This is a genomic window from Methylobacterium sp. 2A, assembly GCF_009806555.1.
Classification (GTDB): Bacteria; Pseudomonadota; Alphaproteobacteria; order Rhizobiales; family Beijerinckiaceae; genus Methylobacterium.
Genome location: NZ_VUOK01000018.1, coordinates 1 through 55692 on the forward strand (window position 1 = coordinate 1; position 55692 = coordinate 55692).

Genomic DNA, 55692 nt, shown 5'->3' on the forward strand with positions numbered 1-55692 from the left:
TCCCGTCGGCAAGGGCCGGGTGGTGCGTCAGGACGCGGAGGCGCGGGTGGCGATCCTGTCGCTGGGCACGCGTCTGGCGGAGGCCTTGAAGGCGGCGGACACGCTGGCCGAGCAGGGCGTCGCGGTGACGGTGGCGGATGCGCGGTTCGCCAAGCCTCTGGACGAGGCGCTGATCCTGGATCTGGCACAGAGCCACGCGGTTCTGCTGACGATCGAGGAGGGCTCGCGGGGCGGGTTCGGCGCGATGGTGCTGCATCTCCTGTCCGAGAAGGGCGCGCTGGATGCGGGTCGGGTTCGGGTGCGGACGCTGACCCTGCCGGACGCCTACCAGGACCAGGACAGCCCGGAGAAGATGTACGCCGAGGCCGGGCTCGACGCGAAGGCCATCGTCAAGATGGCGCTCGATACCCTGCCGGAGCGCAAGGAAGGGCGGTCGCGCTTGCGGCTCGCCTGATCCCGTTGGGTCGCTTCGCGACGAGTCCGGTGCTGGATCCCGGGGCGCATGCCGCCGACGCTGCATGCGCCCGGGAACGGGGCGTGTTTTCTCCTGCGCCGGCCCTTTCCCGGACAGGTGCAGCGAAGCGGAACCTGGTCCGCGACCCGTCACGGGAAGCGCCGCGCAGCGGCTCCAGATCCCCCAGGCCCGCCGCCTCGGCTTGCCGCTTCGCCGGTTCGGTGACACAAGCGCGGCGCGGCCGGCCATCCCCGGCCCCGCTGAGAGACGGCAACCCTCCAGATCCGTGATGGCAGAGGCCACAATCCCCGGCTCTCCCGAGGTCGGCCCCGTGCTGATCACCGGCGCGAGCGGCTTCCTCGGCTCGGCCCTGGTCGACGTGTTCCGTCGCGCCGGCTTCCCGGTGCGCATCCTCGTGCGCGCGTCGAGCCCGCGGACCAACATCACCTGGACCGATGTCGAGATCGCCGAGGGCGACATGCGCGATCCGGCCGCTGTCGCGGCGGCGATGCGCGGCCAGCGCTACCTGATCCACGCCGCGGCCGATTACCGGCTCTGGGCGCCCGATATGGAAGAGATCGTCCGGACCAACCGCGACGGCACGCGCCTGATGATGCGCGCCGCGCTGGAGGCCGGCATCGAGCGGGTCGTCTACACGTCGAGCGTGGCGACGATCAAACCGCCGGCCGATGGCGTGACGCCCTCCGACGAGACCATGCCGCTGACGCCCGAGACGGCGATCGGCGCCTATAAGCGCAGCAAGGTCGTGGCCGAGCGCGTGGTCGAGGAGATGGTCGCCCGGGAGGGGCTCCAGGCCGTCATCGTCAATCCCTCGACGCCGATCGGCCCCCGCGACGTGAAGCCGACGCCGACCGGCCGGATCATCCAGGAGGCGGCGCTCGGCAAGATGCCGGCCTTCGTCGATACCGGCCTCAACCTCGCCCATGTGGACGACGTGGCGTATGGCCACCTCCTCGCCCTCCGGAAGGGCCGGATCGGCGAGCGCTACATCCTCGGCGGCGAGGACGTGTTCCTCTCGCAGATGCTCGCCGACATCGCCGGCCTGGTCGGGCGCAAGCCGCCGACCGTGAATCTGCCGCGGGCGGCGGTCTACCCGGTGGCGTTCTTCGCCCAGCTCGCCGCCCGGGTGACGGGCAAGCAGCCCTTCGCGACGATCGACGGCATTCGGATGTCGCGCTACCGCATGTTCTTTTCCGATCGCAAGGCCCGCGCGGAGCTGGGCTACACGGCCCGGCCCTATCGCGAGGGCCTGTCCGACGCGATCGCATGGTTCCGGGAGGCCGGGTATCTCGCATGAGCACCCTCGACACCGCCACCGCGGCCCGCTCCGGCAAGGGGCACCGCGACGAGAACTTTCCGGTCGCCTCGCACCTGATCCATCCGCATCACCGCGGCGCGATCCTGGCCTTCTACAACTTCGTCCGCGCCGGCGATGATGTCGCCGACCATGCGGAGCTGTCGCCCGAGCGCAAGATCGAGCTGCTCGACCGGCTGGCCGCCGCGCTGACCGGGGCCGGCCCGGCCGATCCCGAGGCGGCGCCGCTGAAGCGCGAATTGGCCGCCCGGGTGCTGCCGCCCCGCCATGCACTCGAACTCCTCGACGCCTTCCGGATGGACGCCCGGAAGAACCGCTACGCCACCTGGAACGAGCTGATCCACTATTGCCGCTACTCGGCGATGCCGGTGGGGCGCTTCGTCCTCGACGTCCACGGCGAGGATCCGACCCGGGTCTGGGGGCCGTCCGACGCGATCTGCGCGGCGTTGCAGGTGATCAACCACCTCCAGGATTGCGGCAAGGATTTTGCCGCCCTCGACCGGGTCTACCTGCCCCAGGACATCCTCGACCGTCACGGCGCCACCGTCGACATGCTGGGCGAGGCCAAGGCGCCGCCGCAGCTCCTGGCGGTGATCCGCGAGCTGGCGCAGAACTGCCTCGATCTGCTCGACGAGGGCGCGGTCCTGCCGGACCTGATCGACGACCTGCGCCTCTCGATGGAGATCGCCGCAATCCACCGCCTCGCGGTCGTCCTCGCCCGGGGCCTGCTGGAACGCGATCCGCTTTCGGAGAAAGTCCATCACAGCAAGCGCGCCTTCGCGCTCACGGCGCTCGGCGGCGTCGTCGCCACGCTGGTGCGCCGCCCCCTGCGGTTCCGGACCGTGCGGGCCGCCGCCCGCGGGATGCGCTCGCAGGGGTTCCGGTCGTGAGCGCCACCGCGACGCCTGCCGCCGCCGGGCAGGAACCGGCCCCGGCGCTCCCGGCCGCCGGCTCCTCCTTCTACACGGCGATGCGCCTGCTCCCGAAGGAGCGGCGGGAGGCCATGTACGCGGTCTACGCCTTCTGCCGGGCCGTGGACGACGTCGCCGACGATGGCGGCACCCGGCCGGTGCGGCAGGCCGAGCTCGATCGCTGGCGGGCCGACATCGATGCCCTCTATGCCGGCCGGCCCGTTCCGCGGGTCCGCGACCTCGTCGAGCCGGTTCGCCGCTTCGGCCTGAAGCGCGAGGATTTCCAGGCGGTCATCGACGGCATGGCGATGGACGCGATGGAGGACATCGTCGCCCCCGATGCCGAAACCCTCGACCTCTACTGCGACCGGGTCGCCAGCGCGGTCGGCCGCCTGTCGGTGCGGATCTTCGGCATGCCGGAGGCGGACGGGATCCGGCTCGCCTGGCACCAGGGCCGGGCGCTCCAGCTCACCAACATCCTGCGCGACATCGACGAGGATGCCGAGCGCGGCCGGCTCTACCTGCCTCGCGAAAAGCTTCAGGCGATCGGGCTGACCGATCCGACGCCGGCCGAGGCGATCAGCCATCCCCGCATCGGCGAGGTCTGCATCTCCCTCGCCCGCGAGGCCGAGGAGCACTATCAGGCGACCTGGGAGATCATCCGGCGCAGTCCCCGCAAGGCGACCAAGGCGGCCCGGCTGATGGCGGCGGCCTATCACCTCTACCTGAAGGCCGTGCTCGCCCGCGGCTGGGCCATGCCGCGCGCCCGGGTGAAGCCCGGCAAGCGCGCGCTGCTCGGCGTCGTCCTTCGCCACGGCCTGATCTGATGGGAACGGTTCACGTCGTCGGGGCCGGTCTCGCCGGTCTGTCTGCCGCCGTCGCGCTGGCCGGATCCGGCGCGCGGGTCGTGCTGCACGAGGCCGCCAAGCAGGCGGGGGGGCGCTGCCGCTCGTACTACGATCCGGCCCTTGGCCTGACCATCGATAACGGCAACCATCTGCTGCTCTCCGGCAACGCCGACGCCCTGGGCTTCCTCAAGACGATCGGTGCCCCCGCCGACGCCCTCGTCGGCCCGGACGCGGCCGAGTTCGACTTCGCCGATCTCGCGACCGGCGAGCGCTGGCGCCTGCGTCCCAATGCCGGGCGCCTGCCCTGGTGGGTGATGAGCCCGTCACGCCGCGTCCCCGGCACGAGGGCGCGCGACTACCTCGCGCCGCTCGGCATCCTGCGGGCGGCCTCCGGCAAGGCGGAGGGCGCGGGCGGTACGATCGGCGCCCACATGGCCTGCGAGGGCGACCTCTACCGGCGGCTCTGGCATCCGGTTCTGCTCGCCGCCCTCAACACCGAGCCGCGCGACAGCGATGTCGGGCTCGCTGCCCGGATCCTGCGCGAGACCCTGGGGGCGGGCGGCAGGGCCTGCCGTCCCCTGGTGGCGGTGGAGGGCCTGTCCTACGCCTTCGTCGATCCCGCCCTGCGCTACCTCACGGCCCGCGGCTGCGCGATCCGGCTTGGCCGGCGCCTGCGCGGCCTCGATCTGGCGGAGGGGCGCGTCGCCCGGCTCCAATTCTCGGACGGTGCCGAGGTGATCGGCCCCGAGGACGGAATCGTGCTGGCGCTGCCCCCCTGGGTCGCCCGCGAGGTGTTGCCCGGGCTCCTCGCCCCGGTGGAATTCCGCTCCATCGTGAACGCGCATTTCGCGCTCGCGCCGAAGCCCGGCAGCCCGCTGCTGCTCGGCGTCGTCAACAGCCTCACGGAGTGGCTTTTCGCCTATCCGGACCGGTATTCGGTGACGATCAGCGGGGCCGACAGGCTCCTCGACGTGCCCCGGGAGGATCTCGCCCGCCAGATCTGGTCCGAGATCGCACGGTTGTGTGATCTTGCACCGGAACTACCCAGCTGGCAGATCGTAAAGGAGAAGCGTGCGACCTTCGCGGCGACGCCGGCGGAAGCCGCGCGGCGCCCGGGGGCCGAAACCGCCTACGCGAATCTCGTCCTGGCAGGCGATTGGACCGCAACCGGTCTGCCGTCGACGATCGAGGGAGCGATCCGCTCGGGCCAAACTGCCGCGCGCGCCCTGCGCGCTGGATCTGTCGCGCGCGCCGGAACCCGGCTGCGCGGCGCAGCTTGAGGCATACGTCCGCCGCGAGGCGGGTGTTCGAGGTCGAGGATGATGAGAGAGGCGTTGAGCAAAGTCGAGCCGCTGCAGCGGTCGAAGACGCAAGGAATCTCGCTGGACGATGTCGAGCGCGGCGTCGCGCAGGCGACGCGGGCGCTGACCGCCCTGGCGCATGAGGACGGGCATATCTGCTTCGAACTCGAGGCGGATGCCACGATCCCGTCCGAATACATCCTGTTCCATCAGTTCCGCGGCACGCAGATCCGGGATGGCCTGGAGGCCAAGATCGGCCACTATCTGCGCCGCACCCAAGGCCCGCACGGCGGCTGGGCCCTCGTCCACGAGGGGCCGTTCGACATGAGCTGCACGGTCAAGGCGTATTTCGCCCTGAAGATGATCGGCGACGACATCGAGGCGCCGCATATGCGCCGGGCCCGCGAGGCGATCCTGGCCCGGGGCGGGGCCGCAAACGCCAACGTGTTCACCCGGTTCCTGCTGGCCCTCTACGGCGAGGTGCCGTGGCGCGCCGTTCCGGTGATGCCCGTCGAGGTGATGTTCCTGCCGAAGTGGTTCCCGTTCCACCTCGACAAGATCAGCTATTGGGCCCGTACCACCGTGGTGCCGCTGTTCGTGCTCCAGGCGACCAAGCCCCGGGCCCGCAACCCGCGCGGAATCAGCGTGCAGGAGCTGTTCGTCACGCCCCCCGAGAGCGTGCGCTCGTGGCCCGGCTCGCCCCACGCCACCTGGCCCTGGACGCCGATCTTCGGCTTCATCGACCGGATCCTCCAGCTCGTGGAGGATCACATGCCGCGCAAGAGCCGGCAGCGCGCCATGGAGAAGGCCCGCGCCTGGGTCAGCGAGCGCCTGAACGGCGAGGACGGGCTCGGGGCGATCTTCCCCGCCATGGTCAACTCGGTGCTCATGTACGAGGTGATGGGCTACCGGCCCGATCATCCGCAGGTCCGCGTCGCCTGCGACGCCATCGAGAAGCTCGTCGTCGAGAAGGCCGACGAGGCCTATGTCCAGCCCTGCGTCTCGCCGGTCTGGGACACGGCGCTCGCGAGCCACGCGCTCCTGGAGGCCGGCGGCCCCGAGGCCGAGGCCCAGGCCCGCCGGGGGCTCGACTGGCTGAAGCCCCGTCAGGTGCTCGACATCGTCGGCGATTGGGCGGCGCGCAAGCCGAAGGTCCGGCCGGGCGGCTGGGCGTTCCAATACGCCAACGCCCATTACCCCGACCTGGACGACACCGCCGTGGTGGTGATGGCCATGGACCGGGCCATGCACCAGCACGGGCTGGTCGCCGGCATGCCGGACTACAAGGCCTCGATCGCCCGCGCCCGGGAATGGGTCGAGGGGCTGCAATCGGAGGATGGCGGCTGGGCGGCCTTCGACGCCGACAACAACCACATGTACCTCAACCACATCCCGTTCTCGGATCACGGCGCGCTGCTCGACCCGCCGACCGCGGACGTGACCGCTCGCGTGGTCGGGATGCTGGCCCAGCTCGGCGAGACCCGGGAGACCTCCCGGGCGCTCGACCGCGGCGTGAACTACCTCCTGAACGACCAGGAGGAGGACGGCTCCTGGTACGGCCGCTGGGGCATGAACTTCATCTACGGCACGTGGTCGGTGCTCTGCGCCCTCAACGCCGCCGGGGTGGATCCGGCCGATCCGCGCATCCAGAAGGCCGTCTCCTGGCTGATCCGCATCCAGAATCCGGATGGCGGCTGGGGTGAGGACGCCTCCTCGTACAAGATCGACCCGGCCTTCGAGCCCGGCTCGTCCACGGCCTCGCAGACCGCCTGGGCGCTGCTCGCCCTGATGGCGGCCGGCGCGGTCGACGACCCGGCGGTCACCCGGGGCATCAACTTTCTCACCCGCACGCAGGGCGCGGACGGGTTCTGGAAGGAGGAGCGCTACACGGCGACGGGCTTCCCGCGGGTGTTCTACCTACGGTATCATGGCTACCCGAAGTTCTTCCCGCTCTGGGCGATGGCGCGCTACCGCAACCTGAAGCGCACCAACAGCCGGCGCGTCCAGTTCGGCATGTGATGCGACGGGGCCGGTCCTGGCGGCCGGCCTCTCTCTCCACCGGATCGCAGCGCGTTCGACCGTCCGGGTGACCGACCTGCGAGCCCCGGTATCCGACACGTGGCCTCCTCAGATAGCGAATCCGCGGGTGCGGGCGAGCCCCGTCCCCCGCAGGATCAACCCGTCGCTGCCCCGCGGCGTTCGCGTCTGCTTGCGGACCTCGCCGGACTGGTCCACCAGCGGACCATGATCGATCCGAAAGCCCCCGTCCTGGCCGTCACCGGCCTCGCCCGCGAGCGCCGCATGGCAGCCGGCGAGGGAGTCGAGGCCGTGGGCGCCGGCGGCAATCCGCAGCGCCTACGCCAGCTCCTCGATGCCCGCGTTCCGCCCGGCTGCCGGGCCGTGGTGAGTTTTGGCATCGCCGGCGGTCTCGATCCCTCGCTTAAGCCGGGCGATGTCGTGGTCGGAACCGGCGTCGTCAGTGAGGAGGGCCGGCGCGCGGCCGATCTCGACCTTTCGGCTACGCTCCTCAACGTACTCTCGGGGATCGGACCCCGCGTGATCGCGGCAGATCTGGCAGGTGTCGACACGGCGGTACTCGCCGTCGACGGCAAGTCGGAGCTGCGGGCCACGACCGGGGCCGCAGCGGTCGACATGGAATCGCACGTGGCCGCCTCCTTCGCCGGGCGTTACGGCCTTCCGTTCGCGGCTTTGCGGGTGATTTGCGACCCCGCCAGCCAAGCGCTGCCGGCCTTCGCCGCGGAAGCGCTCACGGCGGACGGCGAGCCCGACATCGCTGCGGTGTTCTTCGCCTTCGCTCGCGGCCGGGCGCGGCTGAGCGATCTGATGCGCCTCGCAAAGGATTCGAACGCGGCCTTTGCCGCACTTGGCCGGTGCCGGGCACGGCTGGGGGTGGGGCTCGGAATCCCCTCCCCCACGGTCTGATGTAAGGCGGAATGCGCGGCATATCGCTTCGCCGATGGCGGTGCGGCTTTGGATGACGTCCGGTGTGCTATCGGCCGATGCTTTGCCAGGCAATGACCCGTTCGATGATTGCTTTGGCCGAAGCACTCTGCCCCAAAAGCGAAATCAGAATCCCGCTGTTTCTCACGAGGAGTTCCGCGAGATTGGAATAATTCGAGTATGCGAAAGCGCTACCGACCCGGAGGGGGATTTTGTAATACTCATTCGATAAGGCGAGCGTGACCAGATCGAGTATCGCGTCGGAGTTTCTTTCGAAGGGCGTCAAGAAATTCCTGGTGGAATGAATCGGAATTTCCTCATCGGGAAGTTTAGAAAACGATATAACGTTTGAATCGTCGAACACTTTCCTGCAATAGTCTCGACATTTGGAACTATCTGTTGCTACGAACACCGGAAGCAATATGGATTTTTTTATTTGATCGATAGCCTGTTCGTAGTCTGTCCGATAATCGGTGTTCCGAATATGGATCGCGCTGAATGGACGGCCGATCGCATTGATGCGTCGCTCCAGATTTGCGACCATGTGATCGTGCAGAACAAGCGTCTTCAACGCTATGAGAGCGCGTTCGTTTCCACCGCACGCGTGGCGAACCACAATATCCGCATCGTATTCTTTTGTAATATCGAAACAAATTCGCGCCCCAGACTCGGTATCCACGAAATTCTTTACTGCGCCGTACCATTGCGGCGTGTATGAATTTAATCGCCCCTTCAATTCAGGCGGCATAACATCCATTGTATCGACGGAATGTCTGATAAAATCGAAATCCAAGATCAAATTTGGATCTTTGCTCAAAAAATAGTTTGAAAACTTTATTGTGAAAATGTAACATTTTTTCATAGGCCGTATCAATAATCGCGATACGGCCAGTTTGTCGAGCATAAGTATGGACAAATGCAATTTGCTTCAGAGTATCGTTCGAGCCGCCATCCGGTCTGCAGAGTACATATTTCAAGCGCATACGGGACGACCATTTTCGATGAAAGGTGCCTTACCAGGTACACGTCATGTGACGACGATTGATTTACTGAGTGACGATCGAAACAGCATAATCTAGCCATAACTTTGTCAAGCAGGATTATAAGTATCTTTATATGGGGAATTGCATTCGGGCTTCGGAGCCGCGATTCCGTAAAATCTTAATATGTTTTTCTAGAACGCGTGTCATAACTGCAAAACTGGGCACGATAACGAAAAGACGCCGACCTTTTGGGTCGGCGCCAGTCGGAGGTCACCATGAGCGGCGCGAGGCGGAAGGCCCCGCGCCGGGAGAACCGGCCTCAGCCGGCGTTCTTGCTGAGCGACACCGCCACGAAGCGGGTCTGGCCCTTGCCGCTCTTCACCCGCATCAACACAGCCTTGCGCCCGTTCGACTCCGCGGCCCGGATCTGGGCAGCCACATCCGCCGGGCGGGACACGCTCTGGCCGCCGACATCGAGGATCACGTCGCCCGCCTCGATGCCCTTGGCGGCCGCCGGACCGTCGGGATCGACCTGAACCACCGCGACGCCTTGATCGGACAGGCCGACATCGCCGGCCGGCGCGAGCTGAAGGCCGAGCCGCGGCTGGCCGTTGCCTGAATCCTCGTCGCGGCTGGCCATCTTGGTGCCGTCGGTGGGCATGGTCCCCAGCGTCACCGTGGCGGTGTCGGACTTGCCGCCGCGCAGATAGCTCAGCTCGACCTTCGCACCCGGCTTCATCCCGGCGATCTTGCGCGAGAGTTCGCGGGCGCTGTCCACCGTGTCGCCGTTGACCTTCTCGATCACGTCGCCCGCCTTCAGCCCGGCCTTGGCCGCCGGGGTGCCGTTCTCGGCGTGGTCCACGAGCGCGCCCTTGGCCTTGTCGAGGCCCAGGCCCTCGGCGATGTCCTGCGTCACCGGCTGGATCTGCACGCCGAGGTAGCCGCGGGCCACCTTACCGTCGGTGCGGAGCTGATCGACCACCGCCTGCACGGTCTCGGAGGGGATCGCGAAGGCCAAGCCGACGCTGCCGCCGGACGGAGACGCGATGGCGGTGTTCATGCCGACCACCTCGCCGTTGACGTTGAAGGTCGGGCCGCCCGAATTCCCCTTGTTGATCGGGGCGTCGATCTGCAGGAAGTCGTCGTAGGGGCCGGCGCCGATGTCGCGGCCGCGGGCCGAGACGATGCCGGCGGTCACGGTGCCGCCGAGGCCGAACGGGTTGCCGATCGCCACGACCCAATCGCCGACCTGCGGCGCGGCCTTGCCGAATTGCACGTAGGGGAAGTTCGAGCCCTCCGTGATCTTCAGCAGTGCGACGTCGGTCTTGGCATCCTTGCCGATCACCTTCGCGTCGAGGGTGCGGCCGTCGTCGAGGGTCACCTGCACGGTCTTGGCATGGTCCACGACGTGGTTGTTGGTCACCACGTAGCCGTCGGCCGAGATGATGAAGCCGGAGCCGACCGCACCGCGCGGACCCTGGTGCTGGGGCTGCATGCCGCCGGGGCCGTTCTGGCCGAAGCGGCGGAAGAACTCGCGCAGCTGCGGCGGCACGTTCTGGAGGTTGCGGCCCTGGTTCGGCCCATCCTCGTCGTCGCCGCTGCTCGCCGAGTCGTCGAGCTTGACCTTCACCGAGACGACGCCCGGCTTCACCTTGTTGACGATGCCGGCGAACGAGCCCGGCGGATGCTCGGGGGCCTCGATCGGCGACTTGGGCAGGGCCTGGGCATAGGCCGGGGTGGCGGACGGCAGGTATCCGCTGCCCAGCGCGCCGCCGGCGATCAGCGCGGCGGCCGCCACCGAGGCGAGGGCGCGGCGCGAGGTGCGGCCGGAAGGACGGGTCTCGGTCATGGGGAGTCTCAACCTCTCGGAGATGATCGGGACGACGCCGGCTGACGCGGCGTTCGATGCGATCGGTCTAGAGGGCAGCCCCTGACCCGGGCGTGGCGGTCACATTACGGTTTCGACAGGTGGCGGGGCCTGCGGGTGCCGCCGGCTCCGAGCGGTCGTGCGAATGAATCCCGGGTGCCACCAATCTTTCATCGCATGTTGAAAAATGCCTGGGGCCCGTGTGGCCCGTCACCTTTTGCCCCGGGACGTCGCGCTACGGTGCTTCAGCGTCCGGTGCGTCGGCGAGTCTGCTCATGGTGTGCCAGGCCGTCGCGCGAGGTCGATTGAGGACTGCGATGAGGATCCTGTTCGCTGTTTTGGCAGTTTTCGCCTCGGTCGGTACCGCGACGGCGGCAGAAACGTACACGGATTATCGCGACTACTTCGACACACAACCTGTCGTGACGCCGGACTCCGGACGGAAGAGCGTACGGAAGACGGCCCGACCGGTCGATGCCATCGACACGCGGCGCTATGACGACGGCTCGGCGTCCAAGAACCCCGATAACCTGAGACCCGGCTACAGGGGGGCGGCCGGGATCTACGTGCCGCCGGACTATTCCACACATCCGAGTGAACTCGCAGGCGACGGCTACGCGGGCTGGGGCGGCCGGTCGTACCGCAGCTACGGCGCTCCCAACCCGTTCAGCGGCTCCCTCGGCACCCGCCGATAGGCTGGACGGTGTCGGTGATCTCAGCGGGCGGCCCCGTAACCCAGCCCGTGCCGGTCGCTCACGGCAGACAAGCGGCGGTCGCGTGTCCAGATCCGGATCCGGGCATCAGTTTGGCCGATGCCAAGAGATGTGCACCGACGGAATCGACGGAGGCCGTGCAGCGCGTGATCTGTGATCAGGCGCAGGACCTCATCCGGCTCTGAGACGGAGCCTGTGGCATCCGCTCGAGGAGCGTCAGCACGGTCGTGCGGTCTCGCAGGCCTCCGAGGGGAGTTCCCCGATCACGTCGGGATGAACGCGTTGGCGTCCCGCTTCGAGGAGCGCGCCCAGGGTCAGGTCGGTGGCGCGGAGAGGGTCGATCCAGAGACTCGTGTCGACGATGATCGTGGCTCTGAGCGGCGGCGTCGCCCGGCTTCGGCCGTCGGATCGCTTTCGCCCAGCAAGACCATGCGCCGGGACACCTCCCGCTAAATCGAGGCCCGAAGGGCCTCACGCAGGAGCGCGAACGTCTCGCTGATGCCAGAGTACCGCTGCGCATCCTCCACAAGCTCGTCGTCGAGGGTGATCGTCGTCCGCATAGGAACCTCCGTCCCCTGCATCATTTATCGCGTCCGATGATGCTTAAAGAGATGCAGGGGCGAAGTCGGGCGCGGCACGGTCCGCTGCACGGTGTCTTTGTCATCGGCGCGACGCGAGGCAGGTGAGGACCGGGGCTCAATCCTCGGTCAGCCGCGCGAGTGCCTCCTCGATCTTGGCGAGCCGCGCCGTCTCGCTCTCGCGCCGCTCGCGGTTCTCCTCGATGATCTCCTCGGGCGCGCGGGCGACGAAGTCGGCATTGCCGAGCTTGGCATCGATCTTCTTGATCTCACCCTGCGCCTTGCCCTGCTCCTTCCTGAGGCGCGCCACCTCGGCGGCGAGATCGACGACGCCCTCCAGCGGCAGCGCGGCGACGCTGCCGCGCACCAGCAGCTGGACCGAGTTCTTCGGCGGCGTCTCCGCGAAGGTGATCTCGGACAGGCGCGCGAGGCGCAGCAGCGTGTCCCGCCACGCTTCGATCCGGGTCCGGACCTCCGGCGTCGCGCCGACCATCACCAGGGGGATCTGCGCCCCAGCGGGCACGTTCGTCTCGGAGCGCGCCGAACGGATCTGGCTGACGAGATCGACCACGAAGCCGACCTCGGCCTCGGCCGCCGCGTCGGCGAGGCCGGCGAGCTGCGGCCAGGACGACAGGGTCAGCAGGCCGCGCTCCGGCAGGCCGGCGCCCTTGATCGCCCACAATTCCTCCGTGAGGAAGGGCATGAACGGGTGCAGGAGCTTGGCGACCTGATCGATCAGGAACGCGACGCTCGCCTGCGTCTCGGCCCGGATCGCCGGATCGACGCCTTCGCCCTGGAGGACGGGCTTGGCCAGCTCCAGGTACCAATCACAAAAAATATTCCAGACGAAGCGGTAGGCGGCGCTCGCCGCATCGTTGAAGCGGAAGGCGTCCAGCGCCGCCGTCACCTCGTCCACCGCGCGGGCCGCCTCGGTGAGCGCCCAGCGGTTGATGGCGCCCGTGGCGGCGCGCGGGTCGAAGGCCGGATCCAGGCGGCAGCCGTTCAGCTCGGCGAAGCGGGCGGCGTTCCAGAGCTTGGTGGTGAAGTTCCGGTAATCCTTGACCCGGTCCTCCGACAGCTTGATGTCGCGGCCCTGGACGGCCAGCGCGCACAGCGTGAAGCGCAGGGCATCCGCGCCCATCGTCTCGATCAGCTCCAGGGGATCGACGACGTTGCCCTTGGATTTCGACATCTTCGCGCCCGACGCGTCCCGCACCAGCGTGTGCAGGTAGACCATGTCGAACGGCGCCCGGTCGGTGAGGTGCAGGCCCATCATCATCATCCGGGCGACCCAGAAGAACAGGATGTCCTTGCCGGTCACCAGGGTGTTGGTCGGGTAGAAGCGGGCGAGTTCCGGCGTCGAATCGGGCCAGCCGAGCGTCGAGAACGGCCAGAGCGCCGACGAGAACCACGTGTCCAGCACGTCCTCGTCGCGCTTGAGCGTCACCGGCCGGCCGTGCTTCGCGGCGGCCTGGGCCAGCGCCGCGTCCTCGCTCTCGGCGACGAAGACGCCGCCCTCGTCGTCGTACCAGACCGGGATCTGATGGCCCCACCAGAGCTGGCGCGAGATGCACCAGGGCTCGATGTTGGTGAGCCACTGGAAGAAGATCTTTTCGTAGTTTTCGGGCACGAACTTCGTCTGCCCGTCGCGCACCGCCTGGAGGGCGCGCTCGGCGAGCGGCTTGACGTTCACGTACCACTGGTCGGTGAGGTAGGGCTCGATGACCACGCCCGAGCGGTCGCCGTGGGGCACCGCATGGGTGTTGGGCTCGATCGTGCGCAGGCGCTCGCGGGCCTCCATCAGGGCGACCACCGCCTTGCGCGCCTGCGCCCGGTCGAGGCCGTGCAGCGCCATCGCCTCCGGCTCGGGCGAGGCGCCGTCGAGGAAGGCCGCGTTGCCGTCGAGCAGTATCCGGCCCTCGGGATCGAGGACGTTGATCAGGCCGAGCCCGTGACGGCGGCCGACCTCGAAATCGTTGAAGTCGTGGGCCGGGGTGATCTTGACCGCGCCGGTGCCCTTCTCGGGATCGGAATAGTCGTCGGCGACGATCGGGATCAGCCGGCCGACCAGCGGCAGGCGCACGCGCTGGCCGACCAGCGCCTTATACCGCTCATCTTCCGGATGGACCGCGACACCGGTATCGCCCAGCATCGTCTCGGGCCGCGTGGTCGCCACCGTGATGATGGCGCCGGTCTCGTGGCCGGCCTCGTCCACCACCGGGTAGTCGAAGTGCCAGAGATGACCCTTCACCTCGACCTGCTGGACCTCCAGGTCCGAGATCGCGGTCTGGAACTTCGGGTCCCAGTTCACCAGCCGCTTGTCGCGGTAGATCAGGCCCTGCCGGTGCAGGTCCACGAAGGTCTTGAGCACGGCGCGGCTCAGGCCCTCGTCCATGGTGAAGCGCTCGCGGGACCAGTCGCAGGAGGCGCCGAGACGCTTCAGCTGATTGACGATGGCGCCGCCGGATTCCGCCTTCCAGGCCCAGACCTTCTCGACGAAGGCCGTCCGGCCGATCTCGCGACGGCCGGGTTCCCGCGCCTCCGCCATCCGCCGCTCGACCACCATCTGGGTGGCGATGCCGGCATGGTCGGTCCCGGGCTGCCAGAGCACGTCCTTGCCGCGCATGCGCTCGAACCGGCAGAGCACGTCCTGCAGCGTGTTGTTGAGGGCGTGGCCCATGTGCAGGGAGCCCGTCACGTTCGGCGGCGGGATCACGATGCAATAGGGGCTGGCGCCGGCGCGTTCGGGCCGGCCGGCGCGGAAGGCGCCCGCCTCTTCCCAGGCGGCGGAGATCCGCGCCTCGACGGAGGCGGGCTCGAAGGTCTTGTCCATCATCGCGGGTACGGGCGGGCGCTTGTCCAAACGGGGTTGGATCCGCTTTCGACCGTCACGCCGCTTCCGTCAACACGCGGGCGGCGACCCGGAGCCGCCATACCCAGGCGCGGGGAAACTCAGCGGCCGCGCGAGACCCGCTCGATCTCGGCGCGCACCAGCCGCTCGACCACGGCCGGCAGGTTGTCGTCGAGCCAGGATTTCAGCATCGGCCGGAGCATCTCCTTCACGAGATCCTCCAGGGTCCGGGCGTTCTGGGTCAGGACGGTGTGGGCGAGCAGGTTGAAGGCGCCGCTCACGCTGGCATCCGTCGCCGGCGAGACCAGGGCCTCGGGCTCCGGCTCCGGCTCACGCGGCCGGGCCGCGGCTTGGACCGCCGGCTGCGGCGGCGCCGGTGGAGCCGGCGGGGGCGGCGCGGGTGCCACCGCGACCGGCTCGGGTTCCGGCTCGAAGGCCGGCGCGTCGAAATCGATCGCGTCGAAATCGAGCGGCTCCGGCTCGGGCTCCGGCTCGACGGCCCGGGGCCGCGCCACCGGCTGGGCGACCTCGGCGAGGTCGAGCACGTCGTCGGGCTCCGGTTCGGGGACGGCGTCGGCGGGCTTGGTCGCCTGATCGTCGGCGATGATTCGCCGGATCGAGGCGAGGATCTCTTCCATCGAAGGCTCCTGCGCCTTATCGGCAGCCTTGTCCTGGAGTTTCGTGTCCGGGATCTTGGGGCTAGCTGCACTCATCGGCAGGCGCACTCGGCATGGGAGACTGGAACGCGATCCGATCGGATCGATGTTCAATCAGTATTCCATGCCGTTTCGATGCGGCAAGCGCGCTTTCACCACACTCCCCGTGGAAAAGGCGTCAGCGGCCATCCGGGGTGCGCAGACCGAACCACAGGTCCTTGACCTGATCGTAGTGGACCTTGGCGCTGTAGTACTCGACCGGCAGGGCGGTGAACCGGGCCGTCAGCTGTCCAGTCGCCTGAACCACCCCGTAGGAGTAGATCACGCGGTCGCGCTGGGCCACGATCAGGTTCACGCGCGAGTTCAGGAGTTCCTGCTGCGCGTTCAGCACGTCGAGGGTGGTGCGCTGGCCGACCCGGGCCTCCTCGCGCACGCCGTTCAGCGCCACCTCGTTGGCCTGGACCTGCGCCTGGGCGGCGATCACCTGCGCCTTGGCGGCTTCGAGCCGGCCCCAGAAATCGACGATCTGCGCGCGGATCTGATCGCGCACCTGATCGACCTGGATGCGGGTCTGGCCGACCGTCTCCTTGGCCTGCCGGATCTGCGCGTAGGTCTGGCCGCCCTCGTAGATCGGGATGTTGAGCCGGCCGCCGACGAAGCCGACGAAATAGGCTTGGTTCGGGCCGGTCTGATCGTAGACCTGGCTCAGCGAGCCCTGCAGACTCAGGTTCGGGGCGAGCTGGCCTTCGAGAACCTTGACCTGCGCCTCGGCCGCATCGACGGCGTGGATGGCCGAGACCACCTGCGGGTGCTCGCGCAGGCCGATGGCGATGGCCGCATCCAGCGAGGCCGGCACGAACCGGTCCAGCGGCCGGCCGGGCGCGAGCTGGCGCGGCTCGACGCCGATATTCTGACGATAGACGCCGATGCTGGTGCGCAGGGCCGATTCGGCCGAGCTGACCTGCGAGCGCGCCCCGGCGAGGCGCGCCTCGGCCTGGGCGACGTCCGTGCGAGTCACCTCGCCGACATTGAACCGGTCCCGGGTCTGACGGAGCTGCTCCTCCAGAACCTCGACGTTGTTCCGGTTGAGCTCGAGCGTCGCGGTGTTGCTCAGCACGTTCATGTAGGCCTGAACGGCGTTGTAGAGAACGGTCAGCTCGGTGAAGCGCAGCGTCTCGCGCTGACTGTAGACGTTCGATTCGGCGCGGCGGGTCAGGTTGTCGGTCTGGAAGCCGTTGAAGAGCGTCTGCGTGACGGTCAGGCTGGCCGTGGCCGGGAGATAGGTCTCCCGGATCGTCCGGTTCGACGTGATCGACTGCGCGGTGGTCGCCGTCGAGGCGCCCGATACGCCTCCGCCGGACCCCAACGTCCCACCTGTTCCCGTACTGGCCGTCCCGGTGGTGCCGATTCCCGCCGACGTCCCGGCGCCCGTGAGGCCGGTCGAGGTCCCGACGCTGGTGGTTCCCACTCCGGACGTTCCGCCGAGGGATGTCCCGGTGGTCGCCGTCGTCGCGCCGGTGGATGCCGCGCCGGCCGCCGCCGCCACCGTGCTGGAGCTGCGGGTCTGGAGGTATTGGACGCCGATCGAGGCGCCGACATTGACCTGCGGCCGATACCCGGACTGGGCGATCGCCACGTTCTCGTCGACCGCGCGCACGCCGGCGCGACTGGCATTGAGGGTTGGGTTGCCCTGATAGGCTTTCGCGAGGGCGCTCTCCAACGTCTCGGCGGTGGCCGGAGCCGCTGCCGAGATCGCGAGCCCGGATGCCATCATTCCGATTGCGCGGAACGTGGAGCGAGTCGCTGGCGGACGTCGTGTCACGTTGAACAAGCCCTTCCGGCCTTTTCCGATCCGAATATGTGCGACGAATACAGCCAAGGTAAGGCGGTCCGTTGGTATCCGATCAAGCCCGCCCCACGGTCACGCTTAGCGCAAATCCGTTGCTTTGGCTTGCACAGACCGGCCGGCCGAGTCGGAATGTACGGGAGTTGGGGCATTAAGGTGACACATCGCCCGACGCTGCAGGGAGCCTGGTCGGGCGCTGCGGCGCGATCGAAGGCTCGCGTCAGGAGCGGGGCGCGTCGACCGAGGATCGCCGCCGTTTCGGGCGGGCGCCTGACCCGGCTCGGTAGTCGCCGGCTTCCGCCGACGACAGGGGATGCGAGACTGATCCTTCACAGGCAATCTCGCGCCGTGATATCGAATTGAGGTCCGGGAACACTGAATTTTCTCCGGAATGCGCCCACCGGACCGTTATCCATGGGCGGGGAGCGACGGCCATGCGAGGCTGCGCTCCAGGCTGAGACAGATCGGCTTTCGCGTTGAGGCAGCATGCAGATCGAGCTGATCGGAGTCGTCGCCTTTCTCATCGGGCTCATCAGCTTGGGGCGCAGCCCCGGTTTCTCGGTCTACATGGTCTTTCTCAGCACGCTGCTGGGCGCGTCCGCGGCCGCGATCCTGACGGCGCTGGGCGGGGCCAGTCTGCAGCCGGCCCATCTCATGCTCGCCTTCGTGCTGCTGAAGGTCGGGACGAATCCCTATCGCCTCGCCGACGGCCTCTCGTCCCTGAGCTTCCCGCGGCCGGGCTTCTGGCTCCTGATCACGGTGCTGTACGCGCTGGCCGGGGCCGTGCTGATCACCCGCCTGTTCGCGGGCAGCACGAACGTCTACTCGATCGCGCGCCTGGGTGACGGCGTCCGGATCGCCCTCGTGCCGCTGGTTCCGACGACCGGGAACCTGACCCAGAGCCTGTACTTCGCCTCGGATCTCCTGGCCTACGTCGCCTTCTATGCCTGCTCCAAGGAATTGGGCTCGCGCAGCCTCGCGGTTCTCTGCTCGGCCGCCGTCGTCTGCGCCTTCGCCAATCTCGCCTTCGGACTGATCGACGTCGCGACCTATCTCACGGGAACCGGCGAATACCTGTCGTTCCTCCGAAACGCGGGCTACACCATGCTCGTCGAGGTCGAGATGGCCGGCTTCAAGCGGGTGGTCGGTTCCTTCTCCGAAGCCTCCACCTACGGCTCCGCCTCCCTGTTCCTGTTCACCTTCACCGGGAAGATGTGGCTGGAGGAGGTGTTCACCCGGCGTGCCGGTCTGGCCGCGGCCGCATCGCTCATCGCGGTCATCGCTTCGACCTCGACGACGGCCTATGCCGGCTTGGCCATCATCGTGACGTTCGAGTACCTGACCTGCCTGTACGGCCTCGTCATAAACCGGCGATCGACACGCAACGCGACGCTGTTCCTGTTCCTGGGCCCGTTCGTCGTCGCGTTCATCGTGATGCTCGGCGCGCTGCAGGAACCCGTCTGGAATGCGGTCCAGAACATCTATCAGGCCGCGTTCTCGGAGAAGCTGACCTCCGATTCCGGCATTGAGCGAAGCTCCTGGAACTACCAGGGGTTGCAAAACCTGTTCGAGACGAATGGGCTGGGGGTCGGCGTCGGCAGCACCCGGACCTCCAGCTGGCCGCTCGCGGTGCTGGCGAGCCTCGGGATCGTGGGCACGGTCACGTATTTCGCCTTCGTGCTCCTGTTCTTCTTCGCGCGCCCCTCGAGCGATGACCGGACGCGGAGCTTCCAGAAGAGCATCCGCTTGGCCTGCATCTGTCAGGTGGTCCTGGGTTCGATCGGGTCTCCCTTCGTCGACCTCGGCTTGTTGTTCTTCATGTGTGCCGGCATGTCGATGGCCGTCAGTGAGAGCGAGAAGACCGCCTCCGCGGCGCGGGCGCAGATGTTGGAGGCGGGCGTCCCGGCGGAGTGACGGGGTTTCCGCCTGCGCCGTATGAGGGGCGGGACCTCTCCCCATGTGGGCCTCTCGCGGCCAGGGCGGAGGGGACGTCGCGCTTGGCTGGCGTCCGGGAGTGGTCCCCAGCCGTCGTGGCGTTCAGGCCCGCTGCGCCCGCTTGCCGAACGAGAAGTACTTGTGGGCGTAGAAGCTGAGCAGGATCGGGCTCGCGACGCCGATCAGATGGGCGACATCCTCGGCGTGCCACGTGAACCCGATCCGGGGGAAGACCACGCGCGCCAGCCCGACGCTGACCCCGAGCACCATCAGGAAGCTGAACACGTTGACGAGGGCGAAGCGGCCATACTCGCCGATCCAGCTGCCGGTCGAGGCGAAGACGTAGCGCCGGGCCAGCACGAAGGCCGTGGTCAGGCCGACGAGATAGGCCAGCGTCACGGCAAGTTCGTAGACCATCACGAAGCTGAGGAGCCAGCGGGTCGCCACATTGGCGAGCGCCGCGATGCCGCCGGTGACGACGAAGCTCGCGAGCTGCCGCCCCTCGCCCTCTCCCGTCGACGGCGCGCTCACGCCGGGATCCTCGCGGCCATCTCCTCGGCGAGCCGGACGCTCTCCGAGATCCCGCGATCCTCGGGATAGTAGAAGCAGGTGTCGGCGATCTGGAGGCCTTCGATCGGGGTCTGCACCGGCGGGAGCTTGGCGGCGAAGCCCGGCTCGCAGATCGGCTGGGCGTAGCGCAGCCGCGCGACCTTGCGGGCGAGCACGTCCTGCGGCCCGATCGCCGGGTTGACGCGGCGGATATACGAGAAGGCCTCGTCGAGCAGCCGCTCGTCGTCCCAGGAGAATTTCGGGTTCGTGACCGGCATGTAATAGGGCACGAACACGATCGACTCGCCGTTCGGGATCGGCCGCAGGTTCGAGAACTCGATCAGGCCGGGGATGGCCACGTCCGGCTCCGAGATGTTGACCCAGAAATGGGGCGTGACCGGCTTCTTCAGCTTGAACAGCAGGCAGCAGACGCCGATGTTGTTGATCGCGTCGTACTTGGCCTTCCAGTCCGCCGGCAGGTCCGGCACCGCCGCCGAGACGAACGGCGTCGGCATGGTCGAGATGACGGCGTCGGCGGGATGGAACCCATCCGAAGCCTCGACCCCCGTCACCCGGCCGCCCTCGGTCACGACGCGCTTCGCTGGCGTGGACAGGCGGACGGACCCGCCCATCGCCTCGATGCGCTCGACGAGCCGGTCGACCAGGGTCTGGCTGCCGCCCTCGATATAGCCGAGCTGCTCCTCGAACAGGGATTTGCGCGAGCGCCCGATGCGCTTCACCCGGGTCCAGATCCAGGCGGCCGAGACGTTGTCGGCATATTCGTAGAATTTCAGATCGAACAGGGGCCGCCAGAGCTTCTCGTAGACCTCCCGGCCCGACCAGCGGGTGATCCACGCCTTGGCGCTCTGCGTCTCCAGCGCGTCCCAGCGCTCGCGCCGCGTCGACACGAAGGCCAGCAGGCCGTAGCGCAGGCGCGCCAGCAGGCTGACGTTGGGGTAGCGCAGCAGCGAGATCGGATCGCCCCAGGGATGCAGCTTGCCCCCCGAGAAATAGCCCATCGTGGTCTTGCGCCAGCGCATCGTGCCGCCGAGGCCGATCTCGTCGAGGAGCTTGAAGGTCGGCTCATCCGTCTTGCAGACGAAGTGGTAGAACCGCTCGATCGAGACGCCGTCGAAGTCGAAATGCGCGGCCATGCCGCCGGGTTCGGGGCCGGCTTCGAGCACCTCGACCTGATGCCCCGCCTTGGCGGCATGGTAGCCCGCGGCGAGGCCCATCGCCCCGGCGCCGATCACGATCAGGCGCGCCATCAGCCGGGCAGCCGCGTGCGGAAGCAGCGAACGTGCATCATCGGGCCCTCAGAATTGCAGCGCGATCTTGGAATAGACCGGATGGCGGAAGGTCTCGTCGAACGCCGTGGCGAGGGGCGTCGCCCGCACGCCGAAGATCTTCGGCCAGTCGATCACCTCGAACACGTCGGGGGTCGACAGGGCCTTGAGCTGCTTCTCGGTAAACGGCGGGTTCTTGCTGAACAGGCCGTAGACACGCAGCAGCAGCGCGAACATCCGGTAGGGGATGCGCACGATCGGGGTGCGGAGCTGGGTCGCCCGCTTCATCTCCCGGATGAGATCGATGTAATCGATCCGCTCCTGGCCGGTGATGTTGTAGGCCCCGGTCATCCGCCGCTCCACCGCGGCGACGATCACGTTGCAGAAATCGCCGACATAGAGCGGCTGGCGCAGGTAGCGGCCCGAGCCGGGGATGGGGAAGACCGGCATCTTCTCCATGAAGCGGGCGAGCCAGCCGACATGCTTGCGGTCGAACCAGCCGAACATCAGCGTCGGCCGCAGCACGATCTGGGGGATGCCCGAGGCCAGGACCAGCGCCTCCTGGGCCTTCTTGGTCTCGGTGTAGTCGTCGACCGCCAGCGAGTTCACCACCGACGAGGAGATGTTGACGAGGTAGGGCACGGCGTGGGTCTTGGCGGCCGCCATGACGCGCTCGCTGGCCTTGATGTTATTGCGGACGAACTCCTCCGGCACGAGGCCGCCGATCTGGGCATGGGCGTGGACCAGGGCGTCGAGCCCGGCGAGCTTGTCCTGCCAGCCGTCATCGACCGCGAGGTCGGCCACGATCACGTCCACGTCGGGATGGTGCTCCTTCAGGATCGCCGCGTTGGCGGCCGCCTTGTCGATCACCACGATGTCGGTGAAGCCGCGCGCCTTGAAGCGCGGTATGAGGTTCTGACCGACGAGGCCCGCACCGCCCGTGATCAAGACACGTCCCATTCGCGAAAATCTCTCGATACAAGTCGAAGCCAGCGGGACCTGTAACGAATATACTCCGGGTCAGCAAGGACGCCGGATCCGCCGGAGTACCTACATTAGCCTATGTTCCAAGGAAATAACGGTACCGTATCGATCAGAAACGGTTGGAATGTGAATAGAAATGACTGATCCCGGGTCGCCGCAGGGTTAACGCAGCTCGGCGGGGTTCTCTCAGTTGTTACCGCGCATGCCGTCGGGCGCTTTGGCTGGGATCGCCTCCCGTCCGAGCCTTGACATTCTTGGCCGGTCCAGTTCAGGTATTTGCGGGGGTGCGGTCGTCCCGTTTTCCACTAATTCGTCGGGAAAATTGTAGGAACCGGCTGTTTTAACAATAGGACATCACTTGTTGAGAGTGCCCGCATGAGCGTTGCGAGCGCGGCGATCCAGGACGCGGGTCCGAGCGATGTCCCGCTCGTCGTCGACGTCGACGGCACGCTGATCAAGAGCGACCTTCTCTACGAGTCGGCGCTCCAGTTCCTGGCCCGCTTCCCGGTCGAGGCCTGGCGGCTGCCGCACTGGCTGTTCACGGAAGGCAAGGCCGAGCTGAAGCGGCACCTCTCCGAGCGCGCCGATCCAAGCATCGCGACGGTTCCGCTGCGCGAGGAGATCGTGGCGCTGATCCGGGGCGCGCAGGCCGCCGGACGCCCGGTCTATATCGCCTCGGCCTCGGACCGCCGCCTCGTCGAGGCCCTGGCCGAGCGGGTCGGCGGGATCGCCGGGGTGTTCTCGACCGAGGCGGGCGTCAATCTGGCCGGCGACGCGAAGGCGCGGCGCCTCATAGCGGAATTCGGCGAGAAGGGGTTCGACTATATCGGGGACGGACCCGTCGATTTCCCGGTCTGGCGGGCGTCACGCAATGTGCTGGTGGTGGCGCACGGCGGTGATTTCTCGCAAAAGGTGCTGGCGGCCTTCCCGGGCGCGCGCATCGTCACGGAGACCCGGGTCCAGCCCCGCGACGTGGTGCGGGCGCTGCGCCCGCATCAATGGGCGAAGAACGCGCTGGTCTTCGTCGGGCTCGTCACCGGCCACCATTTCGACCTGGCGAGCACGCTCGCGGCGTTCACCGCCTTCATCTGCTTCTGCATGGCGGCGTCGAGCGCCTACCTGATCAACGACCTGCTCGACCTACCGGCCGACCGGATCCACCCGCGCAAGTCCCGGCGGCCCTTCGCGTCTGGCGCGGTGCCGGTGCTTTACGGGGTCGTGCTGGCGGGGTTCCTCGCGGTCGGGGCCTTCGTGCTCTCGTTCGCGCTGCCGCTGAAGTTCAGCCTCGCGCTCCTGATCTACCTCGTCCTGACGCTCGCCTACTCGTTCTATCTCAAGCGCCGGATGATGATCGACATCGTGGTGCTGGGCGGCCTCTACGCGATCCGGGTCTTCGGCGGCGTCGCCGCGCTGGGCCTGCCGCAGACGCCCTGGCTGCTGATGTTCTCGCTGTTCCTGTTCACCAGCCTCGCGATCGTGAAGCGCTGTTCCGAACTCACGGCGAGCCACCAGAGCGACCGGCAGGGCGGGACGAAGAAGCTCGCCGGCCGCGGCTACGCGGCGGAGGATCTCCGCGTCCTGTTCCCGTTCGGCGCGGCGGCCGGCTACGGCTCGGTCTTCGTCTTCGCGCTCTACATGTCGAGCCCGGAGGTGGCGGCGCTCTACACGCACCCGAACCGGCTCTGGCTGATCTGCCCGCTGCTCATCTACTGGATCAGCCGCATGTTCCTGCTCTCGAACCGGGACCAGCTCCACAGCGACCCGGTCGTCTACGCGCTCACCGATCGCATCAGCCTCGCGACCGGGGCCTGCGTCGCCGCCGTCCTGGCGATCTCGATCTGAAAGCCCAGGTCCCCGGAACCAAGGTCTTCGCCGTGTCCGAACCCGACCGCACGCTCGTCCCGCTCACCGGCTGGGGCCGGTATCCGCGGCGCGACTGCGACATCGCGGCGCCGACGGACCGCGCCGCCGTCGCGGCCCTGCGCGCGCCGGCCCGGCCGCTCATCGCCCGGGGCAACGGGCGATCCTATGGCGATGCCAGCTTCGGGCCGGGCCTGACCATCGACATGCGCCGGCTCGGCCGGCTCATCGCCTTCGACGAGGCGACGGGCGAGCTGACCTGCGAGGCCGGCGCGCTGCTGAGCGAGATCGTGGCGGTGTTCACGCCCCGCGGCTGGTTCCCGCCGGTGACGCCCGGCACCAAGTTCGTGACCGTCGGCGGCATGGTGGCGTCGGACGTGCACGGCAAGAACCACCACGGCGCGGGCTCGTTCTGCGATCACGTCCTCTCGGTCCGCCTCGCGCTGGGCGACGGCACCATCCTGACCTGCTCGCAGACGGAAAACGCGGATCTCTTCGCCGCCACCTGCGGCGGGATGGGGCTGACCGGCACCCTCCTGACCGTGACGTTCCGCCTGATCCCGGTGCGCTCGTCGAAGATCCGGCAGGAAACGGTCCGCGCCCCCGACCTCGCCGCCGCGATCGACATCTTCGAGGCCGGCGCCGCGCGGACCTACTCGGTCGCCTGGATCGACTGCCTCGCCTCCGGCGCGAATCTCGGCCGGTCTGTGATCATCTTCGGCGAGCATGCCGAGCCGCAGGATCTCGATCCGGCCGAGCGGGCCACGCCCTTCGCCCGGCCGGCGCCCCGGGCGAAGCGCGTGCCGGTCGACTTTCCGACCGTGGCCCTCAACCGGCTCTCGGTGTCGCTGTTCAATCAGGTCTATTACCGGCTGCAGAAGCCGGGCCGGAAGGTGGTCGACATCGACCCCTACTTCTACCCGCTCGACGCGATCCAGGACTGGAACCGGATCTACGGACGCCACGGCTTCGTGCAGTACCAATGCGTGCTGCCCCTGGAGACGAGCCGCGACGGGCTGACCGCTCTGCTGACCGAGATTGCCCGGGTCGGGCAGGCCTCGTTCCTGGCGGTGCTCAAGCGGCTCGGGCGCGAATCGTTCGGCTATCTCTCGTTCCCGCGCGAGGGCTACACCCTCGCCCTCGATTTCCCGGCCAATCCCGACACCTTCGCGCTCCTCGACCGGCTCGACCGGATCGTGCTCGAAGGCGGCGGCCGGCTCTACCTCGCCAAGGACGCGCGGATGAGCGCGCCGATGCTGCGCGCCGGCTACCCGCGGCTGGAGGCGTTCAACGCCGTCCGGCGGCGCTACGGCCTCGACGGACGTTTCCGGTCGGCCCTGTCCGATCGCCTGGAGATCTAGCGTGACGCCAAAGTCCGTCCTCATCCTCGGTGCGCGCTCGGATATCGGGCGGGCCGTCGCCCGGCGCTTCGCTGAGAGCGGCGCCTCGGTGACCCTCGCGGCCCGGCGTGCCGATACGCTCGCCGACGACCTCGCGGATCTGCGGATCCGCTTCAAGGTCGCGGCCGAGGCGGTCGAGTTCGACGTCACGGACGGCGCGGCCGAGCGCTTCTTCGACGCGCTCCCGGCGCTGCCGGACGTGGTCGTCATGGTGGTGGGCCTGCTGGGCGACCAGGCCCAGAGCGAAGCGGATCTCGCCGCCGCGAACGCCGTCATGGCGGCCAACTACACCGGGCCGGCCTGCTACCTCCTCGCCGCGGCCCGGCGGATGGGCACGCGCGGCAGCGGCTGCATCGTGGGCATCAGCTCCGTCGCGGGCGATCGCGGCCGGCAATCGAACTTCGTCTACGGCTCGGCCAAGGCGGGCTTCACCGCCTTCCTGGCCGGGCTGCGCAACCGCCTCTTCAAGAAGGGCGTGACGGTGGTCACGGTCAAGCCGGGCTTCGTGGCCACCGCGATGACCGCCGGCATGAAGCTCCCGCCCGCGCTGACCGCGCAGCCGGCCGAGGTCGGAAACGCGATCTTCACCGCCGTCACCAAGGGGCGGGACGTGATCTACGTCCGGCCGATCTGGCGGCTGATCATGACGGTGATCCGGAGCGTGCCGGAACCCGTGTTCAAGCGCCTCTCGATGTGAGCGTCCGCGGGCGGACGGGCTGACGGGCGGCCCCTGTCCGGAACCCGGATGATCACCGGTCTCCGCATGATTCGCGGCTTGATAAATCCGGGCCATGCCGTAAGCCCTCTCCGGTCGCGAACGCTGAAGATTGCTAGAGCGCCGTTCTATTGCGCGCCAGGGACTTGTTCTCCCGCATGGCGGGAGATCCCATGTCCGCAGACGACGAGTCCAAATCATCGGCGTTTCGAGGCAAGGATTGTCTTGGAGGTTGTCGATCCTTGTGCGGCACGCTGTGCTCAAGTCCGAAATCTTCGTGGCGTGATGCTGAGAGAGACGCGTGATGACCCGCTTATTTGTCGGCATTCCGAGCGCCGGACGGAAGGGAATCCTGAGCGACACGCTCGCGCATCTCAGCCGGCAGGTTCGGCGCCCCGACAAGGTCATCCTCTGCACGCCGGACGATGAGGATGACCAGACCCCGGATTTCGACCGCGCGCTCGACCTGATCCACATCCGGGCGCCGAAGGGCTCCTGCTCGCAGCGCAACGCGATGCTCGACCTGCTGAAGGACGAAGCCGGCATCCTGCTGATCATCGACGACGATTTCTTCGTCCACCGGCAGTATCTCGACGCGATCGAGACGATCATGCAGGCGCGGCCCGACATCGCGCTGGCCAACGGCCACATCATCAAGGACGGGATCATCGGCCCCGGCATACCGGTCGCGGAGGCCAACCGGATGCTCGACGAGACGCCGGCCGATCCCACGCGCCCGGCGACCGTACGCGACAAGATCGTCGGCTACGGGTGCAACATGGCGATCCGCCTCGAACACGCGCGGGATGTGCGGTTCGACGAGAACCTGCCCCTCTATGGCTGGCTGGAGGATGTCGATTTCTCGCACCAGCTCAGCCGATCGGGCAAGATCGTCGACGTGTCCGCCATCTCGGGTGTGCATCTCGGAATCAAGATGGGCCGGACGCCCGGCAAGAAGTTCGGATATTCGCAGATCGTCAACCCGATCTACCTGATCCGGAAGGGGAGCATGAAGCCGCGCCACGCGCTGTTCCTCATGGCCCGCAACATGGCGATGAACGTGACGCGCAGCGTCTCGCCCGAACCCTATCTGGATCGACGCGGCCGGCTCTACGGCAACCTGCTCGGATTGTGCGACATCCTCCGCGGGCGCATCAACCCGCGCGCGGTGGCCCTGCTGGACCAGCCGCGGCCGGGCTAGGGCATCCACCGCCGGGGTCGGCGCCAGCCCGATCCTGCGAGCGCTCGGCACGCCTCTTGCGGGCAGTTTTTCCCGGAGGTGAAGCCGCGGAACAAGGCATTTCATCGCGCCAGTTCCGGCTTTGAGACGCCCTAGCAGTCGGGATTTGCGGGATCGAAAGGTTTGGTTGCCGCGAGCAGAGCGTCTGTTGCCGGGCCATGCGCGTCGCCTGCGCTCTTCGCGGGGACGATGCGTTGCATTGATATCGGTAGCCGTAGATGTTTGCCCGAAACCTGTTGACGGAAGAATCTGGCGCTTTGCTCTTGGAGCAATCAATATTTTGTTTTTGGCTTATTGAGGCGGTGAATTTGCTGAGGATTGGAGCCGCGCTAAGCATAGGCTGCTTGCCGTGCCACGCGCGCGTTTTATCTGTCGATGGGCAAGAAGGTAGTTTTACACATCGCATTATCGTGGCCCGAAAATTCATATTCGCGTTATAGCGGCATCGTCTCATTGGTCGTGGTAAGACCGCGCCCAGGGCAGTTGACTGGAGTGATGGATGGCCAACGTGGATGTCGCCGACAGGGTGTCCGGTTTGATGGGGGGACGGGACCGGGTCCGGTCGCTCCTCAACAAGCTGGGCTACGACACCACGGACTGGGTCCGCGTGGTCATGTATCGGGAGTGCTTCGCGTTCATCGAGAGCCTCTCGCCCGGCACGTTGGACACGCTCGAGATCGCGGCCGGGCCGCAATGGAAGCGCAGGTTCCGGTTCAAATCCTACACGGCAGCCGATTATCCGGCTTTCGACATCTGCGAGGACCGGCTCGACCGGCAGTTCGATCTCATCATCGCCGATCAGGTCTTCGAGCACCTGAAGTGGCCGCAGCGGGCGGGGAAGAACGTCTTCTCCATGCTCAAGCCCGGGGGCACCTTCGTCGTGACGACGCCCTTCCTGATCCGGTTGCACGACAGCCCGATCGACTGCTCGCGCTGGACCGAGACCGGCATGTCCTACCTCCTGCAGGAATGCGGCTTCGCGGCGCAGAACATCAAGACCGCCTCATGGGGCAACCGGGCCTGCGTGCGCGCCAACTTCCGCCGCTGGCCGCGCTACGGCTGGTACAAGCCGCTCCACAACGAGAAGGATTTTCCGGTGACCGTCTGGGCCTTCGCCCGCCGGTAATCCATTTCGCCGCCTGCCGCGCGGCCGGTCCGAGGCGGACGCGGCCGCGCCTTGTCAAATTCGCCACATTGATCAGCGAGCGTGGCCACCTCGTCAGGCCTGCGCCGGCAACCCTTGGCCGACCGCCTCTTGCCGGCACCCGCCCGCCGCCACCGTGGACGCGCCCATGATGATCCGATCGACCCTCGCCCTGCTCCTCCTCTGCGGCCCCGCAGCCGCCGCGGCGGGCACGATCAGCGGCCCGGCGACGGTGATCGACGGCGACACGATCGAGGTTCAGGGGACCCGCCTCCACCTCTACGGCATCGACGCCCCCGAGGCCGCCCAGAGCTGCGAGACCGCCAAGGGCCTGGAATACCGCTGCGGCCGTGAAGCGGCGCGGGCCCTGCGCGCCCGGATCGGCGCCGCGATCGTCACCTGCGAGCGGCGGGAGCCGGCCGTTGCGGGCCGCCTCGTCGGCGTCTGTCACGTCCATGGGGAGGACCTGTCGGCCTGGATGGCCAGCCAGGGTTTCGCGCTGGCCAGCCGCCACGTGACGAAAGCCTATGTCGCGCAGGAGGGGCATGCCTGGGCGACCCGCCGCGGGATCTGGGCCGGCACCTTCGAGAAGCCGGCCGATTGGCGCAACGACCGGCGCCGGGTCGAGGCCTCGGCCGGGGCGACCGCGGACGAGTAGGAGCCGCTCAGACCTTCTCGTCGTGACCCTGGGTGAAATCCCGCCACAGCAGGACCAGGGCCGCCATCACGGCCGGTCCGACGAACAGGCCGAGCAGCCCGAAGGTCTCGACGCCGCCGAGGATGCCGAGCAGCACCCACAGGAACGGCAGCTTCGTGGTGCCGCCGATCAGGGCCGGGCGCACGAAGTGGTCCGCCGCGAAGGTCACGACGAGGCCGGCCGCCGCCACCACGATGGCCGCCTTCGTCGCGCCCGCCGCCACGAGCAGCAGCGCCGCGATGGCGATGGCGAGGGCGGCGCCGAACGGGATCATCGCCGCCACCGCCGTGAAGGCGCCGAGCAGGACGGGGTGCGGCACGCCCGCGAAGTAGTAGACGATCCCGAGCAGGACGCCCTCGCCGAGGCCGACGAGGACGAGCCCGTCCACGGTCCCGTGCACCGAGGCGACCATCTGGCGGGCGATGCGCTCGCCCCGCGGCCCGAACAGCCGCTGGCAGGCGGTCAGCGACTGGTCCCGCACCGTGCGCCAGTCCCGGAACAGGAAGAACAGGGCCACGAGGCTGAAGCCGAACAGCACGACCCGGCGGACGATCTCCCGCCCGACATTGCGAGAGGTGCCGATCACCGATTCGTTCTCGAACCGGTGCAGCAGGTCCGTGCCCGCCTGGGCGTGGTTCAGATTGTCGTTCCACCATGCGGTCGCCTGCGCGGCGCCGTAGGGCAGGTGCTGGAGGAATTCGGGCGCCGGGATGCCGTTCGCCTCGGCGTTGCGCACGAACTCGGCGACGTCATGGGCCTCCCGGGCCGCCTGGACGCCGAGGATCGCGAGCGGGGCCAGGAAGACCAGGGCCACGGCCGCGGTCATCAGCGACGGCAGCACGATGTTGTGCTTGCCGGGCGGGAAGCGGCGCTCCAGCCGGTTGTAGAGCGGGAACAGGGCGATCGCGAGCACCACCGCCCAGGCCAAGGCCGGCAGGAACCGGTGCAGGATCCACAGGCCGAGCGCCGAGAGCGCCACGACCAGCAGGACCCGGGCCGCCCCCTGCGAGCGCGCCCGCTCGTGCGGCGGCAGCGGCGGCGCCTCCGCGATCCGCGCCGGCGGGCGCGCGGGTTTGGTGATCGGTGGCATCCGTCTCAATCTCCTCGGAACGCGGCCGGCATCCCGTCCCTCAGCTAGGGCCGAGGGGGCGGAAGCGGTACGGCTGCCCGCAGACGCCGCGGCGGCTGCCTGTGGATAGCCGCTGAAACGCCGGGCGGCCCGCCAAGGTTGCCGCCCCTGACACCCTCGTGTAGAGGTCGCCGCCATCCCACGGGATCCGTATCGGGACCCGTACACGCTGAGGGTGGTCGCGCGGGGCGTGCCGGGCTGTCCGGCCGCGAGGGGGCTTCCCGCCCGACCGATCCGGAATCCGTCCAGCCCGCGAGAAGACATGTCCGACGAGCCCGCCCACGGCAGCGCCACCTTCGAGCGCGTGGCCGACATCATAGCCGAGACGGCCGACATCCCGCGGGAGAAGATCACCCCCGAGAGTCACGCCATCGACGACCTCGGCATCGACAGCCTCGCCTTCCTCGACATCGCCTTCGCGGTCGACAAGGCCTTCGGGATCAAGCTGCCGCTGGAGCGCTGGACCCAGGAGGTCAACGAGGGCAAGGTCCCGGCCGAGCAGTATTTCGTGCTCAAGAACCTGTGCGCGCGCATCGACGCCCTGGTGGCCGAGAAGGCCGCCAAGGTCTGACGCTAAGCCGGCTGATCGTCCCGCCATGCGCCTCGAATATTTCGAGATGATCGATGCCGTGCGGTTCCTCGACCGCGCCGCCGGCCGGATCGAGGCGCTCGCCCGGGTGCCGCTGGAGAGCCCGGTCTTCGAGGGGCACTTCCCCGGCCATCCCCTGGTGCCCGGCGTGCTCCTCACCGAGACCATGGCGCAGGCGTCCGGCTATCTCGTGCTCGCCCATCTCGACTTCGCCCGGATGCCCTTCCTCACCGGGGTCGACAAGGCCCGGTTCCGGTCCTTCGTCGGGCCGGGGGCGGAGCTCGTCGTGACCGCGAGCCTGGAGCATGACGGCTCGGGCTATGCGGTGACGAAGGCGGCGATCAGCCATGCCGGCAAGGCGCTCTGCGACGCGGAGCTGCGCTTCCGCACCATGCCGTTCCCGGACGGGCTCGACGCGCCGATGCGGGAGCGCGCTCGGACGATCGGCCTGTTTCCAGATCCGGTGCAGCCGTGAATCGCTCCGTCGTCGTCACCGGCCTCGGCCTCGTCTCCTGCGCGGGCGAGGGTGTGGACGCCCATCTCGCGGCCCTCGACGCCGGGGGGGCGCCCCGCACCGATACCGAGACCTTCGCGCCCTACCCGGTGCACCCGGCCCCCGCGATCGCCTGGGACGGCCAGATCCCCAAGCGCAGCGACCAGCGCCAGATGGAGGCGTGGCAGCGGCTCGGCGTCTACGCGGCGGGCCTCGCCCTCGACGCCGCGGGGGTGAAGGACGACGCGGCCTTCAAGCAGGCGCTCCATCTCGTCGTGGCGGCGGGCGGCGGCGAGCGCGACTACGCGGCCGACGGCGCGATCCTGACCGGCCTGCGCGAGGCCGAAGATCCGGGCGCCTATCTGAACGAGCGACTGCAGAACGATCTGCGCCCCACCCTGTTCCTGGCCCAGCTGTCGAACCTGCTCGCCGGCAACATCGCCATCGTGCACGGGGTGACGGGGGCGTCGCGGACCTTCATGGGCGAGGAGGCCGCGGGGGTCGATGCCCTGCGGATCGCCCAGGCGCGGGTGGCCTCGGGCCAGATCGACGCGATCCTGGTCGGTGGCTCGTACAGCGCCGAACGGCCCGACGTGCTGGTGATCCACGAGATGGGCGGCTTCCTCGCCCGGGACGCGTACCGGCCGGTCTTCGAGCGCGGTGCGCCGGGTGGGTTCATCCTCGGCAGCTGCGCGGCCTTCCTGATGCTCGAATCGGAAGCCCACGCCGCCGCCCGGGGCGCCCGCGCGCTCGCCCGGCTCGATGCGGTGACGAGCGACCGCACCCGGCGCGCGCCCGGAAGCGTCGCGGCGAGCCTCGAAGCCCTGTGGCGTCAGGCTGGACTCTCGGGGCCCGAACACGTCCTGTCCGGGGCGACCGGTGTCGCGCCGATCACCGCCGAGGAGCGGGACGCGCTGGCGCGGCTCGCGCCGGCTGCACGCCTGCAGGCGCTGGGCGACGTGATCGGCCACGGGCTCGAAGTGGCGGCGCCGTTCGGTGCGGCCCTGGCGGCCGCCCTCGTGGCCGCAGGCCGCGCGCGCGAGGTGGCGGTGACAGCGGTCGGGCATCGCCGCGGCGAGGGTGTCCTGCGCCTCGGCCCGGCCTGAGCCGGTCCGGCCCAAGTGACGGCGCCGGAACACAGATCTCGGATGCGTCCCGTCCGTTGAACTCCGTCCGGTCGCCGCTCAGACGGCCCTGCCGCGGGCAATCATCGCCGTCTTCAAGCCACCAATGTGCGCCCAACTCGGCCGGTGAGCCCGAGAAATATTTCTCCGCGCTTGCCAAGACAGCCCGATCGGTCTAACTATACGGGATCGGCACGTGTCCGGATATCTTGGACCGTTACGCCTTCGCAGGGCGGTTCTGACTTTCCTATCGCTATCGGTCGATGCCGGCGCCAGCCTGTGAAGGTTGGTGCCATCTCTCACTATGCCTGCGAAGATCAAGGACTTCCATGAGCACCGGAACCGTCAAGTGGTTCAACGAGACCAAGGGCTACGGCTTCATCCAGCCGGATGATGGCGGCAAGGACGTGTTCGTCCACATCTCCGCCGTCGAGCGCGCCGGCCTGCGCGGCCTGAACGAGGGCCAGAAGGTTTCCTACGAGCTGGAGACCGACCGCCGCAGCGGCAAGCAGTCCGCCGGCCAGCTCCAGACGGCCTGATCCCCGGCCGAACGTCTCTCGTCGAAGCCGCTCCCTCCGGAGCGGCTTCTTCGCATGTGAAATCCCTCTTTCTCCAATCTCTCGGGGCGCCGGCCTCCACCGCGTCCCATCCAGGAGTGTCTGTGAGCTTTCCCAACAAGCAGGGTGTCGCCGATCGCCTTGAGACGGCCGCCAAGGCGCGGTTGGAGATGCTGGCCCGGTTCCGGGCCCGTCCGTCCGCCGACGATCCGGCCGTCCTCGCCCGGCAATCGGCCCGCCGCGCCGTCGTGGATGCCCGCGAGGCCCGCGCCGCCGAGCGCGAGGCCCAGCGCCAGGCCGAGATCGCCCGTGCCGCCGCCCAGGCCGAGGCCGAGCGCCTCGCCGAGATCGAGCGCAAGCACGCCGAGCAGCTCGCCGCCCAGGAGCGCGCCAAGGCCCTCCAGGCTGAGCAGAAGGCGCAACGCGATGCGCGCTACCTCGCCCGCAAGGCGAAGGCCCAGAAGCGGCGCTGAGGCGCCGTCATCCCGACACCCCGTCCCAGGAGCCCGCCATGTCCCACAAGTTCAAGGTCGGCCAGCGGGTCTGCCGGCCCCGGCACGGACTTCCGGGCGACGGGGGCGCGGGCGAGGTGTTCGAGGTGCTCCGGCTCATGCCGGAGGATCAGACGGGCGAGCCCGGCTACCGCATCCGCACGCAGGGCGGCGAGCGCGCGGTCCGCGAGAGCGACCTTGTGGCGGCCCCGCACGGCTGATCCGGGCGCGCCCGCAGACCCTCACGAGCCATCCACACGAACGTACGGACCCTTCGCGGCCCGTGCCGTTGCGCAGAGTGCATATATTTCGTTTATTGCGATTGCACGCGCAGCATTTCCGTGTGGGGAGACACCGAGATGACGATGCCTGCTTCCGCTCAGGGCCTCGGAGGGCGCCTGCCATCCGATCTGGAGCGTGAGACAGCCAACCAACTGCGACGGCTGCTCGCCCTCCAGGCATCCGGCGAAGCCAACCTGCGTGTGTCCGACGACGAAGGGAAAGTCGCCGACATAACCCTGACGCCAGCGATATCAAAGCTGCTGATTGAGGTGCTGCGGCCGATCAGTCGGGGGGATGCCGTGACGCTCGTTCCCGTGACACAGATGCTGACGACGCAGCAGGCGGCCGACATTCTGAATGTTTCGCGCCCCTTCCTCGTCGGCCTTCTGGAGAAGGGCGCCATCCCGTTCGAACCGGTCGGGCGGCACAGACGCATCAAGGCGGAGGATCTGTTCGCCTACAAGGCTGCCCGCGACAAGCGCCGCAGCGAGGCGCTGGCGGACCTGTCCGAGCTCGATGGGGAGCTGCTGTAGCTCGTGTTCGCCGACCGGTTCACGGCCATGATCGATGCCTGCGTCCTCGCAGGCGTCCTTCGCCGGAACCTGATTCTCACGCTCGCGCAGTGGGAGTTCTTCCGCATCCGCTGGTCAGATCGCCTCCTCGGGGAAACGGAGCAGGCGATCGAACGGATGTTCGCCCGGAAGGGCGATTCTCTGAGCGCCGTGAAGGCGGCGCGGGCCCGAGCGGCGATGGAACGCGCGTTCGAGGACGCGATGGTCGTCGATTACGCCTCGTATCTCCCGATCTGCCAAGGTGTTGATCCCGGCGACGCCCATGTGATTGCCGCGGCCCTGAAGACGCAGGCGCACGTCATCGTCACGGACAACATCAGGCACTTTCCATCCACGCTGCTTGAGCCCCTCGGACTGGAAGTCCGATCGGCCGATATGTTCATCGCCGACACCATCGCGCTGGACGAGGGTAAGGCGGTCGCCGCCATCCGTGACATGCGTCAACGTTTGAAGAGACCTGCCATGACACCGGCCGACCTCCTCATCGCGATGGAAGCCAATGGGTTGACGGCGGCCGTGGATATCCTTCGGCCACACGAGGCCTCCCTCTGACAGGCCGCTTCAGCGATCGGGTTCCGTCCTGCTCTCCGGACGCACACGCTCACCCGAACTGCTCCCGCAGAATCCGCTCGTCGAGGCTGTGGCCGGGATCGTGGAGCAGCACCAGTTCGGTCGAGCGGTCGAGCGAGGTCTCGACCGTGCAGACCCGGCGGAACTCGGTGTGGTCGGCCACGGCCGCCACGGGGCGGTGGGGAGCGTCGAGCACGTCGATCCGGATCTTGGCGTAATCCGGCAGGAGCGCGCCGCGCCAGCGCCGGGGCCGGAAGGCCGAGATCGGGGTCAGCGCCAGGAGCTTGGCGTCCAGCGGCAGGATCGGGCCGCCGACCGAGAGGTTGTAGGCGGTCGAGCCGGCGGCCGTGGCGACCAGCACGCCGTCGGCGATCAGCAGGTCGAGGCGGACATGCCCGTCCACGGCGATCTTCAGCTTGGCGGTCTGGTGCGTCTGGCGCAGCAGATACACCTCGTTGATCGCCCGCGCCCGGTGCGAGCGGCCTTCGGTGTCGAGCACGTCCATCACCAGCGGGTGGATGACGCTGCGCTGCGCCGCTTCCAGATGCTCCAGCAGATCGTCGTCCCGGAACTCGTTCATCAGGAAGCCGACCGTGCCGCGGTTCATCCCGTATATCGGCTTCGGGTCGTCCATGAACCGGTGCAGCACCTGAAGCATCAGCCCGTCGCCGCCGAGTGCCACCACGACATCCGCCTCCTCGGGCGGGACGTGATCGTAGCGACGCATCAGGGCGGCGGCGGCCTCGCGGGCATGGCCGGTCGGACTCGCCACGAAGGCGATTTTTTTCGTGTGCGGCATGGGTCAGGCGGGGCCGGGCAGGCGCGTCGCGTCAGGCGTCATCACGTCACGGCTCCAGTGCTGACGAGCGAACCGCCCGGTTGACGTCGGTGCCGCGCATGCCCCTCACTCTCCGGACCTGCGCGACCCGGAGGCATAGCATGGAGCGTCCGCTCCTCGTCTACACCACCTTTCCCGATGCGGCCTCGGCCCTCAACATCGGCGAGGCCCTTGTCCGCGAACGGCTGATCGCCTGCATCAATGTGCTGCCCGGCATGCGCTCGGTTTACAGTTGGAAGGGCGCGATCGAGCGGAGCGAGGAGGTCGCAGCCATCCTCAAGAGCCGCGAGGGCTTGGCCGATGCCCTGTCGGCTGCCCTGAAGGCGCGCCATCCCTACGATACGCCGATCATCCTGCACCTGCCGGTCGCCGGCGCGGATGCCGACACGGCGGCCTGGATCCTGGCGGAGACCGGCTTGGGCGCGCCGCCGCATCACGCGGCCTGACCGAAGGGAGAGGGTGCGGCGCGGGCGCGCACCCATTCGCGCCTGCCGAGGTGATCGCGTTGTCAGGCGCCGGCTGGGCGCCGCGTCGCCAGCGGGTGCTGGCCGGGCGTGCCGGATGGGGACGTGAACCGATGGCGGCATCGAGCAACGGAGCGCGCATCGCGGCGCTCCTGATCGCGCTCCTCCCGAGCATCGGGAGCGCTTGGGCTGCTGGGGAGAATCCGGCGCTGACCGTCGTGCCGGCGCCGTCGGGTCCGGCCGGCCTCTCCTCGGACAATCCGCCAGCCCTGCGCTACGGCGTGCTCTATGCCGACGACAAGGGGCGCAGCCATGTCCAATATTGCGACCTGAAGAATTTCATCTTCAAGAGCTACGCCCCGCCGGCGGCACCACAATATGTCGGCTTCCCCCCGGGCGAAGTTGCATCGATCAAATATGCGGTCCTGCCCGTCGGCTATGTCGGCACTTGGCACACGGCGCCGGGTCCGCAATGGGTGATTACCCTGTCGGGCCGTTGGTCGGTGGAAGCGACGGACGGTTCCGTACTGGAGCAGGGACCCGGCGAGGTGGAGTTCAACGCCGACATGGAATCGACCCCGCAGGGGCCTGAGAAGCATGTCGGGCACCTGACGCGGCAGGTCGGAGATGTGCCGAACGTGCAACTCATCGTCTCATTGAAGCCCCAGCCGGGGCACAGCCACGAGACAGCCCCCTGCCAGCCCAGCGGACATTGATCTTCAGCGGGGTGTCCGACTGCGGGCGGACGCTTTAGACCCCGCGCACCGGATAGCTGCGGCCCTTCCACGTGGCGGCCCCGGCGCGCTCGCGGCGCAGCAGCACGTTCCACTGGATCGCCAGCGCCACCGCGACCCCGGCCGGGTGAAGCGCAATCGTCGCGAGCGGCGCCCGGACCGCCAGGGTGATGGCCGTCCGCGTCGCCAGCGACAGGGCGAGGGCCGTGGTGGCGGGGATCAGGGCTGCGGTCGGGATCAGGCCGAGCAGCCCGGCCAGGACGAGGAGCGGCGGCAGGACCTGCCCGCCGCCGAGCAGCAGGGTCCAGACGGGCAAGGCCCGGGGCGTCGCCATGCCCTCGTGGGCGTTCTTGGAGAAGCCGGCCCAGGCCTGCGCGAAGCCGTCATACATCCGGCACGTCGCCAGCGCCGCCGCGGCCCCGAGATCAGTCCGGTACCCGGCCGCACGGAACAGGCGCGGCAGGCGGACGCCATCATGCAGCGAGGTGTGGATCGCGCCGTGGCCGCCGGTCGCCGCGTAGGCCTCGGCCTCGGTCAGGATGAGCTGCCCGCAGGCTGCCCCGAGCGACGGATCTGTCAGGCGGCGCATCAGCGGGATCGGCAGGTAGCCCAGCAGCAGGAAATCGATCATCGGCACGGTCAGCATCTCGCCGAGCGTGCCCAGATCCTGCCGGGGCACGCCGCTGACCAGGGCCGCGCCGGTGCCGCGAGCCTGCGCCGCCAGGGAGGCGGCGGCTTCGGGGGCGAGGCGCACGTCGGCGTCGATGAATAGAAGGTACCGCCCGCTTGCGAGGCCGGCCATGTGGAAGCAGGCGTGGTTCTTGCCCGTCCAGCCCTCGGGCAGCGACGGCACGGCGACGAGGCGCAGGCGCGGATCGTCGATGGATCGCACGATCTCCGGGGTCGCGTCGGTGGAATGGTCGTCGCCGACGATCACCTCCACGGGGACCGTCGTGCTGGCGAGCGCCGCCCGGACGGTGGCGGCGATGTTTCCGGCCTCGTTGCGCGCCGGGATCAGGATCGAGACGAGACCGGGATCCGCCTCCGGCCTAGGCCGGCGCAGGAGCGCGAGGTTCACGGCCGCCAGCACGGCCGGGAGGAGGGCCAGGGCGAGACCGAGCAGGGCCAGGGCCGTCAGGATCGTGTCGGTCATGGTCCGTGCCGGAGATGGGTCCCGCCCGGACCCTGCATCGCACGGGGGCGGCGTGGAGTCGAAACCCTCACGCGGCGCGGTCCCGCCCGTTCGCGACGCGGTGCGCCGGGTCGAAGCGGCGGCCGGAGAGCCGGGCCGCGAGGCTTCGCCAGAGGTCGTAGACGCCCCCGACGCCCTTCCGGCCGGAAACCAGGGCGCGGAAACGCTCCGGATCCCGGCTGATCACGTCGGCGCTGAGCCGATCCAGGATGGCGGTCAGGTCGGCCTCCAACCGGGCGAGGCGCTGGGGCCGCGGCAGGGCGGCGAGGTCGGATGCCGGGATGGCGGGTCCGAAGGCCGCGAAGGCGCCGGCGCCGCGCTCGTCCCAGAAAGCGTATTCGAGCGCCATCGGCACGAACAGGGCGTCTGGGGCGATCTCGGCGAGCCGCGCCACGCCGGGTCGCAACGCGAGGGGCCGCGCGCGAGCATCGGCGAAGCGGCCCTGCGCGGTGATCCAGAGCATCCCGTCCGGCGTGGCCAGGATCGTGCGCGCCGCCGCCAGGAACTGCGCGGCGCCCCGGGGGCTGTCGAGATCGACCCCGAAGGCGCCGATCCGCTCGAAAATCCGGTAGCGCGCCAGCATCGCGGCGTCGAAGGGAGCCCGGCTCGGCCGCTCCGGGTAGAGGCGCCCGGCCAGCACGATGATGGTGGCCGCGTCCCACCAAGCCGGATGGTTGCAGTAGACGACGATCGGGCCGGGATGCCCGCGGTCGGGCGGCGTGCTCCAGAGCGGCAGCCGCAGCGCGTCGAGATGGCGGTGGAGATAGCGCTCGAACCACCCCACCATGAAGCGGCGGATCATGGGAGAGACTTTGGGGAGATGCGCGGCTCTCCCTCCCCCCTCCGCGGGGGAGGGTGGCCCTCGCGTCAGCGAGGGTCGGGAGAGGGGAGCGCGGTTTCCGGAAGGGCTGCGACCGGCATGAGGGGATGAGCCCTGTTCTGCCACGTCGCGCGGCCCCTCTCCCGACCCCCTTCGGGGGCCACCCTCCCCCGCAGAGGGGGGAGGGAGAGGCCGGGAGGGTGTCACGCCGTCGCGCGCAGGCTGCCGCGCGCGTCCTGGTCGTGCGCGTCGGCGGCGATCCAGCCCGACATCATCACCATCGGCATGCCGGGTCCCGGATGGGCGGCGCCGCCTGCGAGGTAGAGACCGCGCACCTGCCGCGAGCGGTTGCCGGGCTTGAACGCCCCCATCACCCGCCCGTGCGAGGCGAGCCCATAGATCGCGCCGTTCAGCACGTGATAGCGCTCGTGGATGTCCTGCGGCGTCAGGTGGCGCTCCACCACGATCCGCTCCTCCAGATCCGGCATGCCGGCCGTGCGCTTCAGCTTGTCGAGGATCGTCCGGCGGTAATTCCGGAACAGCGGCCCATCCGGGCGCCAGTCGTGGTGCGGCCGCAGATACGGCGTGTGCACGAGGACGTAGAGCGCCTCGCCGCCCTCCGGCGCCACGCTCGGATCGGTGGAGGAGGGCGCCGCCAGATAGGCGGTCGGGTCCGGGGCCGGCTCGCCCTTGTTGTAGATGAAGTCGAACTCTTCTTCCGGGTCTCGGGAGAAGACGAAATCGTGGTGGTTCAGGTGCTCGTAGCGCTTGTTGAGCCCGAGATAGAGCACCACGCCCGAGCAGGCCGGCTCGGGGTTCTTCTTGGCATAGGCCCTGGCGACCTCGCCACCGACGAGCTCACGGTAGGTGCGCACCGAATCCATGTTGGAGATCACCGCGTCGAACGGCGTGACGCCCGCGGCGGTGCGTACCCCGCGGACCGCGCCGTTGGCGGTCTCGATGCCCGTGACTTCGGTGTCGGTCTTGCAGGTGGCGCCGAGTTCCTGGGCGAGCTTGGCCAGCCCTTCGGCCACCGCCCTCGTGCCGCCCATCGGATACCAGACCCCGTCGGCGGTCTGCATGTGGGCGATGGCACAGAGCACGGCGGGTGCGCCGTAGGGCGAGGAACCGACATACTGCACGAAGTGGTCGAGCATCTGCGCGAGCCGGGCGTCCTTCACCTTCCCGCGGATCGTCGAGGCGACCGAGGCGTGCATGCGCAGGGACAGCACGTCGCGCAGCGTGCCGGGGTTCATATTGGCGCGGATGTTGATCGTGTCGAACAGGTCCTCGACCGGCTTCCAGAAAAAGAATTTTTCCGAGACACCGTGCAGATGCTCTGAAATGGAGAGGAATTTTTTGTAGCCTTCGCCGGTGCCAGGGGCGAAGCGCTCCATGTCGCCGGCCATCCGCTCGACATCCTGCATCAGGTCGATATGGGTGCCGTCATCGAAGAAGCAGCGCCATTGCGGGTCGAGGCGGCGCAGGTCCATGTAGTCGTGGACCGAGCGGCCGGCCTCGGCAAAGATCCGCTCCAGCACCCGGGGTACGGTCAGGATGGTCGGGCCCATGTCGAAGCGGAAGCCGCCCTCGTGCAGCACCGCCGCCTTGCCGCCGAGCCAGCCGTTCTTGTCGTAGACCGTCACGCGGTGGCCCCGCGCGGCGGCGACGCACGCGGCCGCGAGTCCGCCGAGCCCGCTGCCGATGACGGCGACCGTGGAATCCTGGGTCATCCTGATGGGTCGCTCCCGGGGCCGTCGAACCGGCCCGCTCTGGCGAAGCTAGATCCGCGACCGGGCGGGTCAACGCGCCACCCGGTCGCGGCGCAGTCGGCTCAGCCCGCCTCTGTGGACAATCGGGCCAGGAAGTTGCCGATCTCCCGGCGGCGCAGCGTCGCGTCGAGGATTTCGGGCCCGATTCCGTGGCGCCACGCGAGGCGGCGGGCCGCCTCCGGGTCTGACCCCTGGAGCCCGGCGATCTCGTCGGCATAGGCCGCCACGGCGTCCGAATCCTCCGCGAAACCCGCCTCCACGACGGCGGTGTCGCACAGGCGCAGCATCGCGGCGAGCTCGTCGAGGTCGAGTTCGGGATGGTATTGCGTTCCCCAGAACCAGCCGGCGCCGTGGCGGATCTCGATCGCCTGGATGCCGAGCACGGGGTTGCCGGCGAGCACACGGGCGCCCGGCGGCGGCTCCAGCACGGCGTCCGAGTGGATCGCCGGGGCGTCCCAGGCGGCCGGTCGGCCGGCGAGCAGCGGATGGGTCCGGCCCTCTTCGGTCGGGGTGATCGACCGGGCGAAGCCGTATTCGGGCCCGCGCGGGTTCCCGGCGGCCTTGCCGCCCGCCACCGTGGCGGCGACCTGCACGCCCCAGCACGAGCCGAAGACCGGCAGGCCGGCCTCCAGGCCGGCACGCATCAGATCCAGCTGACGGGTCACGGCGGGCGTGCCCTCGGAAACCTTGAGGGTCGATCCGGTGAAGATCAGGCCATCGAAATCGGCGAGGCCGCCCGGCAGGGCGGCGTCGGCATCGGCCGGGCTGACGAGCCGGCAGGCGGTGCCGGGAGCGAGATCGCGCACGACCGACGCGTAGGATTCGGCCGAGGTTCGGCCGGTAGCCGCGACGTGCCGGTCGCGCGCCGCGCGATCGTTGCCGTCGGCGATGAGCAGGCGGAGCATGGGGTTCCTCGTCAGGCGGGGCCGGACCGTGCCCGATCGCGGCACTCCTGTCCGCGCCCGCCGGGTCGCAGGGGCGGCGCGGATCGTCGCGCCCCCGGTCGGATGCCCAGAGAAAGATCGGTCAGCGAAGGCATCGGGCACCGGAATTTGGCAGTCGCATTCTCCAATTCAATCGCAAGGCGCGCACGGGAAGGTGATCCGCGCCGGATCACGATGACCCCCAAACAGATGATGTACTCGATCCAATCATGACCGTATTCGTTCCAGTCGAATACGCGAACGCGATCGGCGCGGAGGTTGAGATGCCAGATCTCGCGGAGATGGAGCTTTATCGTCTGGAAGCCCGGGGGTTGATCGCGCGGGCCGAGGAGGCCGTTCGCGCCCTGGGCGCAGACGGCGCGTGCGAGGGCCATCGCCTGATGGCGGCGCAGGGCCTCACGGCGATGCGACATCTCAACCGGATCATCGAACTGCACCACAATCGCCTCGCCGCCGAGGCCCTTCCCAACGTCGCGACCCCACCGGTTGCGCCCCGCCGGACCTGGCTGGCCGCCCTGCGTCAGCGCCTCGCGATCGGCGGTCCCGCCCTGGAGACCCGGGTCTGACGGGATCCGCCGCGTGACCTGAAACCGCATGCTGCTTCGGTGAGGCGAAGCCATGGTGAGAGCCCTGCTGATCGCGCTCGCGCTGATCCTGACCGGCGTGGCGCTGCCGGCCTCCGGGAATCGATCGCCGCCTGTCTTCCACCAGGCCGTGGAGATCGAGACTCTGGTCAACCGCGCGGCCGATCTCCTGGAGGAGCGCGGGCCGGCCGCCTTCGCCGAGTTCCGGCGCAAGGGCGGCGGGTGGCGCTACGGCGATGTCTACCTGTTCGTCGTCGACATGCGGGGGGTGGTGCTGTTCAACGCCGCCCACCCCAACCGCGAGGGGCGCGATCTGCTCCATGAGCGCGATGCCGACGGGAAGACGTTCCACCAGGCCTTCATCGACACCGTCAGCCAGTTCGGATCGGGCTGGGTCGATTACATGTTCCCGCGGCCGGGGCAGTCGGTTCCCACGGTCAAATGGAGCTACGTCTGCGCGACGCATGTGGCGGGCGCGGAGGCGCTGATCGGGGCCGGCGTCTACGTCGAGTAGCGCGACCCGTTCAGGCCGTGCGCCGGGCCGCCAGCGCGAGGGCGAGGCCGAGCCCGGCGAGGGCCAAGGCTCCCAGCACGGCCAGTGCCGGCGCGGCGACGGCGAAACCCTCGCTCAGCGCATCCTGATAGGCGGTGATCGCCCAGGCATTCGGGGTGAGCCAGCCGGCCTGCTGCAGCCACGGGGGCATCAGGAAGCGCGGCACCATCGAGCCGCCCACCGCCGAGAGCAGCAGCACCCCGAAGGTCGAGGCGAGGTGCGCCTGCTGGCGCGTCGCCGCGAGCGCACAGGCGGCGAGCGCCAGCCCCGCCGCCATGGCGGAGACCAGCAGGCAGGTGGCCAGGAAGGCCGGCCAATGCGGCCCGATCTCCACGCCGTAGAGCAGCCCGGCGGCCAGGAAGATCAGTCCCGCCTGCACGACGCCCTGGAGCGTCAGGAAGCCGAACTTGCCGAGCACCACCACCGGCAGGCCGCCCGGCCCCGCCATCAGCCGCTCGGCGAGGCCGGTCTCGCGCTCCTCGACCAGCGACATCGCCCCCTGCATGGCGGCAAACAGCAGGAACACCGCGGTGATCGCCCCCGCGTAGTAGCTGATCCGGGCGTTCGCGGTGCCGGCGGCGGTGCTGCGCCGCTCGACCAGATCGGCGAAGCCGAACGGCTCCTTCCGGGCCCGCTGCTCGGCGAAGGCCTCGTCGAGGAAGCGGCGCTCGTCCGGGCCGATCTTGCCGCTGCGCTCGACGTCGGCGACGATCCGCGACAGCACGACGTCGGGCAGAGCCGCGTTCAGCACCCGCTGGAGCTGGCCGAGGGCGATCGGCGTCGCCAGGGCCTTGGCGGGGTTCTCGACCAGCACCACCGGCTGGTCTGCGGGGCCGGGGGCGCCCTCCGCCGGGGCCGCGATCAGGTCGCCGCGCAGGGCGAGCGCCACGTCGACCTCGCCCGAGCGCACCGCCTCGGCGACGCCGGCAAGGTCTGTCACGGTCAGGCGCGTCACCCGCAGGGACGGATCGGCCGCCAGCGCGTCGGTGAGGCGCTGCGTGGCGGCGGTGTGCGCGAGGTCGGCGAGGCCCAGATGGATGCGGATCCGGTCGCCGGTCGCCCCCGAGAAGATCGCAGCGAAGATCGAGAAGATCACGGTCGGCAGCACGAAGGCCATGACCAGGGCGGCGCGGTCGCGCACCAGGCTGAGCGCCATCACGCGGAACGCAGCGCCGATCATCCGGCGATCCCCGCCCGCAGGGTGGTGGTCCCGGTGTCGTTCGCCTCGCGGGGCCGGAGCGCGTCGAGGTAGAGCGCTTCGAGCCGCGGGGCGCGCACCCGGATTTCGGCGACCGGCACGCCCTGGGCGGTCAGGGATCCAAGCAGGGCCGCGCCGTCGAGGCCGGCACGCTCCACCGAGCGCCAGACGAGTCCGCCCGGCTCGGCGGCCGCGAAGCCGGCCCGGCGCAGGGCCGCGGCGGCGGCATGGTCTGCCGGGACGGTGAGGCTCAGTTCCCGTTCGGGCGCCCCGGTGCGCAGCTGCGCCAGCAGGTCGGCGAGGCGGCCGGCGCGCACGATCCGGCCCCGCGCCAGGAACGCGACCTGCGAGGCCAGGCGTTCGGCTTCCGCGAAGTCGTGGGTGGCGATCAGGATCGCGGTGCCGGCCGCCTTGAGCCGGTCGAGGACGGCATGGATCGCGGCCCGGGCGGCGAGATCGACGCCGCTCGTCGGCTCGTCGAGCAGGACGAGGCGCGGCCGGTTCATCAGGCTCGCCGCGATGTTGACCCGGCGCCGGTAGCCCCCCGACAGGGTTCCCACCGGCCGCCGCGCGACTTCGGCGATGTCGGCCATCGCCAGGGCGGCGTCCACGGCCGCCCTCCGGTCGCGCCTTGCCACGCCCGCGAGCTGGCCGAAGACGCCGAGATTCTCGGCGACCGTCAGCTTCGGGTAGAGCGCGATCTCCTGCGGCACCCAGCCGATGGCCCGGCGGGCGCTGCCCGCCCGATAGGGATCCGCACCGCCGACCCGAACCGACCCGGTGTTCGGGGCGAGACGGCCCGCCACGAGGCGCATCAGCGAGGACTTGCCCGCCCCGTTCGGCCCGAGGAGCGCCAGGGTCTCGCCGGCCTCGAGGTCGAGATCGACGTGGTCCAGAACCCGCCGTCCGCCGAGGTCCAGGCCGACACCCGCGATCCGGACCAGGGGATCCATCCGACTCAGCGCCGCGGCAGGGCGCGGGCGAGGCGTACGCGCAGGGTGCCGCCCGGCTCCCGCAGACTGAAGGCGGCCTCGGCGAAGTCCGGCCGCGCCCGGCGTCCGGCCGCGCCCGAGAAGCCGTAGGATTCGAGCGGCAGGCCGAGCCCGGTCCGGTCGAGGCGGCCGTTGCCGTTCGCGTCCTGATAGGCCGCCACCGCGTAGGTCCCCGCCGGGACGCCCTGGAAGGTGAACTGGATCCGGCCCGCCGAGGCCGCCGCCTCCTCGCCCCGGGCGCAGGCCGATTCCGCAAGCCCACCCTGGCACAGGGCGACGCGCACCGGGCCGCCACCGGGCTCGATCCCGTCGATCTCGACCTGCACGGTCGCGGCCGCTGCCGGCAGGGTGCCGGTGAGGCCGCCCGCGAAGAGGAGTCCGGCGGGCGTGAGCCGTCGAGCGAGCCGCGAGGCTGCCGGCCGCCTCACGAGGCCTCGCCGGAGGTGGCCAGCGGCGCGGTCTCGGGGATGCCCGCCGCCGCGGCGGCGCGGGCGCCGGCCAGTTCCTCGATCAGCAGACGGGCCGAGATGCGGGCGCCCTCGTAGATCACCGGCAGGCCGGAGCCCGGATGGGTGCCGCCGCCCACGATGTAGAGCCCCGGCCCGAAGCGGTTATGCGGCCGGAAATACAGCATCTGCATCAGGTCGTGGGCGAGGTTGAAGGTGGCGCCCTCGTGGACGGCGAAATCCTCCTCCCACTGGGTCGGGTCGATGATCCGCTCGTAGCGGATCCGGGATTCGAGATCCGCGATCCCGAGGAGCTTCAGCCGCTCCAGCACCAGGGCGCGGTAGCTCTCGCGCTCCGCAGCCCAGTCGATCCCGGCCTTCAGGTTCGGCACCGGCACGAGCACGTAGAGCGCGGTGTGCCCGGGGGGCGCCATGCCGCCGTCCGTGTAGCCGGCATGCTGGACGTAGAGCGAGGGCTGCATCGGCAGCGTGCCCTCGGTGATCTCGCGGATGTTCTTCTCGTAGCCGTCGGCCAGCAGGATCGTGTGATGCCCCAGGCTCGCGGGCATTTGTCCTTCGATGCCCAGATAGAGCATGAAGGTCGAGCAGGAGAGCCGCGCCTTCTTGATCTTGGCGTCGCGCCAGCGCGGGCGGTGCCGCTCCGGCACCAGGGCGCGGACCACCTTGGCGAAGTCGCCGTTGATCAGCACCGCGTCGGCGTTGAAGGTCTCGCCGTCCGCGACCACGCCGCTGGCGCGCTTGCCGTCGAACAGCACCCGCTCGACGTTGCTGTTGAGCCGGAGATCGACGCCCATGCGCCCGGCCAAGCCCGCCATCGCGTCCGAGACCGCGCCGCAGCCGCCGACCGGATGGTAGACCCCGTGCTCGTATTCGAGGAACGACAGGATCGTGAACAGGCTCGGGCACCGGAACGGCGACATGCCGAGGTACTTGGTCTGGAACGAGAAGGCGAGGCGCACCCGCGGATCGGCGAAGTGGCGCTTCAGGTCGCGGTCGACGCTCCTTCCGGGATGCAGGTAGGGCAGGGCGGCCAGCATCGCCGGGCTCGCGAGGCTGCGCAGGGTGTGGAAGGCTTGCTGCAGGATCGGCTTGAAGTAGTCGAGCTTGGTCCGGTTCTCGGTGAAGAACGCCTGCACGTTCCGGGCGTCGTCGGGGGCGAGCCGGGCGATCTCCTGCTCCATGCGGGCGATGTCGCCGGTCGCCCGGACCGTCCCCGAGATCCCGTTCCCACCCTCGAAGACGAGGTGGTATTGCGGATCGAGCCGTTCGAGCTTGACGTGGTCCTCCAGCCGCTCGCCGCAGCTCGCGAAGATGTCGGCCAGGATCTGGGGATAGAGGAAGAAGGTCGGCCCGATATCGAACTTGTAGCCGCCCGGCGCCGTCACGGTCTTGGTGCGGCCGCCGACTTGGGCATCCTTCTCGAACAGGGTCACGTGGATCCCGGCTCGCGCCAGCAACAGGGCGGACGCCAAGCCCCCCGGACCGGCACCGACCACGGCCACCCGGCGTCCGGTCAGCGCCCGCAACCCATTCCCAGACTGAAGCAACGCCGCCGACTCCCTGCCGAATCCCCCGCCAGCTTAATGGTCAAGCTAGGCCGGACTCGGCGCGCGGCAATTGCTGCCGTTTGTCGCGCGCAGACCGCCGCGGGCCGTTAGACCGGGACGATTCGACGGGGCGGACAGCGTGACGGCAGCCGCTCTCGGGCGTCGCGGGGGGATCAGGCGGCGTGACGCGGTTCCGGACCAGCCCGGTCGGAATGCCACAGCCACAGAGCGGTCAGGATCAGCAACAGCGTGGCGACGGCCCCGGTCCAACCCAGCGCATCCCAGCCGCCCCAGCGGCCGGACCCGAGGGCGCGGACCAGCATCGGGCCGGCGATCTGTCCGGCCGCGAAGGCGGCGGTCATCCGTGCCAGCAGCGGGGTCGGATTGTCGGGCCGCGCCTCGCGGGCCAGTTGCAGGCCCGCCATGGTGGCGACCATGAAGGTGCCGCCGACGAGAATGGCCGCCAGCGCGATGGCCGGCAGGGTCCGGACGAACAGCGGCAGGGCCGTGCCGAGCGCCATGATGGCCTGCGCCAGCGCCCAGATCCGCAGACGAGACCCGTAGGCCAGGAAGCGCGCCACGGCGGCGACCGAGAGGGCGGCGGCGAAGCCGAAGAGCGGCCAGGTCAGCCCGAAGACGAGGGGATCGGGCGCCAGCGCCCGCGCCATCGAGGGCAAGAAGGTTGCCGGGACGATGTAGCCGAACCCGAAGGTTCCGTAGCAGACCACCAGCGACACTTGCCGGCCCCGGGAGAGCGGCGCCCTGGCCGCGGCCTCGCGCTCGGAGATCCGGGCCGTCTCCGTATCGGCCCCCGCGGATCGCGTCGCGGATTGCGCCCGGACGAACAGCGCGCCCAATCCGGCGAGCGCACCCAGTTCGAGCCAGAGCCCATGCGCCGGCTGGCGTCCGCCGAGCCAGGTCAGCAGCCCGGCGAGCGCGATCCCGAGCCCGACACCGGTGTAGATCCAGGCGCCCGCCTGCCCGGATTGCCGCCGGGCGAGCTCGGCCAGGCACCAGCCGCTCGCGCAGACCAGAGCCCAGGCGCTGAACACCCCCGCGGACGCGCGCAGGCTGAGGCCGAGCAGCGGAACCGTCCCGGTCTCGATCGCCGCCATGGCGAGAGTCGTCAGCGCGACGCCGAGCAGGCTCAGCAGCAGGCCGCGCCGCGGATCGCGCGCGAACCACGAGGCGGTGAGGGCGCCGAGGAGGTAGCCGACGTAATTGGCCGCCGCCCATTCCGCGCCGGCCGCCGGGCTCAGGGTGCCGTCGCGGATCATCAGCGGCATGAGCGGCGTGAAGGCGAAGCGACCGATCCCCATGGCGACCGCCAGGGCGACGAGGCCGGAGGCGACGATCGGCCGGATCGAGGGCTGTTGCGCGCGGGTGGTGGGCGGCGTCGTGGTCATCGGCGATCCATGACACCGGTCCGCTCAGCTTGGAAAATGAATTTCTGTGACCTGTCGTTCTCCTGAGGAGAATGATGGATCTCGAGGATCTGGAGATCTTCCGCTGAGGGCGGGGTGACGCGGGCGGCGGCGGATCTGCACCGGGTGCCTTCGAACGTGACCACCCGGATCAAGCCGTTCGAGGAGCGTCTGGGGGGCGCGCTGTTCCGCCGGCAGGGGCGCAGCCTCGCCCTGACGGAGGCCGGGCGCACCGTGCTCGGCCATGCGGAGAAGCTGCTCCGGATGGCCGACGCGGCCGAGCGGGACCTGCGCGGCGGCACCGTGCGCGGCGTGCTGCGCCTCGGCGCCCTGGAGAGTGCGGCCGGCGCATGGCTGCCGCCGATCTGTCGGCGTTCGACGCGCGGTATCCGGACGTCGCGATCGAGCTTCAGACCGGTACGACTCTGGCGCTGCGGCCGAAGCCGGTCGCCGCTGCCGAGGTGGCGTGAGCCGGCGCGATCGAGCGGGGCTTGGCGCGTGGGGCTTGGCGCATAAGGTTTGGCGCATCACGTCCCTTCGCCGGGGAGGATTGCCCCGCTGTGAGGACTTGAGCCGGGATCGCGACCCGGCGATCGTCGCGTCGGCCATCCGCTGCCAGGAGCGCCCGCCGGGATGGGTGCGCGCAAGACCAATCTGCGTCTCGGAGGTTCAGTTGCTCAAGCGGACGGAGGCGACGGCGGTCGAGAAGAGCTGAAGCATGGCGGCCGTGATGTCGCCGCCGGAGGCCACGGGAAAGTAGAGCCCATCCGAGGCGCATGCTTTCAGCATCGGTCCGATCTGATTCTCATAGGGTTTGACATAGGAAACGTAGAAAGGATTGTCGTAGATCGGCAGATACTGGGTGTAGATGATGCCGATGCGGACGTTGTTGTTCTTGAGCGTGTTGCAGGTCGAGGGGCTGAAGGGGCCGATGAAACGGCTGCTGGAGATCTGAAACCCTGCGCCCTGGTTGGTGACGGTGCCGCCGGTATCCTCGACGCCGTCGGTCACGAAGAACAGGAACCGGATCGGCGCCGCGGATGTCACGCCCGTTCCGCTGGCCGGGATCGTCGCGTTCATCTTCGTGAGGGCGCGCTCGAAGTCGGTCTGATTGTCGGCCTGACTGTAATACGCGTAGGCGATGTCGATGTTGGCCGCCGCCGACTTGATCTGGCTCAGGGTCGGCGTCATCGCCTGCAACCGCGTCTGCATCGAGGAATCGTTGAAGGTCCACATCTCCATCTGGAACTGCTGGCTCAGCGACATGCTGGCATTGGCCTGATCGACCAGCGCGGAGACCGCATCCCGCAGGACCTGGATGCGCAGTTTGATGTTGTTGTTCTGGGCGATGTGATAATTGTCGTTGAGATTGTCGCCGGTCACGTTGCCATGGTTGTCGAACGTGTGCTGGTGACAGGCGAAGGCGCAGCCGCCGGTCGCGTTCTTCATGTTGCTGACGTCGGTATCGGTCGCGGCCAGCCCCATCGAGGGGGAGTTGTCCAGTAGCAGATAGAAGTTGATGTATTGGAACAGGTTGCGGGTGCTCGACGAGGTTCCGCCGATGTTCATCGTCATGACCTTCATCATCGAGGCCAGACTGGTCTTCACGGTGGCCGTGTAGCTCGCCGTCAGGCTCACGGTCGAAGCCCCGTTGACCGGCGTGCCGGGCGTGAAGGACATGACCGTCACGCCGGGAACCTTGGCGGCCTCCGTCCGGAACTGCGTCTCCATGTTCTGGAGAGCCGTCGACGAGATCGTGTTGGTCTTCTGCGACATGACCGCGAGGACGGCGCCGTCGAGCGCGGCGTCGAGCCGGGCCTTGGCGGCGTTGCGGCGCCCGTAATCGATGGCTGCGGCCGAGGCGAACAGGATCGGCATCGCCACGAGGGCGAAGGTGATCGCGACCTGGCCGGAGCGCGAGCCCCGGTAACCGGTCAGGGGCGGGCGAATGGCGCGGCCGAAAAATAGCGACACGATACCCTCGCCGGTCGGGCGCTCTGCCGTGGATCGGTCTCGATGTCCGGCGGGAGCGCGAGGAAACACAGGTCGATACGAAGTCGGTGTACTGTGCCCGACCGTCGCGATCGGGCACGGAGTTCAGAAGGTCGGGCAGACCGCGCCGCCCGGCATGACGATCTCGTTGACGGTCCGCTGCGACCACGGGATCTGCCGGGTGAAGATCAGACCGCCCGGGCCGAAGATCCATCGGTAGAGGGCGCTGCCGATGATCGGCGTGTAGGCCATCGAGACCTCCGCCAGGATGTAGCGGGCCCCGTCGAACTGATAGGCGGCCGGTGTGGCCGGCAGACCGTTCGTCCCGTTGATCTGCCGGACCGGGCGCGGGGTCGCATTCTGGGTCCAACTGGAGCAGACGCCGCCGTAGAGCGTGCCGTAGACGGACTCGACGCCCATGGCGTTGACGACGATCTGGAGGCCCGAGGCGTTCAGCGGCCTGAGGATCGCGGTCGCCGCGCCGGCGATCGTCGCCATGTCGGCGGAGGAGGGTTTTGGGTTGTCGGCGCGCCCCGAGAGGTCGGCGAGCGTGCGGGCGAACAGCGTCAGCTTGCGGTTCGCATCGAGGATGCGGGTCAATTCGACGGTGCCGAAATACAGGACGATGAGCACCGGAAGGACGAGGGCGAACTCGACCGCGGCGATGCCCCGCCCGTCATCCCGGAAGCGCCTCAGGCGTGTCGCGAGGGCGGCCATCACGAGCAGACGGACTGCGTGGTGTAGGGCTCAATCTTGAACACGGTCGCGGCCTGGAGCACGCGCCGCCTGTTCGGCAGGTTCGCCGTCGCGGCGCCGAGGAGCGGAAAGAAGACCGGGACGTCGACGGCGGCCTGAACCACCATGATCGCGGAGGCTCCGCCGCAGGTGTAGCTCTGGAAGTTCGGGTTCCAGTCGCTGACGCCGTTGCTGTTGATGGTGACGGGGGAGACCATCGTGGCCCCGGCGTAACTGGGAGCCTGCGTGACGCTGATGCGGACATTGGCGCAGTTGAAGAGCGTCACCCGTGCGGTGCCGCTCGGCTGCGTGCAGATCGCGGTCCGGAACCGGCTCAACATCGTCGCCGCATCGGTCGTGCCGGTATTCGCGGTCTGGAAGGTGCCCGTGTAGATCTGGCGCCCGGCCTCGACCACGGCCTGCTGCAGGATCTCCTGCTCCCAGGCGACCAGCCCGTTCTCAAGGCAGGCGCCGACCAGGGCGAGGAAGGGGAGCGCCACGAGACCGAACTCGACCGCCGTGGCGCCGCTCCGCTCACGGCACAACCGTGCGACTTGACGCGTCGGTCTCACCCAGTGGTGGGCGACATGGCTCAATGGTCTCACGGTGCGACCCAGCGGGTTGCGGTACTGCGGCCGGATAGACCACGGAAATCTTACATTTTTCCATATGCGACCGCCGAAACCCCGGCGACCGATTGATATTGTTGTCTTTCAGGGTTGTGGGGCTGAATCTCTTTCAACCAAAGATGTTGCGCGCGGGCGGAAGGGGCCGAGACTCGGATCCCGGTGGCTGCGTCCCGGCCGGAGCTTATCCTGCACGGTCGAGGCGTCCCTGGCTGCGCGCAATGCCATGCAGGGCGATCCCGGCCGCGGTGGCGACGTTGAGGGAATCGAAGCCCGCCGCCATCGGGATCCGGACCGGCCGCGCCCGGGCGAGGATCGCCGCATCGAGCCCGGGCCCCTCGGTGCCGAGGATCAGGAGCGCCCGGGCGGGTGCGGGGCGGTCCTCCAGGGTCTCGGTCGCGCCCGGGCTGAGCGCCAGCGCCTGGAGGTCCAGCGATTCGGCGAGATTCAGCCAGTCCTGGCCCGCCGCGAGCCGTGCGAAGGGCTGGATCAGCGCCGCGCCGGCCGAGACCCGGATGCTCTTGCGATACAGAGGATCGCAGCTCGCCGCGTCGAGCAGCACCGCATCCGCTCCGAAGGCGGCGGCGTTGCGGAAGGCGGCGCCGACATTGTCGTGGTTGGTCAGGCCCGCGAGGCCGAGCACCAGGGCCGGTGCGGGCCCGGGCGGTACGACCGCTGCCGCGTCAGGCTCCGATCCGCGCAGGCCGACCGCCAGCACCCCGCGGTGGATCGGGAACCCCGCCACCGCGCTCATCACGGACTTGGCGGCGAGAAAGACCGGCGGCGGGGTCGGGCAGGCGGTCACCGCCCCGGCGAGGCCCGGCCATCGTTCCGGCAGGAGCAGGATGGATTCGGCGCGGAAGCGGCTGCGCCGGCCGAGCAGCAGCCGCAGGGTCACCTCGCCCTCGGCGATGAAGCGCCCGGCGCGGCCCACGAGGTCGCGCTCGCGCATGCGGGCATAGGGTTCGAGGCGCGGGTCGTCCGGGTCGGTGACCGTCTCCGCGACTGGATCCACCTCAGCCCTGCGACCGCTCGGTGCGGCTGGCGAGCGGGTCGGCCTCGGCCTTGGTCGGCACCTTCACCAGCGCCTCGCCGTCGAGGACCGTCTCCCCCGCCACCGAGCATTGGCAGGCGAGCCGCGCGCGCCGCCGCTCGGGCATCAGCTCGGCGACCGTCACGGTGACCTCCACGACGTCGCCGATCCGCACCGGCGCGCGGAAGTTCAGCGTCTGCGAGATGTAGACCGCCCCCGGCCCCGGCAGCCGGGTGCCGAGCACCGCCGAGATCAGCCCGGCGGTGTAGAGGCCGTGGGCGATGCGGGTGCCGAAGGGCGTGCGGGCGGCGAAGTGCTCGGACAGGTGGATCGGGTTGCGGTCGCCGGTGATCTCGGCGAAACCCACCACGTCCGAGGACGCGATGGTCTTCGACAGGGTCTCCGACAGCCCGATCTCGAGATCCTCGAAATAGAGCACGCGCAATTCGGGCAGCATGACTCGGCAGACCTCCGCTTCCGGCCTGTGACGCCTCGCGCGCCCGGCCCTGGCTCTGGCCTCGCACGATCGCGGGAGCGAATCCACCCGGACGAAGGCGTAAGAGCGTCGAACTTTCTTGAGGCGCGGACAGGGTTTTCTCAACGGCCCTCGACAGGCGTCCCCGGACCGGCGATGACGCGCCCCGTGATTGCCGATGACGCAGCCCGGCCCGCGCCGCCCGCCCTCCGCCCCGTCGTCGCCCGCGTGGCGGCGCTGAACCTCGGCTATTTCGGTATCGAGATCGCGGTGGCGCTCGCCATCGGCTCGGTGGCGCTCATCGCCGACAGCCTCGATTTCCTGGAGGATGCGGCGATCAACCTGCTGATCGTGGCGGGTCTCGGCTGGAGCGCGCGCAACCGCGCCCGGCTCGGCACCGCCATGGCGGGCATCCTGCTCCTGCCGGCGCTGGCGGGTGCCTGGGCGGCCTACGGGAAGGTCTCGGATTTCGCCGCCCCGGCCGCCCTGCCGCTGACGCTCGCCGGGCTCGGGGCGCTCGCCGTGAACCTCACCTGCGCGCTGATGCTCGCCCGGCACCGGAGCGGCTCCGGCAGCCTCACCAAGGCGGCCTATCTCTCGGCGCGCAACGATGCCTTCGCCAACCTCGCGATCATCGCGGCCGGGCTGGTGACGGCCCTCGACCCGTCGCCCTGGCCGGATCTCGTGGTGGCGGCGGGCATCGCGCTCCTCAACGCCGATTCCGCCGCCGACATCCTCAAGGCCGCCGCGGCCGAGCGCCGGGCGGCCCGATAGGCACAGCCATGCGCATCTTCCCGATCTCGGACCTCCACCTCGAACGGCGCCGCCTCGACCTGATCGCGCCGCCGAGCGCGCCGTTCGACCTGCTTGCCTGCCCCGGCGATCTCTACGAGGGTCATCCCGAGCGCGGACTGGCGGCGCTCCTGCACCTCGCGCAGGGGCGGCCCGTCGTGCTGGTTCCGGGCAACCACGAGCGCTACGCGCCGACAGGCGACGGGCGCACGGCGCCGGAGCTGCTGGCCGCCCTGGAGGCGGAGGTCGAGCGCCTGAACGGCCTCGGCGCCCGGATCCACCTGCTCCAGCGGGCGCAGGGCTGCGTCATCGACGGGGTGCGCTTCCTCGGCACGACCCTGTGGAGCGACTGGACGCTGGCCGGGCGCTGGCTCTGCGCCGACACGCCCGGACGTCCGGAGGATCCGGTCGCCGACGCGGCCGCGCGCATGACCGACCCGGTCACCGGCTCGCGGGAATATCTCGGCTCGATCCGGAAGGCCGACGGCAGCCCCTGGCAGCCCGCCGACGCGATGGCCGAGCACCGGACCGAGCGGGCGGGCCTGCACGCGGCGCTCCGGATCCCGCATGACGGGCCGACCGTGGTGGTGACCCATCACCCGGCGAGCCCGCTGGCGGCGGATCGCTACCGGAACGAGCCCGGCGTCCCCTGGTGGGTGCCGGCCTTCTACGCCTCCACGGCGCTCGACGACCTCGCCGATGCTGACCGGCCGGATCTGTGGATCTCCGGGCATTTCCACGCGGGCCACGACATGCGGGTCGGGCGCTGCCGCTGGGTCTCGAACCCGGTGGAGGGGGCGACCTATCGGGCGGATTTCATGCTGGACGTCGGCGGCGCGTGACGCCGGCGATGCGACGGCAGGCCGAGTAGCGGACGGGCTACGATGTTCCGGCCTCATCGATGAATGGGGTTGCGGAAAAAACGATGCGCGTCTCCCTCCCCCGCAAAGGGGGGAGGGAGGGGGGCGTGTCCGATCCTGAAGCTGGCTAAACCTCAGCCATGCACCAGCACGTTCCGGAACTGCCACGGATCGCTGGTGTCGATATCCTCCGGGAACAGGCCCGGACGGTCGGTCAGCGGCGTCCAGTCCGTGTAGACCCCCACGACCGGGCCGAGATACGGGGTCTGGACCTCCAGGCAGCGGCGGAAATCCATCTCGTCGGCCTCGACGATCCCGGCCTCCGGGTTCTCCAGCGCCCAGACCATGCCGGCGAGCACCGCCGAGGTCACCTGCAGGCCGGTGGCGTTCTGATAGGGGGCGATCCGCCGGGTCTCCTCGATGGAGAGCTGCGAGCCGTACCAGTAGGCGTTCTTCTTATGGCCGTAGACCAGCACGCCGAGCTCGTCGATGCCGTCCACGATCTCGGTCTCGTCGAGGATGTGGTGCTGCTCCTGCACCTTGGCGGCCTTGCCGAACATCTCGTGGAGCGAGAGCACCGCGTCGTCGGCCGGATGGTAGGCGTAGTGGCAGGTCGGCCGGAACACCGGCTTCCCACCCTCCTGCACCGTGTAGTAATCGGCGATCGAGACCGCCTCGTTGTGGGTCACGAGGAAGCCGAACTGCGAGCCGGCGGTCGGCACCCAGGT

56 protein-coding genes (1 of these 56 only partly in view) are annotated in these 55692 nt (G+C 69.2%); 30 read left to right on the forward strand and 26 right to left on the reverse strand.

All coding sequences use genetic code 11. The features are described 5' to 3' along the window. From FVE89_RS08305 to FVE89_RS08335, 7 genes are all read left to right on the forward strand, one after another. Nucleotides 1-454, forward strand: a 454-nt coding sequence (locus FVE89_RS08305) for a transketolase C-terminal domain-containing protein (protein ID WP_281408957.1), incomplete at its 5' end; no start/stop codon positions are given. A gap of 289 nt (nucleotides 455-743) precedes the next feature. After that, complete coding sequence (gene hpnA, locus FVE89_RS08310) at nucleotides 744-1772, forward strand: hopanoid-associated sugar epimerase (protein WP_160533573.1); 1029 nt, start codon at nucleotides 744-746, stop codon at nucleotides 1770-1772. Then, the gene (hpnC, locus tag FVE89_RS08315) at nucleotides 1769-2680 is read left to right on the forward strand and encodes a squalene synthase HpnC (RefSeq protein WP_160533574.1); all 912 of its coding nucleotides are present in this window, start codon (nucleotides 1769-1771) and stop codon (nucleotides 2678-2680) included. The genes hpnA and hpnC overlap by 4 nt, the downstream gene beginning before the upstream one ends. Next, a complete protein-coding gene (hpnD, locus tag FVE89_RS08320) occupies nucleotides 2677-3528 on the forward strand; it encodes a presqualene diphosphate synthase HpnD (RefSeq protein WP_160533575.1) in 852 nt (283 codons plus the stop codon). Before hpnC ends, hpnD begins: the two co-directional genes overlap by 4 nt. After that, nucleotides 3528-4829, forward strand: a complete 1302-nt coding sequence (gene hpnE / locus FVE89_RS08325; protein WP_160533576.1) for a hydroxysqualene dehydroxylase HpnE — start codon at nucleotides 3528-3530, stop codon at nucleotides 4827-4829. The genes hpnD and hpnE overlap by 1 nt, the downstream gene beginning before the upstream one ends. A gap of 42 nt (nucleotides 4830-4871) precedes the next feature. Next, nucleotides 4872-6869, forward strand: coding sequence for a squalene--hopene cyclase (shc, locus tag FVE89_RS08330; RefSeq protein WP_160533577.1), 1998 nt, complete (start codon nucleotides 4872-4874; stop codon nucleotides 6867-6869). A 225-nt stretch (nucleotides 6870-7094) separates the two neighbouring features. Then, on the forward strand, nucleotides 7095-7793 hold the full coding sequence (locus FVE89_RS08335) for a phosphorylase (protein WP_160533578.1): 699 nt from the start codon (nucleotides 7095-7097) through the stop codon (nucleotides 7791-7793). Nucleotides 7794-7860: 67 nt separating this feature from the next. Here FVE89_RS08335 and FVE89_RS08340 read toward each other — a convergent pair whose 3' ends face one another. Together FVE89_RS08340 and FVE89_RS08345 are read right to left on the reverse strand one after the other, a co-directional pair. Continuing rightward, complete coding sequence (locus FVE89_RS08340) at nucleotides 7861-8604, reverse strand: hypothetical protein (protein WP_210254048.1); 744 nt, start codon at nucleotides 8602-8604, stop codon at nucleotides 7861-7863. A 509-nt stretch (nucleotides 8605-9113) separates the two neighbouring features. After that, complete coding sequence (locus FVE89_RS08345; protein WP_160533580.1) at nucleotides 9114-10643, reverse strand: Do family serine endopeptidase; 1530 nt, start codon at nucleotides 10641-10643, stop codon at nucleotides 9114-9116. 335 nt (nucleotides 10644-10978) lie between these two features. Between FVE89_RS08345 and FVE89_RS08350 the strand changes: the two genes are divergently transcribed. Continuing rightward, a complete protein-coding gene (locus tag FVE89_RS08350; protein ID WP_160533581.1) occupies nucleotides 10979-11356 on the forward strand; it encodes a hypothetical protein in 378 nt (125 codons plus the stop codon). Nucleotides 11357-11823: 467 nt separating this feature from the next. Here FVE89_RS08350 and FVE89_RS31665 read toward each other — a convergent pair whose 3' ends face one another. The 4 genes from FVE89_RS31665 to FVE89_RS08370 form a co-directional block, all read right to left on the reverse strand. Next, entirely contained in the window at nucleotides 11824-11958 is a 135-nt protein-coding gene (locus FVE89_RS31665; RefSeq protein WP_348644672.1) for a type II toxin-antitoxin system VapB family antitoxin, read from the reverse strand. 112 nt (nucleotides 11959-12070) lie between these two features. Continuing rightward, the gene (locus FVE89_RS08360; protein ID WP_160533583.1) at nucleotides 12071-14788 is read right to left on the reverse strand and encodes a valine--tRNA ligase; all 2718 of its coding nucleotides are present in this window, start codon (nucleotides 14786-14788) and stop codon (nucleotides 12071-12073) included. Between the two features lie 116 nt (nucleotides 14789-14904). Further along, the gene (locus FVE89_RS08365; protein ID WP_160533584.1) at nucleotides 14905-15441 is read right to left on the reverse strand and encodes a DUF2497 domain-containing protein; all 537 of its coding nucleotides are present in this window, start codon (nucleotides 15439-15441) and stop codon (nucleotides 14905-14907) included. A gap of 196 nt (nucleotides 15442-15637) precedes the next feature. Next, nucleotides 15638-17230, reverse strand: coding sequence for a TolC family outer membrane protein (locus FVE89_RS08370; protein WP_160533585.1), 1593 nt, complete (start codon nucleotides 17228-17230; stop codon nucleotides 15638-15640). 561 nt (nucleotides 17231-17791) lie between these two features. Between FVE89_RS08370 and FVE89_RS08375 the strand changes: the two genes are divergently transcribed. Next, nucleotides 17792-19219: a hypothetical protein gene (locus FVE89_RS08375; protein ID WP_160533586.1), complete on the forward strand. Its 1428-nt coding sequence runs from the start codon at nucleotides 17792-17794 to the stop codon at nucleotides 19217-19219. Nucleotides 19220-19342: 123 nt separating this feature from the next. Here the strand turns inward: FVE89_RS08375 and FVE89_RS08380 are convergent, their stop codons facing one another. The 3 genes from FVE89_RS08380 to FVE89_RS08390 are packed head-to-tail and all read right to left on the reverse strand — an operon-like array spanning nucleotide 19343 to nucleotide 22035. Next, complete coding sequence (locus tag FVE89_RS08380; RefSeq protein ID WP_160533587.1) at nucleotides 19343-19771, reverse strand: GtrA family protein; 429 nt, start codon at nucleotides 19769-19771, stop codon at nucleotides 19343-19345. Then, entirely contained in the window at nucleotides 19768-21057 is a 1290-nt protein-coding gene (locus FVE89_RS08385) for an NAD(P)/FAD-dependent oxidoreductase (RefSeq protein ID WP_160533588.1), read from the reverse strand. Before FVE89_RS08385 ends, FVE89_RS08380 begins: the two co-directional genes overlap by 4 nt. A 48-nt stretch (nucleotides 21058-21105) precedes the next feature. Continuing rightward, nucleotides 21106-22035 carry an NAD(P)-dependent oxidoreductase gene (locus tag FVE89_RS08390; RefSeq protein WP_160533589.1) on the reverse strand — a complete coding sequence of 310 codons (930 nt, stop codon included), beginning with the start codon at nucleotides 22033-22035 and terminating at the stop codon, nucleotides 21106-21108. Nucleotides 22036-22434: 399 nt separating this feature from the next. Between FVE89_RS08390 and FVE89_RS08395 the strand changes: the two genes are divergently transcribed. The 6 genes from FVE89_RS08395 (at nucleotide 22435) to FVE89_RS08420 (ending at nucleotide 29076) form a co-directional block, all read left to right on the forward strand. After that, nucleotides 22435-23901, forward strand: a complete 1467-nt coding sequence (locus tag FVE89_RS08395) for a UbiA family prenyltransferase (protein ID WP_160533590.1) — start codon at nucleotides 22435-22437, stop codon at nucleotides 23899-23901. A 32-nt stretch (nucleotides 23902-23933) separates the two neighbouring features. Beyond that, a complete protein-coding gene (locus FVE89_RS08400; RefSeq protein WP_160533591.1) occupies nucleotides 23934-25280 on the forward strand; it encodes an FAD-binding oxidoreductase in 1347 nt (448 codons plus the stop codon). A 1-nt stretch (nucleotide 25281) separates the two neighbouring features. Further along, the gene (locus FVE89_RS08405; protein WP_160533592.1) at nucleotides 25282-26016 is read left to right on the forward strand and encodes an SDR family oxidoreductase; all 735 of its coding nucleotides are present in this window, start codon (nucleotides 25282-25284) and stop codon (nucleotides 26014-26016) included. Nucleotides 26017-26338: 322 nt separating this feature from the next. Beyond that, on the forward strand, nucleotides 26339-27235 hold the full coding sequence (locus FVE89_RS08410) for a glycosyltransferase family 2 protein (protein WP_160533593.1): 897 nt from the start codon (nucleotides 26339-26341) through the stop codon (nucleotides 27233-27235). A 538-nt stretch (nucleotides 27236-27773) separates the two neighbouring features. Beyond that, nucleotides 27774-28400, forward strand: a complete 627-nt coding sequence (locus tag FVE89_RS08415) for a methyltransferase domain-containing protein (RefSeq protein ID WP_160533594.1) — start codon at nucleotides 27774-27776, stop codon at nucleotides 28398-28400. 166 nt (nucleotides 28401-28566) lie between these two features. Next, on the forward strand, nucleotides 28567-29076 hold the full coding sequence (locus FVE89_RS08420; protein WP_246730550.1) for a thermonuclease family protein: 510 nt from the start codon (nucleotides 28567-28569) through the stop codon (nucleotides 29074-29076). A gap of 7 nt (nucleotides 29077-29083) precedes the next feature. On the opposite strand, the gene FVE89_RS08425 is transcribed toward FVE89_RS08420, so the two are convergent. Continuing rightward, nucleotides 29084-30205, reverse strand: coding sequence for an AI-2E family transporter (locus FVE89_RS08425; RefSeq protein ID WP_160533595.1), 1122 nt, complete (start codon nucleotides 30203-30205; stop codon nucleotides 29084-29086). Between the two features lie 301 nt (nucleotides 30206-30506). On the opposite strand from FVE89_RS08425, the gene FVE89_RS08430 reads away from it, so the two are divergent. The 8 genes from FVE89_RS08430 (at nucleotide 30507) to FVE89_RS08465 (ending at nucleotide 34904) form a co-directional block, all read left to right on the forward strand. Next, entirely contained in the window at nucleotides 30507-30815 is a 309-nt protein-coding gene (locus FVE89_RS08430) for an acyl carrier protein (RefSeq protein ID WP_160533596.1), read from the forward strand. Nucleotides 30816-30840: 25 nt separating this feature from the next. Beyond that, nucleotides 30841-31308: a 3-hydroxyacyl-ACP dehydratase FabZ family protein gene (locus FVE89_RS08435; RefSeq protein ID WP_160533597.1), complete on the forward strand. Its 468-nt coding sequence runs from the start codon at nucleotides 30841-30843 to the stop codon at nucleotides 31306-31308. Next, entirely contained in the window at nucleotides 31305-32432 is a 1128-nt protein-coding gene (locus FVE89_RS08440; protein WP_160533598.1) for a beta-ketoacyl-ACP synthase, read from the forward strand. The genes FVE89_RS08435 and FVE89_RS08440 overlap by 4 nt, the downstream gene beginning before the upstream one ends. Before the next feature lie 347 nt (nucleotides 32433-32779). Further along, complete coding sequence (locus tag FVE89_RS08445) at nucleotides 32780-32989, forward strand: cold-shock protein (RefSeq protein WP_012321928.1); 210 nt, start codon at nucleotides 32780-32782, stop codon at nucleotides 32987-32989. Between the two features lie 122 nt (nucleotides 32990-33111). Further along, nucleotides 33112-33480 (forward strand): DUF6481 family protein, encoded by a 369-nt coding sequence (locus tag FVE89_RS08450; RefSeq protein ID WP_160533599.1) that lies wholly within the window; start codon nucleotides 33112-33114, stop codon nucleotides 33478-33480. A 38-nt stretch (nucleotides 33481-33518) separates the two neighbouring features. After that, nucleotides 33519-33719: a hypothetical protein gene (locus FVE89_RS08455; RefSeq protein WP_160533600.1), complete on the forward strand. Its 201-nt coding sequence runs from the start codon at nucleotides 33519-33521 to the stop codon at nucleotides 33717-33719. Nucleotides 33720-33857: 138 nt separating this feature from the next. Further along, entirely contained in the window at nucleotides 33858-34313 is a 456-nt protein-coding gene (locus FVE89_RS08460; protein ID WP_160533601.1) for a helix-turn-helix domain-containing protein, read from the forward strand. A 3-nt stretch (nucleotides 34314-34316) separates the two neighbouring features. After that, nucleotides 34317-34904 carry a PIN domain-containing protein gene (locus FVE89_RS08465; protein WP_160533602.1) on the forward strand — a complete coding sequence of 196 codons (588 nt, stop codon included), beginning with the start codon at nucleotides 34317-34319 and terminating at the stop codon, nucleotides 34902-34904. Between the two features lie 49 nt (nucleotides 34905-34953). Here the strand turns inward: FVE89_RS08465 and FVE89_RS08470 are convergent, their stop codons facing one another. Further along, nucleotides 34954-35721, reverse strand: a complete 768-nt coding sequence (locus FVE89_RS08470; RefSeq protein ID WP_160533603.1) for an NAD kinase — start codon at nucleotides 35719-35721, stop codon at nucleotides 34954-34956. 140 nt (nucleotides 35722-35861) lie between these two features. On the opposite strand from FVE89_RS08470, the gene cutA reads away from it, so the two are divergent. Together cutA and FVE89_RS08480 are read left to right on the forward strand one after the other, a co-directional pair. Further along, nucleotides 35862-36206 carry a divalent-cation tolerance protein CutA gene (gene cutA, locus FVE89_RS08475; RefSeq protein WP_160533604.1) on the forward strand — a complete coding sequence of 115 codons (345 nt, stop codon included), beginning with the start codon at nucleotides 35862-35864 and terminating at the stop codon, nucleotides 36204-36206. A 131-nt stretch (nucleotides 36207-36337) separates the two neighbouring features. Next, nucleotides 36338-36940, forward strand: coding sequence for a hypothetical protein (locus FVE89_RS08480; RefSeq protein ID WP_246730551.1), 603 nt, complete (start codon nucleotides 36338-36340; stop codon nucleotides 36938-36940). A 34-nt stretch (nucleotides 36941-36974) separates the two neighbouring features. Here FVE89_RS08480 and FVE89_RS08485 read toward each other — a convergent pair whose 3' ends face one another. The 4 genes from FVE89_RS08485 to FVE89_RS08500 all read right to left on the reverse strand — a co-directional run bounded on the left by FVE89_RS08485 (nucleotide 36975) and on the right by FVE89_RS08500 (nucleotide 41647). Next, nucleotides 36975-38111 carry a glycosyltransferase family 2 protein gene (locus FVE89_RS08485; RefSeq protein ID WP_160533605.1) on the reverse strand — a complete coding sequence of 379 codons (1137 nt, stop codon included), beginning with the start codon at nucleotides 38109-38111 and terminating at the stop codon, nucleotides 36975-36977. Nucleotides 38112-38178: 67 nt separating this feature from the next. Beyond that, nucleotides 38179-38937 carry a lysophospholipid acyltransferase family protein gene (locus FVE89_RS08490; RefSeq protein WP_160533869.1) on the reverse strand — a complete coding sequence of 253 codons (759 nt, stop codon included), beginning with the start codon at nucleotides 38935-38937 and terminating at the stop codon, nucleotides 38179-38181. 236 nt (nucleotides 38938-39173) lie between these two features. Then, nucleotides 39174-40703 carry a phytoene desaturase family protein gene (gene crtI / locus FVE89_RS08495; RefSeq protein WP_160533606.1) on the reverse strand — a complete coding sequence of 510 codons (1530 nt, stop codon included), beginning with the start codon at nucleotides 40701-40703 and terminating at the stop codon, nucleotides 39174-39176. A 101-nt stretch (nucleotides 40704-40804) separates the two neighbouring features. After that, nucleotides 40805-41647 (reverse strand): type 1 glutamine amidotransferase, encoded by an 843-nt coding sequence (locus tag FVE89_RS08500; protein WP_160533607.1) that lies wholly within the window; start codon nucleotides 41645-41647, stop codon nucleotides 40805-40807. Nucleotides 41648-41949: 302 nt separating this feature from the next. Here FVE89_RS08500 and FVE89_RS08505 point away from each other — a divergent pair, with 302 nt between their 5' ends. Further along, nucleotides 41950-42252 carry a hypothetical protein gene (locus FVE89_RS08505; protein ID WP_160533608.1) on the forward strand — a complete coding sequence of 101 codons (303 nt, stop codon included), beginning with the start codon at nucleotides 41950-41952 and terminating at the stop codon, nucleotides 42250-42252. 52 nt (nucleotides 42253-42304) lie between these two features. After that, nucleotides 42305-42784, forward strand: a complete 480-nt coding sequence (locus tag FVE89_RS08510; protein ID WP_160533609.1) for a cache domain-containing protein — start codon at nucleotides 42305-42307, stop codon at nucleotides 42782-42784. A gap of 10 nt (nucleotides 42785-42794) precedes the next feature. Here FVE89_RS08510 and FVE89_RS08515 read toward each other — a convergent pair whose 3' ends face one another. The 5 genes from FVE89_RS08515 to FVE89_RS08535 form a co-directional block, all read right to left on the reverse strand. After that, nucleotides 42795-44003 carry an ABC transporter permease gene (locus FVE89_RS08515; protein ID WP_160533610.1) on the reverse strand — a complete coding sequence of 403 codons (1209 nt, stop codon included), beginning with the start codon at nucleotides 44001-44003 and terminating at the stop codon, nucleotides 42795-42797. Beyond that, nucleotides 44000-44974, reverse strand: a complete 975-nt coding sequence (locus tag FVE89_RS08520) for an ABC transporter ATP-binding protein (RefSeq protein WP_160533611.1) — start codon at nucleotides 44972-44974, stop codon at nucleotides 44000-44002. Before FVE89_RS08520 ends, FVE89_RS08515 begins: the two co-directional genes overlap by 4 nt. A 5-nt stretch (nucleotides 44975-44979) precedes the next feature. Next, nucleotides 44980-45360: a DUF2141 domain-containing protein gene (locus tag FVE89_RS08525; RefSeq protein ID WP_160533870.1), complete on the reverse strand. Its 381-nt coding sequence runs from the start codon at nucleotides 45358-45360 to the stop codon at nucleotides 44980-44982. A 77-nt stretch (nucleotides 45361-45437) separates the two neighbouring features. After that, nucleotides 45438-47027, reverse strand: coding sequence for a phytoene desaturase family protein (crtI, locus tag FVE89_RS08530; protein ID WP_160533612.1), 1590 nt, complete (start codon nucleotides 47025-47027; stop codon nucleotides 45438-45440). A gap of 173 nt (nucleotides 47028-47200) precedes the next feature. Beyond that, nucleotides 47201-48433 (reverse strand): YbfB/YjiJ family MFS transporter, encoded by a 1233-nt coding sequence (locus tag FVE89_RS08535; protein ID WP_160533613.1) that lies wholly within the window; start codon nucleotides 48431-48433, stop codon nucleotides 47201-47203. Between the two features lie 114 nt (nucleotides 48434-48547). Between FVE89_RS08535 and FVE89_RS08540 the strand changes: the two genes are divergently transcribed. Beyond that, entirely contained in the window at nucleotides 48548-48967 is a 420-nt protein-coding gene (locus FVE89_RS08540; protein WP_342389671.1) for a LysR family transcriptional regulator, read from the forward strand. 153 nt (nucleotides 48968-49120) lie between these two features. Here FVE89_RS08540 and FVE89_RS08545 read toward each other — a convergent pair whose 3' ends face one another. The 5 genes from FVE89_RS08545 to croR form a co-directional block, all read right to left on the reverse strand. Then, nucleotides 49121-50425, reverse strand: a complete 1305-nt coding sequence (locus tag FVE89_RS08545) for a TadE/TadG family type IV pilus assembly protein (protein WP_342389670.1) — start codon at nucleotides 50423-50425, stop codon at nucleotides 49121-49123. 123 nt (nucleotides 50426-50548) lie between these two features. Continuing rightward, on the reverse strand, nucleotides 50549-51160 hold the full coding sequence (locus FVE89_RS08550) for a TadE/TadG family type IV pilus assembly protein (RefSeq protein WP_160533614.1): 612 nt from the start codon (nucleotides 51158-51160) through the stop codon (nucleotides 50549-50551). After that, complete coding sequence (locus FVE89_RS08555; RefSeq protein ID WP_348644673.1) at nucleotides 51160-51783, reverse strand: TadE/TadG family type IV pilus assembly protein; 624 nt, start codon at nucleotides 51781-51783, stop codon at nucleotides 51160-51162. Before FVE89_RS08555 ends, FVE89_RS08550 begins: the two co-directional genes overlap by 1 nt. A gap of 205 nt (nucleotides 51784-51988) precedes the next feature. Then, on the reverse strand, nucleotides 51989-52756 hold the full coding sequence (locus FVE89_RS08560) for an RNA methyltransferase (protein ID WP_160533873.1): 768 nt from the start codon (nucleotides 52754-52756) through the stop codon (nucleotides 51989-51991). 64 nt (nucleotides 52757-52820) lie between these two features. After that, nucleotides 52821-53294 (reverse strand): 3-hydroxybutyryl-CoA dehydratase, encoded by a 474-nt coding sequence (gene croR, locus FVE89_RS08565; protein WP_160533615.1) that lies wholly within the window; start codon nucleotides 53292-53294, stop codon nucleotides 52821-52823. Nucleotides 53295-53468: 174 nt separating this feature from the next. Here croR and FVE89_RS08570 point away from each other — a divergent pair, with 174 nt between their 5' ends. Together FVE89_RS08570 and FVE89_RS08575 are read left to right on the forward strand one after the other, a co-directional pair. Further along, on the forward strand, nucleotides 53469-54086 hold the full coding sequence (locus FVE89_RS08570; protein WP_160533616.1) for a cation transporter: 618 nt from the start codon (nucleotides 53469-53471) through the stop codon (nucleotides 54084-54086). An 8-nt stretch (nucleotides 54087-54094) separates the two neighbouring features. Continuing rightward, nucleotides 54095-54946, forward strand: a complete 852-nt coding sequence (locus FVE89_RS08575; RefSeq protein WP_160533617.1) for a metallophosphoesterase — start codon at nucleotides 54095-54097, stop codon at nucleotides 54944-54946. A 152-nt stretch (nucleotides 54947-55098) separates the two neighbouring features. Here FVE89_RS08575 and FVE89_RS08580 read toward each other — a convergent pair whose 3' ends face one another. After that, nucleotides 55099-55692, reverse strand: partial view of a saccharopine dehydrogenase NADP-binding domain-containing protein gene (locus FVE89_RS08580; RefSeq protein WP_160533618.1) — the end only. The gene runs 852 nt beyond the window's last position; 594 of the gene's 1446 nt are visible here — the last part of the coding sequence; its start codon lies off the right edge, out of view; it ends in the stop codon at nucleotides 55099-55101.

Excerpts from the sequence above, each read along its gene's own strand:
- hpnA (WP_160533573.1), top strand. The coding sequence starts at position 744 with ATGGCAGAGGCCACAATCCCCGGCTCTCCCGAGGTCGGCCCCGTGCTG.
- hpnC (WP_160533574.1), top strand. The coding sequence starts at position 1,769 with ATGAGCACCCTCGACACCGCCACCGCGGCCCGCTCCGGCAAGGGGCAC.
- hpnE (WP_160533576.1), top strand. The coding sequence starts at position 3,528 with ATGGGAACGGTTCACGTCGTCGGGGCCGGTCTCGCCGGTCTGTCTGCC.
- shc (WP_160533577.1), top strand. The coding sequence starts at position 4,872 with ATGAGAGAGGCGTTGAGCAAAGTCGAGCCGCTGCAGCGGTCGAAGACG.
- FVE89_RS08335 (WP_160533578.1), top strand. The coding sequence starts at position 7,095 with ATGATCGATCCGAAAGCCCCCGTCCTGGCCGTCACCGGCCTCGCCCGC.
- FVE89_RS08345 (WP_160533580.1), bottom strand. The coding sequence starts at position 10,643 with ATGACCGAGACCCGTCCTTCCGGCCGCACCTCGCGCCGCGCCCTCGCC.
- FVE89_RS08350 (WP_160533581.1), top strand. The coding sequence starts at position 10,979 with ATGAGGATCCTGTTCGCTGTTTTGGCAGTTTTCGCCTCGGTCGGTACC.
- FVE89_RS31665 (WP_348644672.1), bottom strand. The coding sequence starts at position 11,958 with ATGATGCAGGGGACGGAGGTTCCTATGCGGACGACGATCACCCTCGAC.
- FVE89_RS08360 (WP_160533583.1), bottom strand. The coding sequence starts at position 14,788 with ATGATGGACAAGACCTTCGAGCCCGCCTCCGTCGAGGCGCGGATCTCC.
- FVE89_RS08365 (WP_160533584.1), bottom strand. The coding sequence starts at position 15,441 with ATGGAAGAGATCCTCGCCTCGATCCGGCGAATCATCGCCGACGATCAG.
- FVE89_RS08370 (WP_160533585.1), bottom strand. The coding sequence starts at position 17,230 with ATGGCATCCGGGCTCGCGATCTCGGCAGCGGCTCCGGCCACCGCCGAG.
- FVE89_RS08375 (WP_160533586.1), top strand. The coding sequence starts at position 17,792 with ATGCAGATCGAGCTGATCGGAGTCGTCGCCTTTCTCATCGGGCTCATC.
- FVE89_RS08385 (WP_160533588.1), bottom strand. The coding sequence starts at position 21,057 with ATGGCGCGCCTGATCGTGATCGGCGCCGGGGCGATGGGCCTCGCCGCG.
- FVE89_RS08390 (WP_160533589.1), bottom strand. The coding sequence starts at position 22,035 with ATGGGACGTGTCTTGATCACGGGCGGTGCGGGCCTCGTCGGTCAGAAC.
- FVE89_RS08395 (WP_160533590.1), top strand. The coding sequence starts at position 22,435 with ATGAGCGTTGCGAGCGCGGCGATCCAGGACGCGGGTCCGAGCGATGTC.
- FVE89_RS08410 (WP_160533593.1), top strand. The coding sequence starts at position 26,339 with ATGACCCGCTTATTTGTCGGCATTCCGAGCGCCGGACGGAAGGGAATC.
- FVE89_RS08415 (WP_160533594.1), top strand. The coding sequence starts at position 27,774 with ATGGCCAACGTGGATGTCGCCGACAGGGTGTCCGGTTTGATGGGGGGA.
- FVE89_RS08420 (WP_246730550.1), top strand. The coding sequence starts at position 28,567 with ATGATGATCCGATCGACCCTCGCCCTGCTCCTCCTCTGCGGCCCCGCA.
- FVE89_RS08425 (WP_160533595.1), bottom strand. The coding sequence starts at position 30,205 with ATGCCACCGATCACCAAACCCGCGCGCCCGCCGGCGCGGATCGCGGAG.
- FVE89_RS08430 (WP_160533596.1), top strand. The coding sequence starts at position 30,507 with ATGTCCGACGAGCCCGCCCACGGCAGCGCCACCTTCGAGCGCGTGGCC.
- FVE89_RS08435 (WP_160533597.1), top strand. The coding sequence starts at position 30,841 with ATGCGCCTCGAATATTTCGAGATGATCGATGCCGTGCGGTTCCTCGAC.
- FVE89_RS08445 (WP_012321928.1), top strand. The coding sequence starts at position 32,780 with ATGAGCACCGGAACCGTCAAGTGGTTCAACGAGACCAAGGGCTACGGC.
- FVE89_RS08455 (WP_160533600.1), top strand. The coding sequence starts at position 33,519 with ATGTCCCACAAGTTCAAGGTCGGCCAGCGGGTCTGCCGGCCCCGGCAC.
- FVE89_RS08460 (WP_160533601.1), top strand. The coding sequence starts at position 33,858 with ATGACGATGCCTGCTTCCGCTCAGGGCCTCGGAGGGCGCCTGCCATCC.
- FVE89_RS08470 (WP_160533603.1), bottom strand. The coding sequence starts at position 35,721 with ATGCCGCACACGAAAAAAATCGCCTTCGTGGCGAGTCCGACCGGCCAT.
- cutA (WP_160533604.1), top strand. The coding sequence starts at position 35,862 with ATGGAGCGTCCGCTCCTCGTCTACACCACCTTTCCCGATGCGGCCTCG.
- FVE89_RS08480 (WP_246730551.1), top strand. The coding sequence starts at position 36,338 with ATGGCGGCATCGAGCAACGGAGCGCGCATCGCGGCGCTCCTGATCGCG.
- FVE89_RS08485 (WP_160533605.1), bottom strand. The coding sequence starts at position 38,111 with ATGACCGACACGATCCTGACGGCCCTGGCCCTGCTCGGTCTCGCCCTG.
- FVE89_RS08490 (WP_160533869.1), bottom strand. The coding sequence starts at position 38,937 with ATGGTGGGGTGGTTCGAGCGCTATCTCCACCGCCATCTCGACGCGCTG.
- crtI (WP_160533606.1), bottom strand. The coding sequence starts at position 40,703 with ATGACCCAGGATTCCACGGTCGCCGTCATCGGCAGCGGGCTCGGCGGA.
- FVE89_RS08500 (WP_160533607.1), bottom strand. The coding sequence starts at position 41,647 with ATGCTCCGCCTGCTCATCGCCGACGGCAACGATCGCGCGGCGCGCGAC.
- FVE89_RS08505 (WP_160533608.1), top strand. The coding sequence starts at position 41,950 with ATGCCAGATCTCGCGGAGATGGAGCTTTATCGTCTGGAAGCCCGGGGG.
- FVE89_RS08510 (WP_160533609.1), top strand. The coding sequence starts at position 42,305 with ATGGTGAGAGCCCTGCTGATCGCGCTCGCGCTGATCCTGACCGGCGTG.
- FVE89_RS08515 (WP_160533610.1), bottom strand. The coding sequence starts at position 44,003 with ATGATCGGCGCTGCGTTCCGCGTGATGGCGCTCAGCCTGGTGCGCGAC.
- FVE89_RS08520 (WP_160533611.1), bottom strand. The coding sequence starts at position 44,974 with ATGGATCCCCTGGTCCGGATCGCGGGTGTCGGCCTGGACCTCGGCGGA.
- FVE89_RS08535 (WP_160533613.1), bottom strand. The coding sequence starts at position 48,433 with ATGACCACGACGCCGCCCACCACCCGCGCGCAACAGCCCTCGATCCGG.
- FVE89_RS08550 (WP_160533614.1), bottom strand. The coding sequence starts at position 51,160 with ATGGCCGCCCTCGCGACACGCCTGAGGCGCTTCCGGGATGACGGGCGG.
- FVE89_RS08560 (WP_160533873.1), bottom strand. The coding sequence starts at position 52,756 with ATGCGCGAGCGCGACCTCGTGGGCCGCGCCGGGCGCTTCATCGCCGAG.
- croR (WP_160533615.1), bottom strand. The coding sequence starts at position 53,294 with ATGCTGCCCGAATTGCGCGTGCTCTATTTCGAGGATCTCGAGATCGGG.
- FVE89_RS08570 (WP_160533616.1), top strand. The coding sequence starts at position 53,469 with ATGACGCGCCCCGTGATTGCCGATGACGCAGCCCGGCCCGCGCCGCCC.
- FVE89_RS08575 (WP_160533617.1), top strand. The coding sequence starts at position 54,095 with ATGCGCATCTTCCCGATCTCGGACCTCCACCTCGAACGGCGCCGCCTC.